At 72.5% G+C, this 57,671-nt stretch carries 42 protein-coding genes (1 of these 42 running past the window's edge); 19 read left to right on the forward strand and 23 right to left on the reverse strand.

Annotated elements, in window-relative coordinates:
• On the reverse strand, positions 1-7,256 hold a 7,256-nt coding region (locus ACIQFU_RS34665), incomplete at its 3' end, for an amino acid adenylation domain-containing protein (RefSeq protein ID WP_402556997.1).
• An 844-nt stretch (positions 7,257-8,100) separates the two neighbouring features.
• Between ACIQFU_RS34665 and ACIQFU_RS34670 the strand changes: the two genes are divergently transcribed.
• Positions 8,101-9,297, forward strand: a complete 1,197-nt coding sequence (locus ACIQFU_RS34670; protein WP_264334036.1) for a M23 family metallopeptidase — start codon at positions 8,101-8,103, stop codon at positions 9,295-9,297.
• A gap of 118 nt (positions 9,298-9,415) precedes the next feature.
• On the opposite strand, the gene ACIQFU_RS34675 is transcribed toward ACIQFU_RS34670, so the two are convergent.
• The 6 genes from ACIQFU_RS34675 to ACIQFU_RS34700 form a co-directional block, all read right to left on the reverse strand.
• Positions 9,416-10,153 carry an ABC transporter permease gene (locus tag ACIQFU_RS34675; protein WP_007445540.1) on the reverse strand — a complete coding sequence of 246 codons (738 nt, stop codon included), beginning with the start codon at positions 10,151-10,153 and terminating at the stop codon, positions 9,416-9,418.
• Positions 10,134-11,111 (reverse strand): ABC transporter ATP-binding protein, encoded by a 978-nt coding sequence (locus ACIQFU_RS34680; protein ID WP_007445539.1) that lies wholly within the window; start codon positions 11,109-11,111, stop codon positions 10,134-10,136. Before ACIQFU_RS34680 ends, ACIQFU_RS34675 begins: the two co-directional genes overlap by 20 nt.
• Positions 11,112-11,181: 70 nt before the next feature.
• Positions 11,182-12,366 carry a S8 family peptidase gene (locus tag ACIQFU_RS34685; protein WP_127895497.1) on the reverse strand — a complete coding sequence of 395 codons (1,185 nt, stop codon included), beginning with the start codon at positions 12,364-12,366 and terminating at the stop codon, positions 11,182-11,184.
• A gap of 249 nt (positions 12,367-12,615) precedes the next feature.
• Positions 12,616-13,374, reverse strand: coding sequence for a response regulator transcription factor (locus tag ACIQFU_RS34690; RefSeq protein ID WP_127895498.1), 759 nt, complete (start codon positions 13,372-13,374; stop codon positions 12,616-12,618).
• Between the two features lie 54 nt (positions 13,375-13,428).
• Positions 13,429-14,496 carry a PAS domain-containing protein gene (locus tag ACIQFU_RS34695; protein ID WP_306768868.1) on the reverse strand — a complete coding sequence of 356 codons (1,068 nt, stop codon included), beginning with the start codon at positions 14,494-14,496 and terminating at the stop codon, positions 13,429-13,431.
• Positions 14,497-14,577: 81 nt separating this feature from the next.
• Positions 14,578-17,388, reverse strand: a complete 2,811-nt coding sequence (locus tag ACIQFU_RS34700; RefSeq protein ID WP_402557001.1) for a LuxR C-terminal-related transcriptional regulator — start codon at positions 17,386-17,388, stop codon at positions 14,578-14,580.
• Between the two features lie 281 nt (positions 17,389-17,669).
• On the opposite strand from ACIQFU_RS34700, the gene ACIQFU_RS34705 reads away from it, so the two are divergent.
• Both ACIQFU_RS34705 and ACIQFU_RS34710 read left to right on the forward strand, forming a co-directional pair.
• Positions 17,670-20,123 carry a LuxR C-terminal-related transcriptional regulator gene (locus tag ACIQFU_RS34705; RefSeq protein ID WP_356819432.1) on the forward strand — a complete coding sequence of 818 codons (2,454 nt, stop codon included), beginning with the start codon at positions 17,670-17,672 and terminating at the stop codon, positions 20,121-20,123.
• A gap of 47 nt (positions 20,124-20,170) precedes the next feature.
• Positions 20,171-22,693, forward strand: coding sequence for a LuxR C-terminal-related transcriptional regulator (locus ACIQFU_RS34710; protein WP_402557003.1), 2,523 nt, complete (start codon positions 20,171-20,173; stop codon positions 22,691-22,693).
• On the opposite strand, the gene ACIQFU_RS34715 is transcribed toward ACIQFU_RS34710, so the two are convergent.
• From ACIQFU_RS34715 to ACIQFU_RS34725, 3 genes are all read right to left on the reverse strand, one after another.
• On the reverse strand, positions 22,650-23,162 hold the full coding sequence (locus ACIQFU_RS34715) for an ATP-binding protein (protein ID WP_127896415.1): 513 nt from the start codon (positions 23,160-23,162) through the stop codon (positions 22,650-22,652). The genes ACIQFU_RS34710 and ACIQFU_RS34715 overlap by 44 nt on opposite strands.
• Before the next feature lie 187 nt (positions 23,163-23,349).
• Positions 23,350-23,850 carry a cupin domain-containing protein gene (locus ACIQFU_RS34720; protein WP_054099671.1) on the reverse strand — a complete coding sequence of 167 codons (501 nt, stop codon included), beginning with the start codon at positions 23,848-23,850 and terminating at the stop codon, positions 23,350-23,352.
• Positions 23,851-23,950: 100 nt separating this feature from the next.
• Positions 23,951-24,457, reverse strand: a complete 507-nt coding sequence (locus tag ACIQFU_RS34725; protein ID WP_264334032.1) for a nuclear transport factor 2 family protein — start codon at positions 24,455-24,457, stop codon at positions 23,951-23,953.
• A gap of 124 nt (positions 24,458-24,581) precedes the next feature.
• On the opposite strand from ACIQFU_RS34725, the gene ACIQFU_RS34730 reads away from it, so the two are divergent.
• Positions 24,582-25,487, forward strand: a complete 906-nt coding sequence (locus tag ACIQFU_RS34730; RefSeq protein ID WP_264334031.1) for a LysR family transcriptional regulator — start codon at positions 24,582-24,584, stop codon at positions 25,485-25,487.
• A gap of 61 nt (positions 25,488-25,548) precedes the next feature.
• Here ACIQFU_RS34730 and ACIQFU_RS34735 read toward each other — a convergent pair whose 3' ends face one another.
• Positions 25,549-26,235: a maleylpyruvate isomerase family mycothiol-dependent enzyme gene (locus ACIQFU_RS34735; RefSeq protein ID WP_264334030.1), complete on the reverse strand. Its 687-nt coding sequence runs from the start codon at positions 26,233-26,235 to the stop codon at positions 25,549-25,551.
• Between the two features lie 265 nt (positions 26,236-26,500).
• On the opposite strand from ACIQFU_RS34735, the gene ACIQFU_RS34740 reads away from it, so the two are divergent.
• Positions 26,501-27,343 (forward strand): helix-turn-helix transcriptional regulator, encoded by an 843-nt coding sequence (locus ACIQFU_RS34740; RefSeq protein ID WP_054099773.1) that lies wholly within the window; start codon positions 26,501-26,503, stop codon positions 27,341-27,343.
• Positions 27,340-27,585, forward strand: a complete 246-nt coding sequence (locus tag ACIQFU_RS34745) for a DUF397 domain-containing protein (protein ID WP_402557007.1) — start codon at positions 27,340-27,342, stop codon at positions 27,583-27,585. Before ACIQFU_RS34740 ends, ACIQFU_RS34745 begins: the two co-directional genes overlap by 4 nt.
• 67 nt (positions 27,586-27,652) lie before the next feature.
• Here the strand turns inward: ACIQFU_RS34745 and ACIQFU_RS34750 are convergent, their stop codons facing one another.
• The gene (locus ACIQFU_RS34750; RefSeq protein ID WP_127893261.1) at positions 27,653-28,930 is read right to left on the reverse strand and encodes a cellulase family glycosylhydrolase; all 1,278 of its coding nucleotides are present in this window, start codon (positions 28,928-28,930) and stop codon (positions 27,653-27,655) included.
• 529 nt (positions 28,931-29,459) lie between these two features.
• Between ACIQFU_RS34750 and manA the strand changes: the two genes are divergently transcribed.
• Both manA and ACIQFU_RS34760 read left to right on the forward strand, forming a co-directional pair.
• A complete protein-coding gene (gene manA / locus ACIQFU_RS34755) occupies positions 29,460-30,707 on the forward strand; it encodes a mannose-6-phosphate isomerase, class I (protein ID WP_402557008.1) in 1,248 nt (415 codons plus the stop codon).
• A 40-nt stretch (positions 30,708-30,747) separates the two neighbouring features.
• A complete protein-coding gene (locus ACIQFU_RS34760) occupies positions 30,748-31,770 on the forward strand; it encodes an ROK family protein (protein ID WP_127893263.1) in 1,023 nt (340 codons plus the stop codon).
• A gap of 411 nt (positions 31,771-32,181) precedes the next feature.
• Here ACIQFU_RS34760 and ACIQFU_RS34765 read toward each other — a convergent pair whose 3' ends face one another.
• A complete protein-coding gene (locus tag ACIQFU_RS34765; protein ID WP_240673554.1) occupies positions 32,182-32,961 on the reverse strand; it encodes an MBL fold metallo-hydrolase in 780 nt (259 codons plus the stop codon).
• Between ACIQFU_RS34765 and ACIQFU_RS34770 the strand changes: the two genes are divergently transcribed.
• The gene (locus ACIQFU_RS34770; RefSeq protein ID WP_127893265.1) at positions 32,921-33,499 is read left to right on the forward strand and encodes a helix-turn-helix domain-containing protein; all 579 of its coding nucleotides are present in this window, start codon (positions 32,921-32,923) and stop codon (positions 33,497-33,499) included. The genes ACIQFU_RS34765 and ACIQFU_RS34770 overlap by 41 nt on opposite strands.
• A gap of 287 nt (positions 33,500-33,786) precedes the next feature.
• Here ACIQFU_RS34770 and ACIQFU_RS34775 read toward each other — a convergent pair whose 3' ends face one another.
• The gene (locus ACIQFU_RS34775; protein WP_127893266.1) at positions 33,787-34,815 is read right to left on the reverse strand and encodes a LacI family DNA-binding transcriptional regulator; all 1,029 of its coding nucleotides are present in this window, start codon (positions 34,813-34,815) and stop codon (positions 33,787-33,789) included.
• On the reverse strand, positions 34,812-37,250 hold the full coding sequence (locus ACIQFU_RS34780; protein ID WP_127893267.1) for a glycoside hydrolase family 2 protein: 2,439 nt from the start codon (positions 37,248-37,250) through the stop codon (positions 34,812-34,814). The genes ACIQFU_RS34775 and ACIQFU_RS34780 overlap by 4 nt, the downstream gene beginning before the upstream one ends.
• Before the next feature lie 271 nt (positions 37,251-37,521).
• Between ACIQFU_RS34780 and ACIQFU_RS34785 the strand changes: the two genes are divergently transcribed.
• The 3 genes from ACIQFU_RS34785 to ACIQFU_RS34795 all read left to right on the forward strand — a co-directional run bounded on the left by ACIQFU_RS34785 (position 37,522) and on the right by ACIQFU_RS34795 (position 40,788).
• Positions 37,522-38,844, forward strand: coding sequence for an ABC transporter substrate-binding protein (locus ACIQFU_RS34785; RefSeq protein WP_402557010.1), 1,323 nt, complete (start codon positions 37,522-37,524; stop codon positions 38,842-38,844).
• A 109-nt stretch (positions 38,845-38,953) separates the two neighbouring features.
• Positions 38,954-39,919: a carbohydrate ABC transporter permease gene (locus tag ACIQFU_RS34790; protein WP_127893269.1), complete on the forward strand. Its 966-nt coding sequence runs from the start codon at positions 38,954-38,956 to the stop codon at positions 39,917-39,919.
• Complete coding sequence (locus ACIQFU_RS34795) at positions 39,916-40,788, forward strand: carbohydrate ABC transporter permease (RefSeq protein WP_127893270.1); 873 nt, start codon at positions 39,916-39,918, stop codon at positions 40,786-40,788. The genes ACIQFU_RS34790 and ACIQFU_RS34795 overlap by 4 nt, the downstream gene beginning before the upstream one ends.
• A gap of 26 nt (positions 40,789-40,814) precedes the next feature.
• Here ACIQFU_RS34795 and ACIQFU_RS34800 read toward each other — a convergent pair whose 3' ends face one another.
• From ACIQFU_RS34800 to ACIQFU_RS34810, 3 genes are all read right to left on the reverse strand, one after another.
• Entirely contained in the window at positions 40,815-42,506 is a 1,692-nt protein-coding gene (locus ACIQFU_RS34800) for an FG-GAP-like repeat-containing protein (protein ID WP_402557012.1), read from the reverse strand.
• 52 nt (positions 42,507-42,558) lie between these two features.
• Positions 42,559-43,257: a maleylpyruvate isomerase family mycothiol-dependent enzyme gene (locus ACIQFU_RS34805; protein WP_402557014.1), complete on the reverse strand. Its 699-nt coding sequence runs from the start codon at positions 43,255-43,257 to the stop codon at positions 42,559-42,561.
• Between the two features lie 117 nt (positions 43,258-43,374).
• On the reverse strand, positions 43,375-44,904 hold the full coding sequence (locus ACIQFU_RS34810) for an IucA/IucC family protein (RefSeq protein WP_402557016.1): 1,530 nt from the start codon (positions 44,902-44,904) through the stop codon (positions 43,375-43,377).
• A gap of 134 nt (positions 44,905-45,038) precedes the next feature.
• Here ACIQFU_RS34810 and ACIQFU_RS34815 point away from each other — a divergent pair, with 134 nt between their 5' ends.
• The 3 genes from ACIQFU_RS34815 (at position 45,039) to ACIQFU_RS34825 (ending at position 48,783) form a co-directional block, all read left to right on the forward strand.
• Positions 45,039-46,604: an IucA/IucC family protein gene (locus ACIQFU_RS34815; protein ID WP_402557018.1), complete on the forward strand. Its 1,566-nt coding sequence runs from the start codon at positions 45,039-45,041 to the stop codon at positions 46,602-46,604.
• Positions 46,605-46,711: 107 nt separating this feature from the next.
• Positions 46,712-47,977 carry a VWA domain-containing protein gene (locus ACIQFU_RS34820; RefSeq protein WP_042825510.1) on the forward strand — a complete coding sequence of 422 codons (1,266 nt, stop codon included), beginning with the start codon at positions 46,712-46,714 and terminating at the stop codon, positions 47,975-47,977.
• Positions 47,977-48,783 carry a hypothetical protein gene (locus ACIQFU_RS34825; protein WP_402557019.1) on the forward strand — a complete coding sequence of 269 codons (807 nt, stop codon included), beginning with the start codon at positions 47,977-47,979 and terminating at the stop codon, positions 48,781-48,783. Before ACIQFU_RS34820 ends, ACIQFU_RS34825 begins: the two co-directional genes overlap by 1 nt.
• Positions 48,784-48,905: 122 nt before the next feature.
• Here ACIQFU_RS34825 and ACIQFU_RS34830 read toward each other — a convergent pair whose 3' ends face one another.
• Complete coding sequence (locus ACIQFU_RS34830) at positions 48,906-49,556, reverse strand: winged helix-turn-helix transcriptional regulator (RefSeq protein WP_402557021.1); 651 nt, start codon at positions 49,554-49,556, stop codon at positions 48,906-48,908.
• Between the two features lie 87 nt (positions 49,557-49,643).
• Between ACIQFU_RS34830 and ACIQFU_RS34835 the strand changes: the two genes are divergently transcribed.
• The 4 genes from ACIQFU_RS34835 to ACIQFU_RS34850 all read left to right on the forward strand — a co-directional run bounded on the left by ACIQFU_RS34835 (position 49,644) and on the right by ACIQFU_RS34850 (position 52,700).
• The gene (locus ACIQFU_RS34835; protein WP_402557023.1) at positions 49,644-50,852 is read left to right on the forward strand and encodes a pyridoxal phosphate-dependent aminotransferase; all 1,209 of its coding nucleotides are present in this window, start codon (positions 49,644-49,646) and stop codon (positions 50,850-50,852) included.
• Between the two features lie 20 nt (positions 50,853-50,872).
• Positions 50,873-51,472 carry a histidine phosphatase family protein gene (locus tag ACIQFU_RS34840; RefSeq protein WP_328563495.1) on the forward strand — a complete coding sequence of 200 codons (600 nt, stop codon included), beginning with the start codon at positions 50,873-50,875 and terminating at the stop codon, positions 51,470-51,472.
• 83 nt (positions 51,473-51,555) lie between these two features.
• Positions 51,556-52,206, forward strand: coding sequence for a hypothetical protein (locus ACIQFU_RS34845; protein WP_402557025.1), 651 nt, complete (start codon positions 51,556-51,558; stop codon positions 52,204-52,206).
• A gap of 71 nt (positions 52,207-52,277) precedes the next feature.
• Positions 52,278-52,700, forward strand: a complete 423-nt coding sequence (locus ACIQFU_RS34850) for an acyl-CoA thioesterase (protein WP_402557026.1) — start codon at positions 52,278-52,280, stop codon at positions 52,698-52,700.
• Positions 52,701-53,025: 325 nt separating this feature from the next.
• On the opposite strand, the gene ACIQFU_RS34855 is transcribed toward ACIQFU_RS34850, so the two are convergent.
• The 4 genes from ACIQFU_RS34855 to pucL form a co-directional block, all read right to left on the reverse strand.
• Positions 53,026-54,414 (reverse strand): nucleobase:cation symporter-2 family protein, encoded by a 1,389-nt coding sequence (locus ACIQFU_RS34855; RefSeq protein ID WP_402557027.1) that lies wholly within the window; start codon positions 54,412-54,414, stop codon positions 53,026-53,028.
• A 239-nt stretch (positions 54,415-54,653) separates the two neighbouring features.
• Positions 54,654-56,057: an 8-oxoguanine deaminase gene (locus ACIQFU_RS34860; protein ID WP_402557029.1), complete on the reverse strand. Its 1,404-nt coding sequence runs from the start codon at positions 56,055-56,057 to the stop codon at positions 54,654-54,656.
• A 72-nt stretch (positions 56,058-56,129) separates the two neighbouring features.
• Positions 56,130-57,566 (reverse strand): nucleobase:cation symporter-2 family protein, encoded by a 1,437-nt coding sequence (locus tag ACIQFU_RS34865; protein WP_402557031.1) that lies wholly within the window; start codon positions 57,564-57,566, stop codon positions 56,130-56,132.
• Between the two features lie 65 nt (positions 57,567-57,631).
• On the reverse strand, positions 57,632-57,671 hold the final stretch of the coding sequence (pucL, locus tag ACIQFU_RS34870; protein ID WP_402557032.1) for a factor-independent urate hydroxylase. It continues 896 nt past the right edge of the window; 40 of the gene's 936 nt are visible here — the last part of the coding sequence; its start codon lies off the right edge, out of view — the gene reads right to left on this strand; the stop codon is at positions 57,632-57,634.

Here is a 57,671-nt window from a genome sequence, read left to right on the forward strand (position 1 = left end):
GCCACAAACGCCTCAGCCGTCAAATCCGGCCGCCCCAGATAACCACGCGCCAAACCCGCCCCACCCACAAACAACTCCCCCGCCACACCCACCGGGACCGGCTGGAACAGACCGTCCAGTACGTAGGTCTGGGTGTTGTCCAGCGGCCTGCCGATGGGCAGCACGGCGGGCGTGGGGTCCTGCGGTTCGACGCGGTGGCAGGTGGCGAAGGTCGTGGTCTCCGTGGGCCCGTAGACGTCCACGACCACCAGTGCGGGGCACGCCTCGCGGACCCGGCGCACCGCTTCCGTCCGTACCGCTTCCCCGCCGGTCCACACCTCCGTCAGGCCCGCGAAGCAGCCCGGGTCCTGGTCGGCGAAGAGGTGGAACAGCGCCGCCGTGAGGAACACGGCCGTGACCCGGTGCCGGGTGACCAGCTCGCGCAGCGCCTCGGCGGTCAGCGCGGTCTGCGGGGCGACCACCGTCCGGCCGCCGGACAGGAGCGGCGTCCAGACCTCGTGGGTGGAGGCGTCGAAGGCCTGCGGGGAGTGCATGAGGACGCACTCGTGCCCCTGGGCGAAGCGGCTGTCCAGCGCCAGGGCGACCACGTCGGCGTGGGTCACGGCCACGCCCTTGGGCCGGCCCGTGGAACCGGAGGTGTAGATGACGTAGGCCAGGTCGTCCGCCGTCACGTCCGGGGCGGACTCACCGTCGGGCCACCGGTCCAGCTCGCCCCACAGGTCCTCCACGACCAGCACCCGCGCACCGGTCTCCGGCAGCGCGCCGGCCGCCGAGCGCTCGGTGAGGACGAGCCGGAGCCCGGCGTCCTCGGCCATGTGGGCCAGGCGCTCGCGCGGATACGTGGGGTCCAGCGGCACGTACGCCCCGCCCGCCTTCACGATCGCCAGCAGGGCGACGACGCTCTCGACGGAGCGCGACAGGCACAGCCCGACGAGGCTCCCGCGCCCGACACCCTGGTCCCGCAGCAGCGCGGCGAGGCGGTTCGACCGCAGGTCGAGCTCGCGGTAGGTGGCCCGGCGCTCGCCGTCCACGACGGCCGGCCGTTCGGGGGTCCGCCGCGCCTGCTCGCGGAACCGCTCCGGGAGGGACACCGGCGCGAGGGCCGCCGGGTTGCGGGGTCCGCGGCTCCGCTCGACGATCCGGTCGCGTTCGGCGGCGTCGACGAGCGGCAGGTCCCCGACGCGCTGTCCGGGGTCGGCCAGCGCCGAGTGGACGAGCACCTCGAAGTGGTCGGCCATGCGCGCGACCGTCTCGGCGGTGAACAGGTCGGTGGAGTACTCGAATCCGTAGTGCATGCCCTCCGGTGCCGACTGGACCATGAGGGTGAGGTCGAAGCGGGAGACGCCGACGCTCATGCCCTCGGCGATCAGGCTGTGCATCCACGGCTTGGGCTGGACGAGGGCCGACGGGTGGTCCAGGAGGGGCAGGCTCTCGTCGGCGAACATCACCTGGAAGACCGGGTTGTGGCTCAGGCTGCGGGTCGGCCGGATCGCGTCGACCAGCCGCTCGAAGGGGACCTCCTGGTGGCTCTGGGCGTCGAACAGGCTCTTGCGGACCTGGAGCAGGACGTCCTCGAAGGTCGGGTTGCCGCGCAGGTCCACCCGGAGGGCGATCGTGTTGACCAGGAACCCGATCATGGATTCCAGTTCGACGCGGTTGCGGTTGGCGATCGGCACGCCGATGACCAGGTCGTCCTGGCCGCTGTGCCGCGCCAGGAGGACCGCGTAGGCGCTGAGCGTGGTGATGTAGTTGGTGACCTGGTAGTCACGGCTCAGTTCCGCGATCCGGCGGGTCGCCTCCGGTGTCAGCTGCCGCCTGAGGAATTCGCCGCGCAGGCTCTGCACCTCGGGCCGGGGGAAGTCCGTGGGCAGGGTGAGGAGTTCGGGCGCTCCGGTGAGCTGCCGGCGCCAGTGCTCCAGCTGGTGCCGGAGCCGGTCCTCCTCCAGCAGGCCCTGCTGCCACACCGCGTAGTCGGCGTACTGGACGGCGAGATCGGGCAGCGGGCACGGTTCGCCCGCGTCGAGGGCCCGGCAGATCTCCAGGAACTCCTGGCCGAAGACGCCGATCGAGTAGCCGTCGAAGACCAGGTGGTGGGCGCTGAGCGCCAGGAGCTGCTCCGTCGGCGACCACTTGACGAGCAGGGCCCGCAGCAGGGGCCCCTCGACCAGGTCGAACGGCTGGTCCCACCACCGGCGGATCTCGTCCCGGGTGCGCTGTTCGCTCCGGTCCTCGGGGAGTCCGGACAGGTCCAGCGTCGGCACCTCGACGGCGCACCCGTCGCCGACGACCTGCCAGACCCGGCCGTCCCGTTCGCGGAAGGTCGTCCGCAGGGGTTCGTGCCGGCGCAGCATGTGTCCGAGTGCCTCGCCGACCACCGGGACGCCGAGGGACGCGGGCAGGGGGACGAGCCAGTTGACGGTGTAGGAGGTGGTTCCGGGGCTCATCCGGTCGATGAACCACAGCCGTTGCTGGTCGAAGGTGGCGGGCAGTTCACCGTCCCGGGGGACGGGGACGAGGGGGCGGGCGGGCTGCGGCTGCCGCTCCTCCTGGCGCCGCCGTATCTCGCGGGCCACCCCGGCGATGGTCGGGATGTCGAAGAAGAGGCGGACCGGCACCTCCAGCGAGAACACCTGCCGGACGCGGGCCGCGATCTGCACGGCGAGCAGCGAGTGCCCGCCCAGCTCGAAGAAGTCGTCGAGGACGCCGACGGGCGAGCGGTCGAGGATCTGCTCCCACATCGAGACGAGGAGCGCCTCGGTGGTGTTGCGGGCCGGGAGCGCCGAGGTCGGCCCCGCGGTCCCGGACGCCTGCGGGAGCAGCAGCGCGCGCCGGTCCAGCTTGCCGCTGGAGGTGACGGGGAGGGCGTCGAGCGGCACCAGGTCGGAGGGCACCATGTAGCCGGGCAGCCGCTCGGCGAGGTGGGCATGCAGCCGCGGTACCAGAAGGTACTGGATCTCCGCCTTGAGGGGCTGGTTGGCGTACTGCGACCAGTCGTCTTCCTCGTGCTCCGGTCCGCTGTCCGGTGCCGTCGGGACGACGACCCGCGCGGCGTCCGGGGCCGGTTCCGTGCCGACGCGGGTCAGCAGGACGTCGTAGCCTCCGTCGGTGCCGTGCCGGCTCCAGTCGGGCGCGGCCAGGTAGCCGGCCTGCTCGGCGAGTTCGCGCAGTTCCTCCGGGTCGGCGCCGTCGGCGGGCCGGCCCTGGGCGCGCCAGGCCTCGACGGTTTCCAGGCCGGCCCCGCTCTTCAGCCAGCGCAGGGTGCGTACGGCCTCTTCGACGCGTGCGTTGGGCACGTTGCGCAGCCACATCCGGTCGGTGCCGGCGGCGAGCAGTTCCCGCAGGGCCGCGGTCCCGAGGCGGTCGGCGGTCCAGTCGTGCTCGGGGCAGTCGGGTGCCGCGGTGGCGGCGTCCGGGACGGGCTCCCCGACGTGCAGGACCACCTGGTAGCGGAACATCGACATCTCGTTGAGGTGGCGGGCGCCCTTGGGCCGTACCTCCACGCGGTGGATCCGGCCGGTGCGGGCCGCCCACGCGTGGAAGAAGGCCGGGTCGAGCGTCAGCTCCTCCTCCTGCCGCACGCGCTGCTGGACCCGCTGCCACAGCTCCGCCCGGGTGGTGGTGTCCGGGGCACGCTCCGTCTCGACGGCCGCGTGGAAGGCGTCGAGCAGCGGGAGGCTCCGTACGTCGCCGACGATGATCCGTCCGCCGTCGTCGACCCGTGACAGGGCCTGGTCCAGGACGCGGACCAGGTAGTCCACGTCGGGGAAGTACTGGACGACGGAGTTGACGACGACCGTGTCGACCGGTTCCAGGGGGAGGTCGCCGACGGCGTCGGCCTCGCACCGGTGCAGGACGACCGCGTCCTCGAGTTCCGGGCGGGAGCCGAGGCGGCCGCGGACGGAGGCGAGGGCGGTGGTGGAGAAGTCCGTGCCGTAGTACCGCCGGCATTCCCCGGCGAGCGGGAAGAGCAGCAGGCCGGTACCGCACCCGATCTCCAGTACGGCGCGCGGCTGGTGGGCGCGGATCAGCCGGACCGTGTCCTCCTGCCAGTCGCGCATCTCCTGCGGGGGGATGGGCAGCCCGGTGAAGCTGCTGTTCCAGCCGGAGAAGTCGTTGCCGTCCGCGGACTCCTTCGCCGCGTCGGCGTCGAAGGAGTCGTAGACCTCGCGCCAGCGTTCGACCCGCTTGCCGGCGAGCGGGTCGTCGCCGTCGCGGTGGCCGTCGTTCTCCAGTTCGCGCACGAGGGAGCGGGCGCGGCCCGGGTCCAGCACGACGTAGGTCACCAGCGACCTGTCGCCGGACCGGTCCTCGCGGACGATCGTGGCCGCGTCCCGGACCACGGGGTGCTCGTTCAGGGTGCTGTCGATCTCGCCCAGTTCGATGCGGTAGCCGCGGATCTTGACCTGGGAGTCGGTGCGTCCGAGGAACTCCAGGTTGCCGTCCGGGCGCCAGCGCGCCATGTCGCCCGTCTTGTAGAGGCGTTCTCCGGGGGCGCCGGCGAACGGCGACGGGAGGTACTTGGACGCCGTCAGACCGGGTTCGTTCGCGTATCCGGAGCTGAGGCAGGGGCCGCCGATGTACAGGTCGCCCGGCACGTCGAGCGGGCAGGGGCGCAGGCTCTCGTCGAGGACGTGGTAGCGGGCGTTCTGGATGGGCTTGCCGTAGGGGATGCTCTTCCACTCGGGGTCGACGTCCGTGACGGGGAAGAAGTTCGACCAGACGGTCGCCTCGGTGGCGCCGCCGAGGCCGACGACCCGCACGTTGGGGAACACCGTCCGCATCAGGTCCGGCGAGTGGACCGGGATCCAGTCCCCGCTCATGAAGATCAGGCGCAGGGTGCGGGAGACGATCCGGTGGGCGCCGTCGCCGTCGGTGGGGAGCAGGGGGACCAGTTGCATCAGGGCCGCGGGGGCCGAGTCCCAGAAGGTGATGGGTTCGTCGGCGAGGCGGCGCAGCAGGGCGGCCGGTTCCTGGATCTCCTCACCGGTGGCGATCCGGATCGACCCGCCGGCGGCGAGGATGCCGAAGACGTCGTAGACGGAGAGGTCGAAGGTGAGCGCCGTCACGAACAGGACCCGGTCGTCGGGGCCGACGCCGAAGGTTGTGTTGACCCATTCGATCAGGTTCACCGCCGGGGCGTGGGCCACCGTGACGCCCTTCGGCGTGCCCGTGGAGCCGGAGGTGAAGATGACGTAGGCCAGGTCGTCGGCGGTGGCCCGGCGGGGAAGGCCGTCGCGGGGCATGTCGGCGAGCGCCTCGGCGCGGTGCAGGGCGGGGGCCCCGTCGGCCGGGAGGTCCGGTGCGTCGTCGGCGGGGTCGAGGCACAGGAGGTGCGCGAGGTCCGGCAGGCCGTCCTCGGACAGCAGGCGGGGCACGAGGGAGTGCTGGGTGAGGACGCAGGTGGTCTTCAGCGCGTTGACGATCCAGTGCCAGCGCTTGACGGGGGCGTTGACGTCCAGCGGGACGTAGACGGCGCCGGCCTTGAGGATGCCCAGCAGGGCGGGGACCATCTCCGGGCGGCGTTCCAGGAGGATCGCGACGTGGTCGCCGCGGCTCACCCCGAGGCGGGTGAGGAGGTGGGCGATCTGGTTGGCCCGCTCGTCGACCTCCCGGTACGTCCATCGCTCGTCCTGGAAGAGCAGGGCCGGGGCGTCGGGCGTGCGCCGAGCCTGCCGCTCGAAGAGCTCGTGGATGCACAGGTCCCGCGAGTAGGGCGTGTCGGTGTCGTTCCACTCGTGGACCAGCCGGTCGAACTCCGCGGGGGTGAGCAGGGCCAGCTCGCCGGTGCGGGCGTGGGGCCGGGCGGTGAGTTCGGCGAGGACGCGGCGCAGGTGGCCCGCGGCCCGCTCGACGGTCGCCGCCGCGAGGCGCCGGGTGTCGTAGTGGAGGGTGAGCGCGAGGCGCCGGCCGGGGGTGGCGACCAGGCTCATCGGGTAGGGGGCGTGGCTCTCCTCACGGACCCGGTTCATCCGCAGGGCGGGGCCGGGTCCGGCGGCGGCGCCGTCCTCGGTGTCCGTCCCGTCCTCGGCACCCGTCCCGTCCCCGGTGTCCGCCCAGTCCTCCACCAGGACGACGGTCTCGAAGAGCGAATCGCCCGAGCCGATGCCGCCGCACTGCTGGATCCGCACCAGGGGGTGGTACTCGTGCTCCCGGACGCGGGCATACGTCTCCTGCAGCTCCCGCATCCACTCCGCCCAGTGCGCCTCGGGCGGCATGTGGACGCGCAGCGGGAGGGTGTTGACGAGGAGCCCCACCAGGTCCTGCGCGCCGGGCAGTTCGGCCGGGCGGCCGGGGGTCGTCACGCCCAGGACGACGTCCTCGGAGGTGGTGTAGCGGCTCAGCAGGAAGGCCCAGGCGCCCTGGACGAGGGTGGTGAGGGAGAGGCCGTGCTCACGGCCCGCGGCACGCAGGGCGGTGGTCTCGCGCTCGTCCAGGACGACCGCCACCTGTTCGTACCGGACCGTCACCGGCGCACCGTCCGGCTCGCCGGCTGGTCCGTCTCCGGCCGGTCCGTCTCCGGCAGAGGCAGAGGCAGAGGCCGGGGCCGGAACCGGGGCCGGGGCCGGGGACTCGACGGGCAGCGGATCGGCCGCCGCGACCCCCCGCAGCTCCTCGCGCCAGAAGGCCTCGGCCCGGCCGGTGTCCTGCGCCCTCCGCCAGTCGGCGTACTCCTCGAACGGGGTGGGCGCCGGGAGGTCGAGGGGTGTTCCCGCGAGCAGCGCCCCGTAGGTCCGCTCCACCTCGCGCAGTACCGTCTCCTGGCCGCGGCCGTCCGTCAGCAGGTAGTGCAGGCTCCACAGGACCTGGTAGCGCGCCTGCTCGAGGCGGGCCACGTGCAGCCGCCACAACGGCGCCCGGTCCAGGGCGAATCCCCGCTCGTGATCCTCGCGCAGCAGGGCGCCGCGCCGCTCGGCCCGCTGCTCCTCGTCCAGTCCGCGCCAGTCCTCCTGGACCAGGGGCACCTCCACGCGCTCCAGCACGGTGCGCGACGGCTGCTCGCCGGTGGGGTCGGGGAAGCAGGTCCGCAGCGCCGCGTGCCGGGCCGCCACCGCCGCCCAGGAGCGGCGGAAGAGGTCGGGGTCGATTTCCTGAACGACGTCGAGCAGGACCTGCGTGTGGTAAAGGCCGGCTCCTTCTCCGTGGCGGGATTGGAAGAGAATCCCCTGCTCGGTGGGGGACGCCGGGAAGGAAGTCTCCGCCCGCCGGCCTTCCGGGAAGACAGGGAGGTTTTCTGCCGAGTTACGAGAAGTACTCAAGACCACAATCCCCTGGAGTCATGAACGATGGTGCGCGCCGACGATCCGGCCCCGAACGAGGGGTGCGCCCCCGGCGGAGAAAGACCCGAATCAGTACCGAATCCCGATGTTCCGCCGGGCGCCGCACTGGACCCCGTGCGGGCCGGGACACGCGATGGTGAATCCGTTCTTCCCGGTCCGAAAATCGCGTCGGCGCGCCCTTTCGGCCGGCGTCCGACGGCGTCGGTTGTCCCGGTGTCAGGAGCGCTGGACCCGCCCCGACCTGACCTTCCACCCGCCCGGACCCGACAGCGGCGACCGCGTCGGGACGTCGTGGCGGGCAGGCGACACAAGAATCAATGCATCATGCGTCTTCATTCCCGAAGCCCCCGTACCTGCACTGTTTCCCTGAGTTCACCAGCAATTCGAAAGACACTCACCCGCTCCCTCGCGGGGAGCGGCGGTGGTGGTTTCACTCGTTCCACATCGGTGTGCATGTTCGTCGACTCGAACGAACGCTGTCAACAGATCCGATCCGCGGCCCGGCACCACCGCCCGAGCGGCTTTTCTGCTGCATCGTCACCACTGACCTGCACCGATTCAACATTGCACCACCCCGATTCGCGCGGGCCGGGCCGGACCACGCGTCGCGGAACTAGGAGAAAGTCCATTCATTGGTTTCACCGGGGGACGCCCGGGTGTGCCCCGGGGTGAGGTGGGAAAGCCATACGTGGTCCGGCCACGCGCCACCCGCTCGACCGCCACGCGCCACCCGCCCGACCCGTCAGAAGCCCGCATTCCGGCCTCCCGCGGCCCCCACGGGCGTCCGCCGCACCGCGTTCCTACCTCTCCGGGAGCCCAGTCCATGGCCCTTGCACTGCTGACCTCGGCCCTGCTCCTCTGCCTCCTGGTGGCCGTCCACCGGTACCTGTACCGACGGCTCGTCAAGGACGTGACGCTCCCGGGCGGCCGGGGACGGCGCCTCGGCGCGGCGCTGGTGTGGCTGTCGGCCGCGCTCACCCTGCTCCTGCTGACCGCGGGACCCGCCGAGCCCTCCCCCGGCGTCCGGCGGATCGCCGAGCGCGTCGCCGCCGTGTGGCCGACGCTGCTGCTGTGCCTCACCGTCGCGGTGCTCCTCGGCGAGGCCGTCCGCCCGCTGGTCCGGCGTCTCGCGGCCCGTCGGGCCGCCCCCGCTCCGGACGCGTCCCCGCGGGAGGGGGAAGGCGGGGCTGCCACGGGCGCGGCTGCTCCCCGGGCGGCCGACGACGATCCCGCGCGCAGGCTCTTCGTGGCGCGCACCGTCGCGATCGGCGCCTCCGCCCTCGCCACGGGCACCGCGTCCGTCGTGCTGGCCCGGTCGGGCGAGCCGGCCGGACAGGATCCACGGGCGCAGGGGGTGACGATCGCGCTGCCCTTCACCGGCCCGTGGCGGGTGAGGAACAGTCCGGCCCGGCGGGTCCCCAGCCACGGCACCAGTCTCCTCGGCAGCAGTCACGCCATCGACTTCGTCGCCGTGGACGAGCGGCACCGCACGGCGGGGAGCCGGTCCTGGCGGACCTTCCTCGCCACCGAGCCGCCGGAGCTGTTCCACGCCTTCGGCCTGCCGGTGCTGGCCCCCGTCGACGGGCGGATCGTCGCCGCCCACGACGCCGAGCCGGACCACGAGGCGCGGCGGTCGCAGCTGGCGCTGGTGCCGTACATGCTGGGGCAGGGGGCTCGGCTGCGCGAGGGGGTGCGCGCCATCGCCGGGAACCACGTGATCATCGCGCTCTCCCCGAGCGGTCCGTTCGTCGCCCTGGTGCACTTCAAGGCCGGTTCGGTCCGTGTCGCCGTCGGCGACACGGTGGTCGTGGGCCAGCACATCGCGGACTGCGGCAACTCCGGCAACTCGACCCAGCCGCACGTGCACGTCCAGGCCATGGACAGCGCCGACCTCTCCGTGGCCCGTGGGCTGCCGATGCGCTTCCCGGCGTACCGGGAGTGGAGCCGGGGGCCGGGCCGCGGGTTCCGTGTCGTCGAGGGGACCGCGCCGCGCGAGGAGTCCGTCGTGGAGCCGTTCTGAGGACGTTCCCCCCGGCGGCCGGCGTCCGGGGGGGGCGGGTACGGCGGTCGGAACGCCGGGGACGGCGGACGGGGCGCCGGGCGGGAACGTCGTCGCCCGGCGCCCCGTCCGCGCGGGATCAGGGCCTGCGGGTGATCACCCGGTGGGTCAGCAGGAACCCGCCGAGCGTCCAGGCCGCCAGGACGGCGAAGGGGAGCCCCGAGACACCGTCCGCCGGGGTGGCGAGCGTGTCCCGGACCGCCTCGGCCATGTACTGGAACGGGAGCACCGTGTGCACGGACTCGAACCAGTCCGGCAGCCGGGAGGCCGGGAAGGTGATCGGTGAGAACATCAGCGCCACGAAGACCACGAGTTGGGACATCAGCCGGGCGACCGGCGGAGCCATCCCGTACCCGATGCCGTACCCCAGCCCGATGGCCGTGAAGGCGGTCAGCAGGACGGCGGGGAGCACCAGCGGGCTGATGTCGAGGTCCAGGTCGAAGCGCAGCCCCGCGACGACGAGCGCGGCCACCATGCCGGGCAGCGCGGTGAGCAGCGCGATCGTGGCGTCCGAGGCGATCAGGGCGCTTCTGGGCACCGGCAGGGAGCGGTTGAAGTCGAAGATCCCCTCCTGCTTGGAGGACGCCACCTCCTGGGGGCCGATCACCATGCCCACGGTGATGAGGCCGAGCACCGGGGCACCGGTCGCCAGGTAGAGCGCGGTGGCGTCGTCCATCTCCGGCACGAGGTAGGCGAATCCGACGATGATGCCCACGGCGAGACAGGTCTGGATGACGAGGTTGAGGGGCAGGGTCGCGCGGCTGCGCAACGCGGTCCATCCCAGCAACAGGCCGTAACTACGCAACCAGTGAGTCATCCTTCTCCCCCTCTTCCGTCCCCGGTCCGCCCGGCGTGTCCTCGCCGCCCACGAGTTGCAGGTACACGTCCTCCAGACCGACCGGCAGCAGGGCGAACTCGTCGATGTGCCCGGCGTCACGCAGCTCCTGGGCCCAGGCGAGGGCCGTCGAGGCCGCGCCGGAGGCGATGGGCACCGCCATCCGCCTGGAGGTGAGCAGGGGCGGCCCCTCGACGGGGAGGTGGGCCGGCAGCTCCGGCAGGCGGTCCGGGAGGGCCGCGGTCAGTTCCAGCCTGAGGTCGCCGGGCGCCCGGGACCGCAACTGGGCGGCGGTGCCCTCCGCCACCACCTTTCCGGCACCCATCACGACGATGCGGTCCACGCTCCGTTCGGCCTCCACCACGTTGTGCGTGACGAGGAGCACGGCGTGACCGCGGTCGGCGAGTTCGCGGATCTGCCGCCACAGCAGCCTGCGGCGTACGGGGTCCACGTCGTTGGTCGGTTCGTCGAGCATGGCGACGCGGCCGGGCTCGGCCGCCGCCATGCCGTAGGCGGTCAGGCGGCGGATGCCGCCGGACAGCCGCTCCCCGGTGGTGTCGGCCCACTTCCCGAGGTCCAGCGCGTCGATCAGCTCCCCGGTCCGCTCGGCGGCGGCCCGCTTGTCCAGGCCGCGGATCCGGGCCATCGTCCTGATGGCCTGCCTCGGGGTCACCCCGGTCAGCGGGGCGTGGCCCTGGGGCATCACGGAGACCACTCGGCGGGCCCGGGCGGGTTCGGCGACCGGGTCGCAGCCGTCGACGCGGATGGTGCCGGAGGTGGGCACCACGAGCCCGGCCACCTGGTTGATCAGCGTGGTCTTCCCGGCTCCGTTGTGCCCCAGGAGGCCGACCACCTCACCGGCCTCGACGCTCAGGCTGATGCCGTCGTTGGCGCGAGTGCCGTCGCGGTAGCGCTTCACGAGTTCTCGGATGGTCAGCAAGATTCCGCCCGGTGCTGTGGAGGGGTGCGAGTGAGACGTGGCGACGGCGGGGCGCCGCCCAGTCTCGGGGTCATCGTGCGGTCCGCAGCAGCTTGTTGGCGGTGCCGGCCGGTACGCCGGTGAGCGTGTGCTTCACGGCCCGGTTCTTCAGGGCCTTGTTCACGGCCCGCGGTGAGGCGTGCGGCCGTTCGCCCAGCAGGAGCGCGGCGGCGCCGGACGCGTGCGCGGCCGCGACCGAGGTGCCGGACTCGGTGGCCGTGCCTCCGCCCGGCCGGGCGGAGGGGATGTCCACCCCGGGGGCGTAGAGGTCCAGCCCCTTGCCGTGGTTGCTGAACGGGGCGACCCGGTCGGCGCAGTCGGAGGCGCCGACGGTGAGTCCCTCGGCCACCCGGGCGGGCGAGGAGTTCGCGAGGTCGACGCCGTCGGCGCCGGCCGACATCGCGTAGGTGACCCCGGCGTCGATGGAGCGGCGCACCGCGTCGTCGAGGACCTCGCTCGGCGGGGCCCCGATGACGAAGTTGGCGACCGAGGGCCCGTCGGCGTGCTCGGTGACCCAGTCGATTCCGGCCACCACCCCGGCGAGGGTGCCGCCGCCCTGCGCGTCGAGCACCTTCACCGAGATCAGCCGTGCCTTCTTGGCGACGCCGTGCTCCGTGCCGCCGATGACGCCGGCCATGTGGGTGCCGTTGCCGTGCTCGTCGCCGCCGTCGCCGCCGAAGGCGTCGAAGCCGAACCCGGCGCGGGGCCTCAGCTCCGGGTGGTCGTAGTCGATGCCGGTGTCGATGACGTACACGTCGACGCCCCGTCCCGCCGAACGGGGGTAGCCGTACGAGCCGTCGAGGGGCAGCGCGCGCTGGTCGATCCGGTCGAGCCCGCAGGACGGCGGGGACGACTGGACCGCCTTCGGGGAACGGGCACGGTGCACCACGGTGTTCTGCTCGACCAGGCGCACCCCGGGGTCGGCGGCCAGTCGCCGGGCCTGCCTCGCGCTCCCCTCGATCAGCGCACCTCGCAGCGCGTGGTCGAACGTGTCGCGCACCCGCACCCCGTAGGCGTCGGCGAGGTCGGGCTCCGCTCCGTCCTCGAAGACGACGAGATAACTCCCGTCCACCGCTTGGTCGCTGCCCGCGTTGACGACGGTGACGGCGTCGGTCGCGTGTCCCGGGGCCGCCGTCGCGCCCACGCAGAGCAGAGTGCCCAGAGCCAGGGCGGCCATCGGTGCTGGACGGCGACGGGCGAGCCGTGCTGACGACATTTCTGTCCCCTCGAGAGAAACGTTTTCACTTGGCAGGGCAGCGCGGTGCGCTCCCGGTGGACCAGTTCCGAACGCGTCGCGGACGCGCCGCCGGACTTCGCCGACCACGTTCCCCCGCGCGGGCGGCAACGCGCCGGGTCCGGCCCCGATCACTGAAAGAATTCCCAGACCTGCGGGCCCCGGCTTGCCCCGCCCGCACGGCCTCGCGGCGCGCGCGACAGCGGTGGAAGGAGCGCGATCCGCACGGCGTCAGGCGAAGGGCTGGGCCTGGCGTATCGAGTAGAGCCCGTCCTCGGGGGAGTCCACGAGGCGGGCGGGCGCGAGCCGGTCCCTCAGGGCGGCGAGCCGGGCCGGCACCGTGGCCCGCAGGGACACCCGCTGGGCCCGCACGATCTCCTCGACGATCCGGTCGGCGCTCAGCGCCTCGCCCGGCCGCCGGGCCAGTGCGGCGAGGATGTCGAACTCCTCGTCGGGCAGTTCGGTCGGGGCTCCGTCGACCAGAACGGCCCGTTCGCGCAGGTCGACCCTGACCCGCCCGGCCAGCAACAGGTCCGGCAGTGGCTCCTCGGCGGTGTCCTCGAGGGTCTCCTCGGCGGTGTCCGCGGTGGGGTCGGGCCGGGAGGCGCCCTCGCTGACGGAGGGACCGGCCGGCCCGTTGCGGCGTACGACGGCACGGGTGCGGGCGAGGAGTTCGGCCAGGTTGTAGGGCTTGACGAGGTAGTCGTCGGCTCCCAGGTCGAGCGCCCGCACGCACGACTGGTGATCGTCCCGCGCGCTGGTCACGAGGATCGGGACCGAGCCGGTGGCGCGTATCGCGCCGCACAGCCAGAAGCTGTCGCAGTCGGTGAGGGCGAGGTCGAGCAGGACCGCGTCCGGCCGGGTCCGGTCCAGCAGGCTCAGGGCGGCCGCGCCGGTGGACGCGGACACCGCCTCCAGTCCCTGCTCCTCGAGAGCCGCGCCGAGGGCCACCGACACCCGTTCGTTGGGCTCAACGACCAGTAGTTTCACATCATCCTCGTTCTGGCGTGCTCGGTGTGGGCGTTGTCCGGCGTCCTGGTGTGCTCAGCGTCCCGAGGTCTGGCGCTGCGACCGGGGGCGGGTGCCCCCGCCGCATCCGGCCTCCGCCGTCTGCTGGTCCGAGCGGATGCAGTCGGGGAGCACCCTCGGCGGCCAGGCGCCGAGGCTGAACAGCCCCATCGAGTACGCCTTCGCCGCCAGCGCCGTCCGGTTGGGCACGTCGAACTGCCGCAGCAGCATGCCGACGTGGTACTCGATGCCCTGCCGGCTCAGGAACAGCTTGGCGGCCAGGCGCACCGTCGGGTCACCCGCCGCGACGCCCTCGAGGACCTTCGCGCTGAGGGGGGCCAGCTTCCACCGGGAGCCGTCCCGCGCCGCGCGTTCGTCGGTCGTCGTCTCGGGCATGAACTGGACGACGATCATCTCGACCCGGCCGGCGTCACCGGTCACCGGGAACGCCGTGATCCTGCCGGACACCACGGTCCCGTGGACGGACAGGACGAGGGAGTGCCCGACGAGACGGGAACGGTGGCCCTGCACGAGCCGCCCGAACTGACGCAGCGTGTGCTGACGCACGCTCGGGTGCAGGAACTCGACGAGTTCACGTCCGCGCAGTTCGTCCGGCCGCTGGGTGCACCGGGGCATCAGGGGATTGTTGACGACACGCACCCGCAGATTCGCGTCGAGGACGGCGAGGGCGATTCCGGAATGCTCGAAAAAGGACTGGAAGGCGTCGCGGTACTTCTCAGTTCCTATTTCCGCGTCGCACCGGGAAGCGTCTATTTCCTGAAGTGTTTCGACGGGGCCCGGACTTTCGCCGCGGAGCGTAGCACACGCCTCCGTCACACGAAAGGGCCCCTCCACTGTGCCGGTCTTCGCGTGGGCCATACAAGCCCTCCTCCCCTCTTCCGAGCGTTCACTGGCTGCGAGCCAGGCTACGGAGCAGGGACGTCGGCGTGCAATCGGACCAGGGGCCCCCGACGAAAGACTGTGGTCGCCTCCGCACGGGTTCGGAGAGACCGTCACCGGGCACCGGCAAAGGGCGGGAAACGGCCCGTGGGAGCAATCGACACCCGCCGTCCCACCATGCTTTTCCGGCATTTCGGCCCACATTTTCCGGGAAGGCCGCGGCGGGAGCCGGTTTACCCGCGAGTAGCCCGTTCGGTGCACCCGTCCGGTCCCGCCGGCCACCGGTCACAGTCGGTCGGCGAGCACACCCGTGCCGAAGGCCGCCCTGCCCGCCATGCGGCGCACCGCCGGGACCAGCCCGGACCTGCCGTCCACTTCGAGCCGCTGGTACAGCCTCGTGAGGATCTTCTCCACCGCGCGGCGGGTGACTCCGAGCGCGTCGGCGGCGTCCTGGTTGGTGTGACCGAGAGCTACCAGCGAGGCGACCCGCCACTCGGTGTCGCTCAGATTCCCGCAGGCCACCGGTGCGCCGGGCGGCAGCGGCTGCCGCACCTCGGTCCAGCGCCCCAGCACCGCCTCGCCCGTCGCCTCCGCGATCCGGTCCGCCTCCGCGAGGACCTCGTCGGCTCCCGGCCGCCCGGCCGCCCGCATCCGGTTGCCGTACGCCGTCAACGACCGCCCCAGTTCCAGCTGGTTGCGGCTCGTCCTGAGTACGGCGACGGACTCGGAGAGCAGGGACAGGGCGTAGCGGCCGCGCACCACGGTGCCCCACATGCGCAGGATCCGGCCGAGCGCGCCCGGGGCGCCGAAGCGCCGCGCCCGGTCGCAGGCGTCGGCCAGGAGGCGGAGCGCGGCCTCCGGGTCGCCGAGGCGGAGCAGCAGGGGCACGCACCACAGGTCGACCGGGAACAGGACCGGGTTGCACCAGCCCGCGGCCTCCGCGCGACGTACCGCGTCCTGCAGGTCGGCCAGCACGACGGGCAGTTCGCGTTCCGGGGTCAGGGGAATGCGCAGCACCCGCAGGGCGAGCCGGCACACCGGCTGCCCGGCGCCCGGCCCCTGGACCAGCCGGTCGCGCAGCCGTTCCGCCAGCCAGGCGTCACCCGTCTCGACTGCCACGGAGGTCAGGCCGAGCACCGACAGCCAGTCGTGGTCCTCCAGGGCGTCCACCGACGGGTCCTGGCCCGGGTCGCGGGAGGCCGCGCAGGCCCTGCGCGCGTCCGCCCGTGCGTCGGCGGACCGGCCCGCATGCAGGGCGGTGAGCGCGCGCCAGCTCAGCACCGCCGTGCGCAGCCGCCGGTCGCCGCGCCCTCGCGCCGTTTCGAGTGCCATGTCCAGCCAGCAGTCGGCCGGTTCGCCGGTCTCCGCGACGGCCGCGCAGGCGATCGTCAGCGCACAGGCGGCGTACCGGGAGACCGCCGAGGCCGGTTCGTGCTCCAGCAGCCACCGGGTGCGCCGGGCGACCTCGTCGGACCGGAGCCGTCCGCTGTGCGTTCCCGCGAAGACCAGGACCGCCGTGAGTTCCCGCAGGGCCGCTTCGTCGGGCCCGGCGTCCGGGTCCGGGGCGAGGCTCCGCAGCCGTTCGGCGGCGTCGTCGTGGGCCGCCGGGTCTCCCGGGCCCGCCAGCCGTACCCGGGCTTCCAGCCGCGGCCCGAGATGCCGTGCCCGCGGCGTGCCGGGGGCCGTCGCGGCGGCGGTACCGGCTCCCTTGCCGGCCGCGGCCGGCGCCTGCTCCCCGGCCCCCACGCCCGTGCCGGCCGCGGCCGGTATCCGCCGCTCGTGCCCGGCACCGGCCGGTTCCAGCAGCTCGGGGACGGCGTGCGGGGCGGAGAGGAACAGGGTGAGCGGTACGCAGGAGACGACCGCGGCGCGCTCCTCCACCGTGCCCAGCAGGGGCAGGGCCTGGCCCACGTGCCGCAGCATCGCGGAGGTGTCGGCCTCGCGTTCCACGTCGGCGAGGGCGGTCAGCAGGTCGCCGCGCCGCGGACTGTCGGGCGGGAACTCGCGCAGGGCGCGGCGCAGGCCCCGGACGGCGAGCGCGTCGTCGCCGAGACGCCACAACTCGCAGGCGGTGTCCCGCAGCAGTCCCGCGGCACCGGTCCAGTCGCCGGGGCCGACCTCCATGACGTGGCGGACCACGCGCTCGGCCGGTTCCCCCGCGACGTACAGCAACTCGGCCGCCCGGCGGTGCAGTCGGACCCGGTCGGTGAGCCCGACGCCCTCCTCCGCGGCCTCCCGGACGCAGTCCCACAGTACGGGCGGTGTCCAGCGGTCGGCGGCCCAGCCGAGCGAGGCCAGGGCTCCGGCCGCCCGGTCCGCCTCTCCCGGGTCCAGCTCCGCCAGGCGGGCGAGCACGTGGGTCTGTGCCCGGCCGCCGAGGAGTGCGGCGCAGGCGGCGAGGCGGCCCACGGAGTCCGGGTGCCCGGTCAGGGCCGCGGCCACGCGGGAACGCAGCCGCCACGGCGCGGGCCGGGCGCGGGCGAGGTCGAGCAGGCGTGCGCGGGCGGGGCGTTCCGCGTGGTCCAGCCGCTCCAGCAGGGAAGCGACGAGGGCCGGGTTGCCCTCGGTGGCGCGGTGCCAGGCGCGGACCTGGCCGTCGGAGAGCACATGACCGTGCCCGCCGAGCAGCGCTCCCACGCCCTCCGGGCCGAGCGGTCCCGTGCGGACCACGTGGTCGGCACGGTGCAGGACGTCCTGCACCCCGGACGTCTCGGTGGCGAACTCGCCCTCGCACACGGCGGCCACCAGGAACAGCCGGCCCTGTCCCGGGTCGTCGAGCAGCGCGGACAGCGCGGACAGGGCGTGCTCCCCCGCCCACTGCAGGTCGTCGACGAGCAGCACGAGCGGACGGACGGTGGGATCGGGAAGGGGTGCGGCCGGGTCGCCGAGGGACAGTCCGCGGGCCAGCCGGCTGCCTCGGGCCCGGCGTACGACGCAGCCGGCCTGTTCGGCGTGGGCGGCGACCGCGTCGAGGAAGGCCGACCGCCCCGTACCCGGAGTCCCGGTGACCGCCGTGAGCACCGTCCCGTCCGCCCCCATGCCGTCCAGCGCACGCCGGACCGTGTCGAGGCCCTGTTCCCGCTCCAGGAGCCGCACGGAGCCTCCGTTCACCGGCCGAGCCGGTCGGTCGTGGGGCGCCACCCGGTCGGCCCCGGCGAGCCGTCTGGACACATGGGCACGGGAGCGCCAACAACAACGCACATCGCTGTCATATCGTAAGGATTATGTGGTCGAGACGATCGAACCCGGCGCATCCGTATCCCTCGTTACCAGTGTTCCGCTCTTCCCGGACCGGGGCTTTCGCGGGGCCGACCGCGCCGCACGGGCCGTCGGCCTGCCCGGTCCGGGGCCAACACCGCGGCGCGCGCTGTGTGGTGGTGCTCGATCCGCCCGGCCACTCCTCGATGGCCACCGTCACCCACCACGTCAGCACCGCGTACGGACGGGAGGCGAATGTGCGGCGGGTGGGCTGCCTGCCCGAAGCGGCCGGCACGGAGCACGCGGTGCTGCGACGCCTGCTCGGAGCGCCGCCCGCCGGCCACGGCGCACGGTACGCGCCGCACACGGTGGTCTGCGGTCTGCTGGCGCGGGGGCCGCTGGTCCTCGCCATCGACGACGCGCAGTGGTGCGACGAGGGCACGCTCCGTTTCATCGACGAGTTGATGCGCTCCTCCCACCACGAGACGCTGACCGTACTGCTGCACCTTCCGCGCGGAGTGCCCACCCCCGCGGCGGCGGCCTTCCACGAACTGGCGACACGGGACTACTGCACGGTCGTCGACCCGGGCAGCCCGCGGCCGGCCGGTACGACCGCGCCGGCCTCCGAGGACGTGGCCGAACTGGCCCGCCGCGAGCCCCGGCTGCTCGCCGTCGCGCGGGCCGCGGCGGCGCTCCACAGCACCGAGCCCGACCTCGTCGGCGCCCTGGCCGGCCTCCCGTCCCAGACGGCCGACCGCCTCCTGGAGGAGGCCGGGACACGCGGCCTCCTCCCCGGCCCCCTGCCCGCCCACGGGACCCGCCTTCTGTGGGACACCCTCTCGGAGAGCGAACGGCAGCGGTGGTACGCCCAGGCCGCGGAGATCCTCAACGACGCGGCCGCACCCGTGGAACAGGTCGCCGACCTGCTGCTGGAGCAGAGCAGGCTGGACCGTCCCTGGATGCGTACCGTCCTCAGGGAGGCGGCGGCGGCTTCCCGGCACCACCGTCCGGCCGCCGCTGTCGCGTACCTCACGCGGCTCCACGCCGCCGACACCGAGGACGCCTCCGTCCGCCTGGATCTGGCCGAGGCACTGGTCGACATCGATCCGTCGGCGGCCCGCGGTCACCTCGCCCACCTCGCGGACGCGCCCTCGGGCACGGTGGACCGGCCGGTCCGGGAACACGCGGCCGGCCTGCTCCGGCTCGTCGCCCTCATGCTGCACGAATCCCCCGACGGCCCCGCCGCGCTCGGCACCCTGCTGCGGCGGACGGCCGCCGGAGGACCGGACGTACCACCGGCCGGGCCGGGCGCGCGGGGCACGGGCACCACCGCCGCCGCGGCGGGCCCCTCGTCCTCGACGCCCGTCCCCGCTACGCCCCTTTCGGCCACCGCCCGGGATCTGACCCGCCCGACCGAGCACCTGCTGCTCGCCGCACGCGCCCTGCGCACCGCGCTGACCGCCGACGGGCACGAGGCACGGGAGGCGGCGGTCGCCGACGCCCGCCGCGTCATCTGGTCCGGACGTCCGCACACGGCCTGGGCGGTGGTCGCCGCGGCGCGGGTCCTCACCCTGGCCGACGACACCGCGACCGCACTCGACCACTTGCAGCGGATCGTCGCGGACAGCGCCGAACGCGAGGAGTTGTGGGCGGAGTCGCACGCCGCCTCGGTGCGTGCCCAGGTACTGGTCGAAGCGGGCCGGGCGGCCGAAGCCGCCGAGGCCGCGGCGGCCGCGTCCCGTCTCGCCGAGGCGGAGGGCACGACGGGGGGAGGCCCGCTGGCCACGATCGCCCTCGTCCGCGCACTGGTTGCCCGGGGCGACCTCGACCGGGCGCAGGAGGCGCTGCGCAGGATCGACGGCCGGCGCCTCGACGACTGCGTCTGGGAACACCACCACCACCTGACGGCTCTGGCCCTGTTCGAACGCGGCCGCGGCCGGCCCGAACAGGCCCTGCGTCTGCTGGAGCGGTGCGGGGCGAGTCTCGACGCGGCCGGGGTGCGCAACCCCGTGCTCACCCTCTGGTGGCTGCACAGCACCGAGTTGCTCATGCTGCTGGACCGGCCGGGCGACGCCGCACGACGGGCGGAGCACGGACAGGAGCTGGCCGAGCGCTGGCTGACGCCACGCAGCATGGGCCTGGGCCTGCTGGCCCGGGGCATGGCGGCCGGTCCCCGCGACCGCGTGGAGCTGTTCACCGAGAGCGCGCGCGTTCTCGCCCAGAGCTCCGACCGGCATGCCCACGCCCTGGCCGAACTCCACCTCGGCAAGGAGTTGCTGCGGCGGTCGGACCGGGGCGCGCAACCCCGGCTGCGCGCCGCCCTGGCGACCGCGGCACGGTGCGGCCTGGTCACCGTCGCGGACGAGGCCCGGCGGGCGCTCCGCTCGGCGGCGGACCGGCACGCCCCGGCCGCGCTCAGCCAGGCCGAACGCCCGGTGGCGGAGCTGGCGGCCGCCGGGAAGTCGAACCGGGCGATCGCGGACAGCCTGTGCCTGACCGCCCGCACGGTCGAGTACCACCTGACGAACGTCTACCGCAAGCTCGGTGTCACGGGTCGCGCGGGCCTGACGAAATGGTTCGCGGCCCACCGGTCGCAGCCCGCTTCCGCCCGGGCGCCCGGCGGCGTCTCGTGAACACGGCTGCCGTCACCCCTTGTTCGACCGAATCCGCATCCGACCTCGTGGAGCGGTCCGACGAACTGGCCGTGTGGGAGCGGGCCGTGCGCCGGGCCGTGGACGGCGGGACCACGACCGTGGTGGTCCGCGGGCGCCCGGGTACGGGTCGCAGCGCCCTGCTGTCGGCGGGCGCCGAACTCGCCCGGCGATCCGGCCTGCACGTCGTGACGGAGCCCTCGCAGGCCGCCCCGGACACCGGACCGTGGGCGCTGTTCACCGACGACGCGTCCGCCGCTGCCGGGGCGGAGGCGGCCTGGTCCTCCCCCGGAGCCTCCTCCCGGCCGGGGCCCGTGCTCCGGGCGCTCACCGGGGGGTGCGACGTCGCGCTGCCGCTACCGCTCGACGCCCAGCGGGGCCGCCGGTACGAACTGTCCCTGGGACCGCTGACCGACGACGGCGTGGGCGCGCTGCTCGTCCGGGCGTACGGCCGGGACGCGGCCGGCGGCCTGCGTACGGCCGCGACCGCGGCGACCGGCGGCAACCCGGCGGTCCTGTGCGCCGCGCTCCGGCGGTGGCCGGGCACACCGCCCGACGCGGCCGCCTTCGCCGCGCTCGCCGACCAGGTGGGACGGCACCATCTGCGGACGGTCCTGGCACGGTCCTCCGCACAGGCGTCCGCGTTCGTCACGGCGAGCGCGGTGGCCGCGGGCCACTTCTCGTTCCGCCAGGTCTGCGAACTGGCCGGGCTCACCCCGCCGGAAGGCGAACGCGCCCGCACCGAACCGGCGGTCGCCGGCCTGCTCGGCCCACTCGTCCGTCCCCGGGTGTACGACCCGCTGGTGGCGGAACGGCTGCTCGGCCTGCTGGACGCCGACCGGCGCCGGGTGCTCCACGAGCGTGCCGTGCGGCTGGCGCGCCAGGAGGGCTTCGCACCGGAGGTGCTCGGGCTGCTGGTCTCCCGGATCTCGCTGGACGAACCCTGGGTGGCCGACGCGCTCCACGCGGCGGGGGCGGCCGCGCGACGGTCCGGCGACCACGACGCGGCGGTCGTCCTCCTGGACCGCGCACTCGACCACGCCGCGGCCCGCCCGCGTACGGAGACGCTGCTGGAACTGGCGAAGGCGCAGTGGGCGCGGCGGCCCGCGGCGGCCGAGCGCGCGTTCCGTCGGATCCTGCTGGAGGCCGGGGGCCCGGACCCCTCCGGGGCGGTGCCGTTCGCCGCCGACGTGCTGGCGATGCACGGCGGGGACGACACGACCGCGGCGCTCGGCGCGGCGGCCGCCCGCGCGAGGACGGGAGTGGAACGGCGGACGCTGCGCGGCCTGCACGTGCTGGCGGTGGAGGCCAGTCCGACGGGGTCGGCCCGCGTACCGGACCTCCCGTCCCCGGGCCCGTCGGAGGTCGGGGAGGCACCGGGCTTCGACGCGCCCCGCGCCGCGGCCGGGGCGTGGCGGCACTGTCTGGCCGGCCGGCGGATCGGCGAGGCCCGGCGACTGGCCGGAGCCGTGGTGATCCGGGCGGGCAGGGGCGGGCTGCTCACCCCCCGGCTGGTCGCCTCGCGTGTGCTGGCCGCCACCGAGGACGTGGCACCGGCCCGCGCCGAGTCGCTGCGGATCGCGGCCGAGGCCCGGCGGCGCGGGATGCCTCCCGTGGCCGGGCACGCTCTGCTGGACCTCGCCGAACTCGCCCTGCGCACCGGCGAGCCCGAGCGGGCCGGTCAGTGGCTGGCGGAGGCCACCGGCGAGGTGCCCCGGCGGGACTGGCATCCGCGGACGCTGTCCCGGCTGACCGCGGTGGAGGTGCTCGTCGCCGTGGAGACCGGAAGGACGGACCTGGCGGAATCGGTCCTGGCCCGCTCGGGCTGCCCGCCCGGCCGCGACGAGCACGGTCTGGGCTCCGCACAGTTGTTGTTCGCGCGGGGCTTCCTGTGCCTGCGCACCGGCCGTCCGTCCGAGGCGAGGGCCTACCTGCGCGAGTGCGGCCGGATGGCACGGGCGCTGGGCTGCGTCAACCCGGCCGTCCTTCCCTGGGCTTCGCACCTGGCCGTCGCGGAGGTGGCCTGCGCGGCCCCGGACACCGCCGCACACCTGGTCGCCGAGAGCCTCACGGCCGCCCGGTCCTGGGGTGCGCCGGGTACGGTCGGGGCGGTGCACCTGTGGGCGGGGCTCGCCCTGTCCGGCCGTGCGGCACTCGTCCACATACGGACCGCGCTCCGTCTGCTGGCCGACATGCCGCCCCGGCGCCTGTACGCCCGTGCGGTGGCGGCCCTGGCCTCCGGCCCGTTCGACACCGGACTGCCGCAGGAGGCGCGTCGCCTGCTCGACGAGGCGGTCGGGCGGGACCGTGCCTTCCCGCTCACGGCGGAGGTCGCCGCCCGCCTCGCCGCACCACGGCACTCGAACCGGTCCCGGCTGAGCCCGGCCCAGCTGCGGGTCGCCCTGCTGGCGGCGGAGGGGTGGTCGAACACGGCCATCTCCCGGGAACTGTCCGTCGGTGTCCGCACGGTGGAACTCCACCTGACGCACACCTACCGCGCCCTGGGCGTCAACGGCCGCTCCGACCTGCCGGTGGCACTGGGCCACCCGTGAGACCGGTCGCCACCGTCCGGCCGGACGCCCGGGCCGGCAGGTCCAGTTCCGCGCGGACCGTCTTGCCGACGGGCGACCGGTCGAACACACCCCACCGGTCGGCGAGCGCGTCCACGAGCAGCAGCCCCCGGCCGTGCTCGGCCTCCGGCGCGGCCGTACTCTCCGGTCCGCACGGCCGACGCTCCCCGCGACTGTCCGACACGTCGATCCGCAGCGTGTACGCGTCGAGCCGCAGCAGCACCTCGATGTCGCGCCCAGGCACCCGCCCGTGGGTCACGGCGTTCGCCGCCAGCTCCGCGACGAGCAGCGCGGCCGTGTCGGACACCGCCGAGCCGTACGGGACGCCCCACGCGTCCAGCCGGTACAGGGCGAGGTGCCGGGCGAGCCGCGCACCGCGCGGGGTGGAGCTGAACCGCTGGACGAACACACGCGCGGTGACCGGGAGTCGGGGGGTGGAAGCTGGTCTCATGCCGCCCATCCCACCTGCGACGACGCCTCCCCACCAGATCGGCGACCGGTACGCACGGTGAGCGTACGGGTGCGGACGGTACGGGTGGGGCTGGCTCAGGAGGAGTCCGCGCCACGACTCCCTGAGCCTGTCGCAGCAGATACGAGGGGGCGTCACCGTCGGGCTCGGCTCCCGGGACGGGGGTCGGTCACGCCGAGACGTCCAGGGCGGCCCGCCAGACGGGGCTGTCGACGTAGTGGTTGTCGAACCGCTCCGCGGAGGCGGCGATCTCCTTGGCGTCGGCCTCGCCACGCATCACCCGGCCGAGCAGGCGCAGGTAGTCGAAGCGGCCCATGCCCGGCGTGAACACGAACAACACGTCCGCCTCACAGCCCGGCGCTGCGGCGAAGGCGTGCGGGGTGTGGGGCGGCACGGCCAGGAAGTCGCCCGCCTCCAGGACGGTGACCTCCTCGCCCACCAGTACCTGGAGGGACCCGCTGATCACGAAGAACAGCTCCGTCGCCTTGGTGTGGAAGTGGGCGGGTGCCCCCACGGCTCCCTTGGCGAACGTGGACCGGTAGCTGGTGAAGCCGCCGGCGGTGCTGTCGGAGTCGGCCAGCAGTGTCATCACACTGCTGGGGTCGGCACAGGTCTCGGCCTCGGCGTGACGGGTCAGCACCGGCCGTCCGCCGGCCTCTGTGATCTTCATGTCGTGTCCTTCCCAGTCCGGGTGTATGGGGAGTTGTGCGGGGAGTAGAGAGGGCCATGAGGTCTCCGGGTCAGGAGGCCCTGGTGTGGTCGGGCGGGTGTCAACCGAAGATCACCGCGGGTTCGCCGGTGAACCAGGAGTTGTCGATGCGAAGCCGGCGGATGACCCAGCGGTCGCCGTCGCGGACCAGGTCGACGTCGTAGGGGTTCTTCAGCAGCGCGTGTGTGGCGGGGTCGGCGATGAGCAGGTGCTGGGCTTCCACCAGGGCGGTGAGCCGGGCGGTGTCGCCGTCGATGGTGATCCGCGTGTTGGTGATCTGGTGCGTGGTGTCCACCCGGCCGGTGAACATGGCCAGAATGGTGGTGACGATGGTGTCGCGCCCGGACATCAGCGGTGGCTCGGCCCCCCATTTGGAGGCGGCCGGGCGGAAGTCCAGCTCGGCGTCGGCGGCGAAGGCCGAGGCGAACAGCTCCTTGTCCTTCAGGTCCTGGCCCAGGCCGAAGCGGTGGAGCGCGTCGGTGATCTCCGCCCGGTCCCTGAGTTCCGCGACGGTCGCGGCGGCGTCGTGCGCGGGGGCGGTCAGGGCTCGGTCGTGAGTGACGTACATGATGTTCTCCTGTGCGGGCGAGGTGGCCTTTCGATGCCTCCGATCCTGCTGCGGTCCGGATGGGGCATCAATGCGCGTCTACGCAACGGCCGTTGAGCCTCGATTAACGATGGGAGGGCGCGGGATGCTGGAGCGGCACGAGCTGGAGGCGTTCCTGACGCTCGCCGAGGAGCTGCACTTCGGCCGCACCGCCGAGCGCCTGCACGTCTCCACTGCCCGGGTCAGCCAGACCGTCGCCAAACTGGAACGCCGCATCGGCGTCCCGTTGTTCAACCGCACCAGCCGCCGGGTGGAGCTGTCCCGGACGGGACGGCAGCTGTATGAAGACATACGCCCCGCCTGGTCCCGGATCACGGACGCGTACGAGCGGGCCGTCGACGCCGGGCGGGGACTGACCGGGCTGCTGCGGGTCGCCTTCACCGGGCCCGCGGCGGGCCAGCTGTTGGCCGGGGCCACGCAGGCGTTCCGCACCGGGCACCCCGACTGCGAGGTCCAGATCAAAGAGGCGCACCTGCCGCAAGTCCTGCCGTGGCTGCGCAGCGGTGAGGTGGACCTCGTGCTGACCTGCCATCCGATGCACGAAGAGGGCATCGTCATGGGGCCGGTCCTGGTGCGGGAGGCACGCATGCTCGCCGTGCCGGCAGGTCACCCGTTCGCCCGCCGTGCCACCGTCTCCGTGGAAGACCTGGCCCGGGTGACCGTGCTGCAGCTACCCGAAACGCTGCCGGAGTCCCTGCGCCAGGACCGGGCGCCGCGCCGGACCCCCGCCGGGAGACCGATCGCACTCGGTCCGTCGGCCGCGACGTTCAACGAGACGCTGACGCTCGTGGGCGCCGGGGAAGGGGTCTTCGCCGTCGGCGCCCACACAAGGCGCTACTCCGTCCGCCCCGACGTCGTCTACGTCCCCTTCGAGGACGCCGCGCCGGTGAACTGGGGCCTGATATGGACCACCGACGGTGCGACAGCCCGCGCTCGCGCCTTCAGCGAGGCAGCGCTGAGCCTGGTGCCGTCACCTGCGCCCAACCCCTGACCTCACGACCGGCGACCCCAGCGTTCTCGGCGAAGCCGAGCCCTCTCCATCTTCCCGCCGTTCATCCGCGGGAGCCGTGCTCGTCGTCGTGCGGGCAGCGACCGCGGAGGAGTTCCACCCCGTCGCCTTCCAGTTCGTCGCAGTACGTCGCCCGTCCGGTCATGGCCATCACCAGGGCCAGGGTGGGGCCGGACACCACGGGCCCGGAGCCGGTCGCGAACGTGCCGTCGTCCGCGGCGAGTCGCAACCCCGCGAGGCGCTTCTTGGCGACCACCACCATGTCCGAGCCCTGGTAGTACTCGGCCACCCGTGTGACGACGTCGATCGGGTAGGCGTGACGGATGCCCAGCGGACGCCGTATGTCCTCTCCGTGGACGAGCGTCTCGCCCAGCATGGCGATGGCGGGCAGCGGCGGCTCGGTCGTGCTCGGGACGATGTGCCGGAACCGCGCGAGGGTCTCGGCCGGATCCGCGCCGAGCTGCTCCGCCAGCCTCACGGCCACCTGCTTGTCGAAGTCGAACCGGCAGCGGATCACCCCGGCCAGCCAGCGGACGGTGTCGAGGCTCGCACCCGCCGTGAGATGCGCCAGCACCTCGCGCACCGTCAGACCGGCGCACAGCGACGGCGTCGCCCACTGCGCCTCGGTCAGCTCCGCGAGATCGGCGGCCAGCGCCGCCCGCTCCGTACGGATCGACGCCCAGATGCCACTCCCGTGGCCGCGTTCCGCGGTCAGCTCCGGATCAGTCATGCGGGAGGGTCTCCTGTCGTCGGCGTGCGAGGGTGGTGGTCGTGGAGGAGACTCTCATCCCCGCGCGAAGTCATCGCCCGCGAGTGATGTTGTCGGGGGCCGGAGGCTGGTCTCATGCCGCCCATCCCACCTGCGACGACGCCTCCCCACCAGATCGGCGACCGGTACGCAGGGTGAGCGTACGGGTGCGGACGGTGGACAGTAGGAGTAACCGTCCGTGAGCATGGGCCCGTTGAGTGGGCGTGACGGGTGGGAGGTGTCCCGGATGACGGACGGTACGGGCGGGGCGGGTGAGCCGGAGGCCTCGGACAGCCTCAAGGCGTTCGGCGAGGTCGTCAAGGCGTTCCGCAAACGGGCGGGGCTGACCCAGGAGGAGTTCGCGCCGCAGGTGCGGTACTCGGTGCCGACGGTGGCGTCCATCGAGCAGGGGCGGAGGTTCCCACCGGTCGACTTCGTGGAGCGCGCGGAGCAGACCCTCGACGCCTTCGGCGCGCTGCGGGGTGCGGCACGTCATCTGTCGCGGCAACCGGGGCTTGCGAGCTGGTTCCGGCAGTGGGCGCGGTTCGAGGCGGAGGCGGTGAGTCTGTACACGTACGAATGCCGGGTGGTGCCGGGGCTGTTGCAGACGGAGGGGTATGCGCGGGCGGTCTCGTTCAGCGTGCCGCCGCTGCCCGCCGAGAAGGAGATGAACGACCGGATCACGGCCCGCATGGCCCGGCACGAGCTGCTGTCGACGAGCCGGACACCTCCGACGGCGTTCAGCTTCATCGTCGAGCAGGCGGTCCTGGAGCGCGGCACCGGCGGCGAGGAGGTGACGCGCGAGCTGTACGACCACCTGCTGAGCATGGTCGAGCGGCACTGGAACGTGGAGCTGCAACTGATGCCGCTGCGACAGCCGGTGCACGCGGGGCTGGACGGTCCGATGCAGTTGGCGGAGACGCCGGACCACCAGTGGTTCGGCTACTCGGAGGGGCAGGAGAACGGGCGGCTGATCACCGATCGCAAGGAGATCAGCCGACTCCACCAGCGCTATGCCAAGATGCGTTCACAGGCCCTGACCCCCGAGGACTCCGTGGGCCTGTTGAAGCGAATGCGAGGAGCGCTATGAACACGTCCGACCTGGCCTGGTTCAAGAGCAGTTACAGCGGCTCCGAGGGCGACAGCTGCGTCGAAGTGGCGATGACGTGGCAGAAGTCCAGCTACAGCAGCGGCAGTCAGGGCGACTGCGTCGAGGTGGCCTCCTGCCCCGGCACGGTGCACGTCCGTGACTCCAAGGTACGGCAGGGAGACCAGCTCGCCGTCTCCCCGGCGGCTTGGACCCGCTTCCTCACGTACACGACCAACGCCTGACGCGCCGGCACGACCGAGCGAGCGCCCCGCCCCGGAAGCCGTGGGCGGGGCGTCGCCGTCGGCCCGGTCAGCCGTCCGCTGCGCTGCCCCGGACGACACAGGACCGGTTGTTCTCCCAGCCCCACCCGTCGCCGTCGGGGTCCGAGGCGCTGCCGTTGGCACAGTACGAGTAGCCGTTGGGCGCGAGCCCGCCGGGGACCACGCACGAGCGGCCGTTCTCCCAGCCCCACCCGTCGCCGTCCGGGTCGGAGGCACTGCCGTTCACGCAGTACGGGTATCCGTTGGGAGCGGTACCGCCCGTGCTGCCGTCGTCACCGCCGCCGTCGTCACCGCCGCCGTACACGGTGGCCGTCTCGGACGTGGCGGCGATCCCGTTGCTGCCGTTGAAGAACCGGTCGCCCCAGCTGGTCAGCGAGTTCGGGTCGAAGCCGTTGACCATGTCGAGGTACTCGACCCCGCTGCCGTTGCCGCTCCAGGACCAGCCGATGTAGCCGACGCCGAGGGACTGGGCGGTCGCCATGATGGCGTCCTCGTCGGGGTTGCCGTCGCTGTGCTGGTCGCCGAACTCACCGACGACGATGGGCAGTCCGTTGCCGACGAAGGCGTTCAGGTAGTCCTGCACCTCGGCGGCGGTGTCGTAGACCCCGTACATGTGGATGGAGAAGATGGTGTTGCGGTCGGGGTCGGAGGCGAAGACCGAGGCAGCGTTGGACCGCATAGTGCCGGACCAGTCCTGGCCCCAGTTGGGCGCGTCGACCATCAGGGCGTGGCCGATGCCGGCGCCGCGGAGCTTGGCGATGGCCGCCTTGGTGGCGTCGGTCCACGCGGTGTAGTTGGTGTTGCCGAAGGGCTCGTTGCCGATGTTGACGACGACGTAGTCCTCCTGACCCTCAAGCGCGCTCTTCACGCTGATCCAGTAGTCGGCCGCCTGGTCCAGGCTGGTCGCGGCGCCGTCCTCGCCGTACCCGGTGGTGTCGTGCACCTCGAGAACGCAGATGACCTTGTTGGCCTTGCATTGCCCGATGAGCGTGGAGACCTGGGACGCGCTCGTCTTCGTCCAGCGGCCGCCGCTGCCGAGCACGACGCGGACGGTGTTGGCGCCCTTGGCCGCGATGTCGGCGATGGAGCTGGTCTGCTCGGGGTACCAGGTGTAGGCATGGTTGATCCCGCGCATGACGAACGCGGTGCCGTTGCCCTCGACGACGCGTCCGCCGCTGACGTGGATACCGCCTTCCGCCGCCTCCGCCTTGCCGGTGGACGGCCCGGCGAGTGAGAGCAGCAGCCCGAGGACAGCGGCGAACGCCATCCCCGCCGTCGTGGTGAGCGTGCTTCTTGGCTTTCGCATGTGTCTCCTCGGATGAGTGGGACGGGTGACGGCACCTGAACGGGTGCGCTGGACGCGCCTTGCCGACGCATGCGGGTGACAACGATGTCGGACAGCGGAAGACGTTGCCCGACACAGGCTCACAGGCATCGGGAATTACGGAGCAGGCACCGGAGAAGCGGTGTGACGGGCCGTCGAGACGGCCGAAAGGGGCCGCCGATCGCCCAGCGCCACACCATGAGGCACCGGATGTTCCATCCATGTCAATAGACGGTTCAATATTTGCCTCGGCGAGCCGACACCACCCAGAATGACTAAACCGCTAAACAAGCCGTTCCGGCATCGAGAGACGCATACGAGCAGGCAGCTGCCAGGACGTAGACACCTCGCACGACTGGTTGACAGCCGAAGTAGGCGCCTCTACGTTCCTCCACGGTTAAGCGGTACATGTCAGTCATCCCCCGAACGAGAGGCTCCACTTACTATACCGGTTCAATAACAGGGGTCGGCCAGCTCACGGAATCCGCTCGGTCCCGGTTAACGTACGACCGTGGATCTACTTCAACCGATCATCAAGCCGTACGCATGGGGTTCACGCGACGCACTGGCCCGGCTGCTGGGGAGGGGAACCCCGTCGGCCGGGCCGGAGGCGGAGTTGTGGATGGGCGCGCATCCGTCCGGCCCCTCGGGGCTGACCCGCGACGGACGGGCCATGACGCTCCTGGACGCCGTGGCCGGCGATCCGGACGGGGAGTTGGGGCGGGCCTGCGCCCGGCGGTTCGGGGGCAGACTGCCGTTCCTGCTGAAGGTGCTGGCCGCCGAGCAGCCGCTGTCCATCCAGGTGCACCCGGACCGGGACCAGGCCCGCTCGGCCTTCGCCGCCCAGCAGGCCCGCGGCGGCCACGGCCCCTACGCGGACGACTGGCCCAAGCCCGAACTGCTCTGCGCGCTCAGCCGCTTCGAGGTCCTGGCCGGATTCCGCGACCGCGAGGACGCCGCACACATCCTGGAGGACCTCGGGGTCGACGGCCTTCGCCCAGTGATCGGACTGCTGCGAGCCGGCACCGGTGAGCAAGCCCTCTCCGAGGCCCTGCGCGCCCTGCTCGAACGGGCGCGGGACGACCGCGCGCCGCTGGTGTCCGCCGTCGTGGCGTCGAGCCGCCGCCTCGCGCGGTCCGCGCACCCTCGTGCGGCCGCGTACGCGGCGGTGGAGCGCATGTCACGGCATCACCCCGAAGACCTCGGCCTGGTGGCTTCCCTGTTGCTGGACCACCGGGTTCTGGAGCCGGGCACCGCCCTGTTCATGCCGGCGGGCGGACTGCACGCCTACGTGCACGGGGTCGGCCTGGAGCTGCTCGCCAACTCGGACAACGTGCTGCGCGCGGGACTGACGGCCAAGGAGGTGAACGTGACGGAGCTGCTGCGGATCACCAACCCGGCGGTGCGCGTGCCGGCGGTCGTGCCGAGGAGCGTCCCGGGGCCGGGGCCCACCTGGCTGTACGACTGCCCGGTGGCGGAGTTCGCGCTCTACAGGACCGAACTCGACGGCTCCGGCGGTCCCCTCGTACCCACGTCCGGACCCCGTATCGCCTTCTGTACGGACGGATCGGCCCGACTGAGTACGAGGGCCGGGCACACCGAGCCGCTGCGCCTCGGCCTCGGTGCCTCCTGCTTCCTTCCCGCCTCGGAGGAGGAAGTCCTGGTCGAGGGCGAAGGAACGCTGTTCGTGGCCGCCGTGGGCCGACTCCCGGACGAGCATGGCGCGATCGCCCGGGATTCGCTCACTCCTCTGCACTGACAACGTTGTCGCACCACCGGTTTCCTCGGCGCGCCATCGCATGCTTCGAGGTTTCCGGGGATCGACTGGAGAAAGGACCGCATCCGTGTACGCCGCCCTGGACATCGGAGGGACCAAGATCGCGGGAGCGCTGGTGGACGAAGGGGGGTCCGTCGTCCACCGTGCCGAACTGCCCACACCCGCGCGGGAATCCGCCCAGCGCATGGCGCGGACCGTCGACGCCGTGATCGACACCCTGTCGGCCGCCCCGGCCTGGGGCACCGTGCGTGGCGTGGGCATCGCCAGCGCGGGCCCCGTCGACACGGCGGCCGGCACGGTCAGCCCCGTGAACATTCCCGCCTGGCGGGACTTTCCCCTCGTCGAGAGCGTGCGCGCCCATCCGCGGCTCCTCGCCGGCCTCGAACCGGTCCTGCTCGGAGACGCCGTGGCCATGGCCGCCGCCGAACACTGGCTGGGGGCCGCTCGGGGCGTGGACAACGCCCTGTGCATGGTCGTCTCGACCGGTGTCGGGGGCGGATACGTCCTGGGCGGCCGACTGCATCCCGGCCCTTCGGGCAACGCCGGGCACATAGGCCACATCTCCGTCGGCATCGACGGACCGCCCTGCGCCTGCGGGGCACGGGGATGCGTCGAGGGGTACGCCAGCGGGACCGCCATCACCCGTTACGCCGTGCGGACGGGCTGGTCGCCGGGGCCGGGTTCGCAGCCCTCGGCCGCCGCGGTCGCCGCGTCCGCACGCGAGGGCGACGAGCGCGCCCTGGCTGCGTACGACCGTTCGGCCCGGGCACTGGCCGCCGCGATCGCGGGCAGCGCGGCGCTGCTGGAGATCGAGGTCGCGGTCGTCGGAGGCGGTGTCGCACAGGCGGGCGACACGCTGTTCACGCCCCTGCGCCGCCATCTGCGCGCGTTCGCGGTCCTCGACTTCGTACGTGATCTCAAGGTGCGTCCCGCCGCTCTGGCACGGGACGCCGGGCTCATCGGTGCGGCGGCTGCGGCCCGGCAACAGTTCACCTTGGTGGACGGAGCGGCATCACCCGTCGTTCCATATCGACAGGGGTGGTAAGCACTGCCCCGTACGTCGAGGTGTCGTGTCGTGTGAACGACAAGCGCGGGAGTAAGCGGCGTCGCCCGTTGCGGGACTGCGCGGCCGTCAGGTCCGAAGACGCGGTGCTGTCCGGCCGTTTCGGTGGTCGTGGGGTGGACGCAATTGCCCCGGGCGGTATTGGGGCGACGACTGCAGGGCAGCACGTCGGTTCCCTTGGGGAAGCACGAGTTGTCGGCCGAGCAGTTGAAACTCGAACTGCTCGGGCCGCAGACGGTCGTCCGTCGGGCTGGAGGGGTGCCGGGGATGACGAGCGAGGAACGTCGGGTCCCGCCGACGGCCCGGATCGCGGAGTTCCCACTCGGATGCCCCGGATTGGCCTACGGCGACGCCCTCAAGCAGCTCAGTGGAATCAGGACTGGCCCGATATTCCTAGCCCTCGGAGGCGGTGAAGCGGGCCAGCTCCCATGGGTCGTGTGCGCTGAAGACGGTGATCTCATCCTCGTGGTCGCGGCGGAGGGAGCGCAGTCGGTCGCGGGTCGCGTCGCGAGCCGCGACGTCGGTCTGTGCTCCCTGCTGGACCGGCTCAAGGGCGGGATGCGAGAAAGGCGGCGTGTGCTCGAGCTCGCCGTGGTACATGTACGCGTCACCCGCATGCAGCAGCCACCGTCCGTGGCCGTCGTGCACGGCGACACCCGAGTGTCCCGCCGAGTGGCCAGGCAGCGGAACCAGCAGCAGCTCGCATGCCGGCCCCTGCGGCCGCGTCACGCCGGGGAAGCCGAACCACGTTGCGCGATCCGCCATGGGCGCGGGTGTGAGCAGCGGGTTGTGCGCCCGGTGTGCCGGCATGAAGCGGTCGAGGCTGTGCCGGTGGTGCGCTGCCGTGGGGTCGGTGACGGCCCGGTACTCGTCGGGGTGGACATGTACCTGTGCGTGAGGAAAGTCCGGCAGTCCTCCCGTGTGGTCGCGATGCAGGTGGGTGAGCACGATGTGTCGCACGTCCTGGGGCGCGTACCCGAGGCGGACGACCTGGCGCAGCGCGCTCTCCTCGGGGTTCAGCTCGGGCTGGGCGTAGGCGACCCAGTCCGCACCCAGCGACCGGTCGGGGTGCTGCAGGTCGGCGGTGCCGAGGCCGGTGTCGACCAGGATCAGCCCGTCCGAGTCGGTCTCGATGAGCAGACAATGGCAGACCACGGCCCGTTCGCGGTTCACGACGCCGGCCGGAGGTTCTTCGCCGAGCGATGGAATTTTCCGGAGAGAACCGCAGTTGAGGTGGTGGATTCGCACAAGGCCCCCTGGAGGCAAGCTGGCGGGGTGTTCTTGCCGGACGTTAGGAGGGGCCTTCGTGACTCACCAAACCGTTGGACACGCATCGGCGGGTGATCAGGCCGGCCCGCTGGCGGACTGTCCTGACATCGCCCTCGTTCCGCCGGGTCACGAACCGCGATGCCCAGTTGACATCACTCTCGCCGCGCTAGGTGGCCGGTGGACGCCGCTCGTGGTCCGCGAGTTCCTACGCCGCGGTCACGCCACATACTCCGAACTGTCCGCCGCCCTGCCCACCCTCTCGGACAAGGTCCTCTCGGACCGGCTGGCCCAGCTGACCAGTGCGGGCGTCATCGAGCGTCACCGTACCCCCGGCTGGCCTCCCCGCGTCCGCTACATTCTGACCAGTCAGGGCCAGGCGCTGGAACCAGTGGTGCGCAGCATGTGGGAGTGGGGAACAGCGCGACGGGACGCCCTTGGCTGATCGCCCGACCCGTCGAACACCGCCTGAACTTCGTCGGCGGCGCCGGTAGGCGGTCGGGGGCTCCGGCGACCAGAAACCCGCGTTGACAGGGAGGACAGTCGCCGCAGGCCAGGGTCTTTCGCTCGACTGACTTGCATGTCAAAGGGACTCGGCTCTCCTTCCCACTGCCCCGCGTGAACTCCGGGTGGTGTTCCCGCGGTCCGGATCGTATTTCCGCGGTGAAGCTCTCGGTGACACGCGAAGGGGCGCGGCATGGCGCCGCGCCCCTGAACCGTCCCTGTCTGCCCCTACGACGGGGGCGGCGCCGTCGACGCCCGCGGTACCAGCGAGGGCGTCGCGACGGGCCCGGAGGTCACGTCGTGGCCCGCCAACACCTCGAACAGCACCCGCGCGACCTGCGCACCGAACCCGTGCACGTCGTGGCTCATCGCCGAGAGCGTCGGATGGGTGAGCCGGCACAGCTGGGAGTCGTCCCACGCAAGCAGCGACAGGTCGTCCGGCACGGAGACACCCATCTCGGCGGCGACACCCAGTCCGGCGACCGCCATGATGTCGTTGTCGTAGAGGATCGCCGTGGGCCGCTCGGCGGACAGCAGCAGGGAGCGGGTGGCCCGCGCGCCGTCCTCGCCCGAGAAGGCCGTCTCGACGTGCGGACCGCAGTCGAGGCCGAGTTCGCTCATGGTCCGTTCGAACGCGGTCGTCCGAATGGCGCTGTGCCCGAGCCCCCGGGGACCGCCCACGTGCGCGATGCGCCGGTGCCCCAGCACCGCCAGGTAACGCACCGCCTCGGCGACGGCCGCGTCGTCGTCGGTCCACACCGAGGGGAACCCTCCGGTGAGGGTGGGATGGCCGACCGCCACGGCCGGGAGCCCGATGCGCCGCAGCGGGGCGATCCGCGGGTCCTCGTCGTGGAAGTCGACCAGTATCGAGCCTCCCACCTGCCGCTCGCGCCACCAGCGTTCCTGGAGCCCGATCTCCTCCTCCAACGAGCCGACCAGGCGCAGCAGCAGTGAGCAGTCCCGCTCGGCCAGCACGCTCTCGATGCCGGAGATGAACTCCATGTAGAACGGCTCCAGGCCCAGCAGCCTGGCCGGCCGGCAGATCGCCAGCCCGACAGTGTCGACGGACTGGCGCGACAGACTGCGGGCCGAGGAGTTCGGGGCCCAGCCCAGCTGCCGGGCCGCCGCGAAGATCCGCTCCCGGGTGGCGTCGGACACCCCCGGCTTGTCGTTGAACGCCAGGGACACGGCGCCCTTGGACACGCCGGCGGCCGCGGCGACGTCCTTAATGGTGACGCGTACGGACGGTGCGCTCACGCCGGTTCCACGCAGAACAGCGCCGCGCGGACGGCATTGGCCCCGGTGTCGGTAGCGCCCGTGACCCTCAGGCGGAGTTGTTCGCCGGGGAGGAGGGTGCGCAGTCCGGTGTCGCAGACCGCGTCCGGTCCGAGCCGGTCGGCCTGCAGGAGGAGGTCGCGTACGAGGGTGTGTGCGGTTACCACGACCTCGACATTACCCGTCCCGGCGCCCATCGGGGACTCCACGGCCACGTCGTAGTGCGGGACCGGGTAGGCGAACTCGCGGTCCGTCACGGGCAGGTGCACGCTGCGCAGGTCCTCGCTGTCCGCGACGAGGAACTCCTTGGCGGACCCCTGGGCGGGGGCCAGGTCCTGCGGCACGGTCCGGCGGTGTACCGCGCGGGCGGCGACGGTCACGTCGAGCACGTGCTCGGCCACCTCGGTGCCGTCCGCCCGCAGGCGTCGCAGTGTGATGCGTGCCTGCCAGGGCTCGGCGGACTGGTTGACGGCGGCGAGTACGGGGAGGCCGTCGTCGCCGTCGCCCGGGTGGAGCGTGAGGAGGCGGTCCGCGTAGACGCGGCGCAGCTCGTGGTAGAGCGGCTTGAGCCGGCCGTCGCCGTCGATGGCCGCCCAGGAGCTGACCGGCCAGCAGTCATTGATCTGCCAGACGATGGTTCCGGCGCACACGGGCCAGTGCGAGCGCCAGTGCTCTATTCCGGTGGCGATCGCGCGGGCCTGCACGACCTGGGTGAGGTAGTGCCAGCGGTCGAAGTCGCCCTCGGGCGGCGCGAAGTGGCGCTCCACGCCCCGGTTCAGCTTGCCGTTGCCGTCCTCGGCCTTCTGGTGGTGCAGCATGCCGGGCGAGTCGGGCGCGAGCCGTTCGCCGGGCAGCGCGCGCCGCAGGGTCGCCATCGCGGGCGGCGCCTGCCAGCCGAACTCCGACACGAAGCGCGGCACCGAGTCGCGGTACTCGGCGTAGTCCCGGCGGTTCCAGACCTCCCAGGAGTGGTACGTGCCGTGGGCCGGGTCGTTGGGGTGGTGGTCCCAGGAGCCCGACCAGGGGCTGCCGGCGGTGTAGGGGCGGGTGGGGTCGAGTTCGGCGACGATCCGCGGGAGCAGGTCCAGGTAGTAGCCGCCGCCCCAGGAGTCGCCGCGCAGCTCGGGCTCCCAGTCCCAGTCACGGAATCCCCAGAGGTTCTCGTTGTTGCCGTTCCACAGGACGAGCGAGGGGTGCGGCATCAGCCGGACAACGTTGTCGCGCGCCTCGGCCTCGACCTCGCCGCGCAGTGGCTGCTCCTCGGGGTAGGCGGCGCAGGCGAACAGGAAGTCCTGCCAGACCATGAGCCCCAGCTCGTCGCAGGCGTCGTAGAAGGCGTCGTCCTCGTAGATGCCGCCGCCCCAGATCCGCACCAGGTCCACGCCCGCGTCGGCCGTCTGGCGCAGCCGGGTGCGGTAGCGCTCGGGGGTGATCCGGGACGGGAACACGTCGTCGGGGATCCAGTTGACCCCGCGCGCGAAGATCCGTTCGCCGTTGACGACGAGAGTGAAGCCGGTGCCGTGCTCGTCCGCCGAGCGGTCCAGTTCCACGGTCCGGAAGCCTATGCGCCGGTGCCAGGAGTCGAGGGGCCGCTCTTCGGCGGCCTCTTCGACCAGGGCGAGTGCCAGGTCGTACAGGGGCTGGTCACCGTATCCGCGAGGCCACCAGAGGGCGGCGTCGGGCACCTCCATCGTCAGTACGGCCTGTGTCCCCTCCACCACCCCGCGCGCCTCGGCGAGGCCGTCCCCGACGGTGGCACGTACGGCGAGCGGGCGGGCCGTCCCCTGCGCGGTCCGCTCGATCTCGACGCGCACTTCGACGCGGCCGGTGCCGTCGTGGACCGTCACCAGGGGGCGTACGTCGGCCAGCCGGGCCGTCGACCAGCGTTCCAGCCGGACCGGGCGCCAGATGCCCGCGGTCACCAGGGTCGGGCCCCAGTCCCAGCCGAAGCTGCTGGCCATCTTGCGGATGTACTGGAACGGCTCCGGGTAGACGTTGGGGCGCTCCCCCGTCAGTGCCCGCACCGAGGCCGCCTCGTCGTAGGCGGAGGCGAAGTCCACCTCCAGGCGCCCGTGGCGGCCGGTGACGTCGAAGCGGTAACGCCGGTGCATGTTCCGGGTGCGGCCCACCTCCCGGCCGTCCAGCGTGATGGTCGCGGCGGTGTCGAGTCCGTCGAAGACCAGGTCGGTCCGCTCGTGCACCTCCCCTGCGGTGTCGGAGGCCGGCAGGTCGCGGGCGTAGGTCCAGGCCCGCTGTCCGACCCAGGCCACGGCGGGTTCGTTGACGCCGAGGAAGGGGTCCGGGATCTGACCGGCCGCGAGCAGGTCGGTGTGGACGCAGCCGGGGACCTGTGCGGGCAGCGGATTGTCGCTGTGGCTCAGGCTCCAGCCCTCGGCGAGCGGGAGGACTTCCTTCATGTACGGCTCCTTCGGCGGGACGGGCCCGGTGTCGTATGAACGCGGCTCAACCTAACCCCACAGAAGTGAACCGGTCTAGCCCTCATTCCTTGCCAGGAGGCCACGTGGAAGCACAGTTGGCACATAAATGGCCCGCCTCAGCCTCTCACCTCAGGTAACGATTGAGCATCGCGAAGCTTTGGGAAGCTTTACCGGTTCACGAGCGGCTGACATAGTCGCCGTCAACCACCACCGGAGCCCGAGCCGTAATCCTTGGAAAGGAGCTGGGCACATGGGGAAGAGGACGCTGAGCGTCGCACTGCTTGCCACCGCGATGCTGACCGTTGCGGGGTGCAGCGGAGGGGGCAGCGCGGACGCCGGCGAGACCGCCGCCGCGCCGGTGAACCCGGACGGCGTCTCGGGGGACATCACCGTGCTCACCAATCGCACCGACCTCGTAGAGGACGGGACGATGAAGAAGTACGCCGCCGAGTTCAACGAGACCTACCCCGACGTGAAGGTCGAGTTCGAGGGCCTCACCGACTACGAGGGGGAGGTGAAGATTCGCATGAACACGGAGGACTACGGCGACGTCCTGCTCATCCCGTCGGCAGTCGCCAAGGGCGACTATCCCAAGTTCTTCGCGCCGCTCGGCGAGACCTCGTCGATGAAGCCCACCTACCGCTTCACGGACAAGACCGACGTCGGTGGCAAGACCTACGGCATCGCCACCTTCGGCACCGCCAACGGTCTGGTCTACAACAAGGCGCTGTTCAAGAAGGCCGGGATCACCGACTGGCCGACGACGCCCGAGCAGTTCCTCGACGACCTCAAGACCGTCAAGGACAAGACCGGCGCGACCCCGTACTACACCAACTTCAAGGACGGCTGGCCGCTGGAGAGCCCCTGGACCAACAGTGTCGGCTCCGTCAGCTGCGACACCCAGGGCCACGACAAGCTCGCCGACATGGACAAGCCGTGGGCCGAGGGCAACGACCTCAACGCCCTCGACACCCTGCTCTACGACATCGTCCACGAGAAGCTGTCGGAGAAGGACCCGGCCACCACCAACTGGGAGAGCTCCAAGACCCTCCTGGCCAAGGGCAAGGTGGGCAGCATGGTGCTCGGCTCCTGGGCCATCAACCAGATGCGGGACGCGGCCGAGAAGGCCGACCAGAACCCTGACGACATCGGCTTCATGCCCCTCCCGTACCAGAAGGACGGCAAGTTCTGCTCCACCTTGGTCTCCGACTACCAGCAGGCCGTCAACATCCACTCCGACCACAAGGAAGCCGCGCGGGCGTGGATCGACTGGTTCACCGAGAAGTCCGGGTACGCGGCCAAAGAGGGCGCTGTCTCGGCCCTGAAGGCCGAGGGAATGCCGGAGACCCTCAAGGACTACGTTGACAACGATGTCAAGATGATTGAGCGTTCCGCGGCACGGACGGCCGAGGTCGACGCCATCGACAACGCCTCCGAGATCGGACTCAACAAGCCCGACTACCGCAAGAAGCTCATCGACATCGCCCGCGGCGCCACGGACGGGAGCCTCGACGGCTACTGCGAGGACCTGAACAAGCGCTGGTCCGAGGCCAGGCAGACCGTCGGCTCCTGACCCCGGCACCCGTCTGAACCCCGCACCCGCCGGGTCCCCTCCCCGCCTCCCGGAGAACGGGACCCGGCGCACGGTGCCTCAGCGGACGACGAAAGGCCCTGGCTCCGCAATGACCCGAACCGCTTCCACCGCTTCACCGCCCGCCGGGACGGGCCCGACCGGCAAGCAACCCACCCGGCATCGCGCGCGGGCCGGCGCCTCGTGGCGCGACCGGCCGCTGCGCAAGCTCACCCCGTGGCTGTTCCTGCTGGCCCCCCTCGCCCTGCTGATCACGTTCACCTACGTGCCGGTGGGCAACATGATCTACTACAGCTTCACCGACTGGGACGGCATCAGCCCCACCCGCAACTACGTCGGCACGGAGAACTACACCGAGATCTTCACCCGGCCCGAGCTGTTCCGGGTGTTCGCGGTGAGCTTCTACTACCTCGCGGCATCCGTCGTACAGATCGTCATCGCCCTGTACTTCGCAGCCGTCCTCAGCTTCGACCTGCGCTTCAGGAACCTGTTCAAGGGCATCCTGTTCTTCCCGTACCTGATCAACGGCGTCGCGATCGGCTTCGTCTTCCTGTACTTCTTCCAGGACGGCGGCACGCTCGACTCGGTCCTGTCCTGGTTCGGCGTCGGTACCGACCACGCCTGGCTGGGCAGTCCGGAGTCGGCCAACACCTCCATGGCCGGGGTGTCCGTGTGGCGCTTCACCGGCCTGAACTTCGTGCTGTTCCTCGGCGCGATCCAGTCGATCCCCGGCGAGCTGTACGAGGCCGCCCAACTGGACGGCGCCGGCCGCTGGAAGCAGTTCCGGCACATCATCGCGCCGAGCATCCGGCCGGTGCTGAGCCTGAGCGTCATCCTGGCGATCTCCGGCTCGCTCTCCGTCTTCGAGATTCCGTACATCATGACCGGCGGCGCGACGGAGACCTCGACGTTCGTCATCCAGACGGTGAAGTTCGCCTTCCAGTTCAACAAGACCGGCCTGGCCTCGGCCTGTGCGGTGGTGCTGCTGGCGATCATCCTGGTGATCACCTGGATCCAGCGCCGCCTCGTACCCGACGAGAAGGTGGACCTCGTATGACCCTCGCCGCCCCGGCCCGCCGCGCGCAGGAGCAGACGCGCCGTCGTCCGCGCGTCAGCACGGCCCTGACGTACCTGTCGCTGGTCGTCGCCTCGCTCGTGGTGCTGCTGCCGCTCGCCGTGGTCTTCCTGACCTCGCTGAAGTCCTACGGGGAGATCTCCGACGGCCAGGGTGCGCTCGCCCTGCCGGACGACTGGCTCAACTTCTCCAACTACGCCACGGCCTTCAACGACGGCCACATGCTGCAGGCCTTCGGCAACACGGCCTTCATCCTGCTGTTCTCCATCACCGGCACGGTGATCATCGGCTCGATGACGGCGTACGCCATCGACCGCTTCGACTTCCGCTTCAAGAAGCTCGTGATGGCCCTGTTCCTGATCGCCACGCTGGTGCCGGCGGTGACGACGCAGGTGGCCACCTTCCAGGTGGTCAACAGCTTCGGGCTGTTCAACAGCCGCTGGGCGCCGATCCTGCTGTACATGGGCACGGACATCGTGGCCATCTACATCTTCCTCCAGTTCATCCGCGGCATCCCCCGGTCCCTGGACGAGGCCGCGCGGCTCGACGGCGCCAACTCCTTCACCATCTACCGGAAGATCATCTTTCCGCTGCTGAAGCCGGCCATCGCGACCGTGGTCATCATCAAGGGCATCACCACGTACAACGACTTCTACATCCCCTTCCTCTACATGCCCTCCGAGGACCTCGGGACCATGTCGACGGCCCTGTTCCGGTTCAAGGGGCCGTTCGGGGCGCACTGGGAGAACATCTCCGCGGGAGCGGTGCTCGTCATCGTGCCGACGCTGGTGGTCTTCCTGTTCCTCCAGCGGTACATCTACAACGGGTTCGCGCAGGGGGCGACGAAGTAGCGACGGCATCTCCGACGGCCCGAGCGTCAGGCGATGAGCACGATGGACTTCCACCCGCTCGCGCCCACCGTACTGCGGGCACCGTCGACCGGATTCCCGGCCGCGTTGGTCTCGCCCGCGTAGAACATCAGCGTCCCGGTGCCCGAGTCAGTGGTGGTCCACATGTCGGCGACGCCGTTGCCGTCCGCGTCGGCCGCACCGGCGAGCAGGGGGCGGGTGGTCGTGTCGTATCCGTGGCCGTACTCGGTGCGGTCGTCGAAGCCACCGCCCGGCAGGCCCCGGTAGAGCCACAGGCGCGCGTCACCGGTGTCCCGGGCCAGCAGGTCGGGGCGGCCGTCGCCGTCCGCGTCACCGGGGGCGGTGAGGGTCATGGCGTTCCAGCCCCGGCTGCCGATCTCGACGGGTGCCCGCACGCCGGGACGTGCCGTGGGGTCGCCCGCGTACAGCCAGAGCTTGTCGTCGTAGGTGGCGGCCAGGTCGGGGTGGCCGTCGCCGGTGGCGTCGCCGACGCCGACGAAGCGGGCATCGGCGGGCAGCCCCGAACGGATCACCGTGGGCGAGGTCACGGCGCCGTTCCCGGTGTTGGGGTAGACCCGCAGTTCACTGCCCACGCGCGCGACGACGTCCTCGCGACCGTCGCCGGTGAAGTCACCGCGGTGGGTCACGGAGGCGTTGAGCCAGCCGCTGGCGCCGATGACGCGGTGCCCGCCGGTGACTCCACCGTTTCCGAGGCCGTCGTAGAGCCGGAGCCGGCCGGCCGTGTCGACGGCCACCAGGTCCGGGCGGCCGTCACCCGTCATGTCACCCGGGACCGGGGCGCCACGGAAGGTGCCGATGACGGGCGCGTGGTCGGAGTAACCGCTCGGGGGGCCGCTGGTGGGCTCGTTCGGCGTCTGATCCATGCGGGAGGTGTCGACCGCGCAGGACACGAACCGGGCGCCGTAGGAGGGCCGGGAGACGAGGAGGTGGTCGAGCTTGTGGTACGAGTGCTGCTGGGTGTCGCTGTTCCAGCCGTGGTACGTGTTGTCGTCGATGCAGCGCTCCATGGTGGACGTCAGGGGGCGCAGGGCGGCGGCGCCGGCGTTGCGGTTGAGGTCGCCGCCGAGGACGGTGTCGCCGGGCGCGTGGGCGGCCAGGAACGCCTTGACGTTCCGGACCTGTCCGGCGGCGCGGGTCTCGTCGCCGGGCAGGAGGTGGGTGGTGCACGGAGTGGTGGCCCAGCCCTGCACCTTCACGCACAGGGCGGGGAGGGTCTGCTGGTCGGCACCGGCCGGCAGGGTGTTCTCGGCGAACGTGGCGGTGACGGTGCCCTTGACGGCGATGAGGACGCCCAGTTCCCCGGTGAGCCCGCCACGGCAGTCGGTGCGGCCGTCGGGGCGCGCGCCGACCGCGTGGCGGATGGACCAGGCGCTTCCCAGTTTCTGTTGCAGCAGGTCCATGTGACTGCCGGGCGCCTGCCCGCAGACCTCCTGAAGCATCACCACGTCCGCCTGCCGCTCGGCGACGACCTGGGCGACCTGCTCGATCTTCTGCTCCGGTTCGTTGCGGTACGGGCAGTACCCGGCCTGGCCGCGCACGCCGCCCGCCTCTCCGCAGATGTTCCAGGAGACGACGGTCAGTTCGGGCACCGAGACCGTCGGCGGCGCACCGTCGGCCTGGGCCTGCTGCGGGAAGAGGGCGGCGAAAAGGGCCGCCGCGGCCACTGCGAATTTCCTCAAGATTCCCCCTGCAGAACCGTAGCCCGCGTAGCGGACGCCACGGGGCTGCTGATCAGGTTCGTAAGCGTATGGCGCCGACCGAGCACGTCGCCGCCCCGCACCGACCGCGAAGGATCTCCGCACCGTCGCCCTCGAGGTCGTCGCAGTACGCCCCGCGTCCGGTCATGGCCATCACCAGGGCCAGGGTGGGGCCGGACACCGCGGGCCCGGAGCTCGGTCCTGAAGGGGCGTCGGTCGCGGTGAGTCGCAGGCCCTCGACGCGCTTCTTGGCGACGACCACCATGTCCGAGCCCTGGTAGTACTCGGCCACCCGTGTGACGACGTCGATCGGGTAGGCGTGACGGATGCCCAGCGGACGCCGTATGTCCTCTCCGTGGACGAGCGTCTCGCCCAGCATGGCGATGGCGGGCAGCGGCGGCTCGGTCGTGCTCGGGACGATGCGCCGGAACCGCGCGAGGGTCTCGGCCGGATCCACGCCGAGCTGCTCCGCCAGCCTCACGGCCACCTGCTTGTCGAAGTCGAACCGGCAGCGGATCACCCCGGCCAGCCAGCGGACGGTGTCGAGGCTCGCACCCGCCGTGAGATGCGCCAGCACCTCGCGCACCGTCAGACCGGCGCACAGCGACGGCGTCGCCCACTGCGCCTCGGTCAGCTCCGCGAGATCGGCGGCCAGCGCCGCCCGCTCCGTACGGATCGACGGCCAGATGCCACTCCCGTGGCCGCGTTCCGCGGTCAGCTCCGGATCAGTCATGCGGGAAGTCTCCTCCACCTCAACAGGAGCGGGCCGGGGGAGGCGCCGCCCGGTCCCGCGCGGTCGAACCGTCGGCGTCGGCGTTCGGATCGTCGGCCTGACGGCGCGGCGGGATCCTCACCGCGGCGCCTCGCACAGTGGGTTGGGCAGCGGCCGGTAGCGGGCGTCCGCGCCGTCCGCGCCGGTCCAGCGGAGCAGGAGGTTGGTCTTGGCGGGGAGGGTGGGGGCGGCGAGCAGGGCCGGGATCTCGGGGAGGTCGTGGCGGGCCAGGGCGCGGCGGACGGCGGGCCAGGGGTCGAGGCCGGGGTGGTGTTCGGTGAGCGCGGCGGCGATCTCGTACAGGTGGTTGACGACCAGGCAGTAGACCAGGCGCTCCCAGCCGGCCGCCCGGGGCGTGTCCGGCAGCAGTTTGACGCCCTCCGCGTCCCGGAAGAGGGCCTGTACCGGCATTCCGGCGGCGTCGACGGCGACCAGGGTGTTCTGGAGGTGCGCCTCGAGGACCACGCCGTCGTCGTCGAAGGCGGTCAGGACGGGCGGCACGACGGCGGCGAGGTACGCCTCCCACCAGGCACCGGGAGCGGTGGTGTCCTGAAGGGGGCTGCCCTCGAAGCCCTCCACGAGGGCGGCGGCGAGCAGCGGGGTGGCGCCCGGCAGGACGCGGCCCCGCAGTCCGTCCCGGACGACGACGGCCAGTTCCTCGAAGGCGAAGTCCGCGGTGCGGTAGCCGCGGTCGGCAAGCCAGGCCGCCGGGGGGCCGATGGCGTCGAAGGCCTCGGTGACGGCGGTGTCGGTGCGGCGCAGCCTCAGCAGGTCGTGCCGCCACAGGCGCCGGATGTCGTTGGTGATCCGCACGTCGAGGCTGAACTTGAGGAAGAGGTCGGGGTCGGGGGCGTACAGCGTGCGGATCGCGGCGGTCGGCCACACGAAGAAGCCGGTCGTGCCGAGGCGCAGGAGCCGGCCGTCGGCGAAGGCCGGGGCTAGGGTGCCCGCGGCCAGGTCGAGCTGCCAGGGGTGGGCCGGGAGCACCCGGTAGCCGGGCGGGGCGCCGGCCAGGGCGTCCAGGGCCGCGGTGTCGCCCTCGTCGACGACCGTGTCCTCGCGCACGGCGAGCAGCGTCAGCGGGAAACGGGCGTAGGCCTCGGGCGCGTACGGCAGCCAACCCGCCTGCGGGCCGCCGCCGCGGGCCTTGGGGGCGGGGTGGTGGGTGTGGCCGGTGACGAGGGCCTGTTCGGAGCGCAGGTACGGGTCCGCGGGCGGGGTGGCGCGGGCGCGGACCGCCAGCAGCGCGGCGACCGCGTCCCGGCTGTCGGTCATCTCGATGGGCAGTTCGTGGTTGGGCAGGCCGGTGTGGCGGCGCAGTTCCTCGGCGACGAGCTTCACCAGTTCGGTGTGGCCGACCGGGTGCCAGCCGCCCGCCGCCGTGCCGACCTCGGGCCCGGCGGGGCGGCGGCCGGGGCGGACCCGCAGCAGTCTGCCGCCGGGCAGCCGGTAGACCGGGCGGGGGCCCGGGTCCGGCAGGGGTTCGGCCACCTCGCGCAGCAGGCAGTTGAGCAGCGGCACCGCCGCGTAGGCGTCGGCGCGTTCGGCCGCGCTCTGCGGGGCGGCGTCGGCGCCGATGTGCGGGGGGAGGAAATCCACGCGTTCCACTCGTTCCCTACGGTCTGTCCATGGCGGAGAGGCGGAGACGATCAGTATGTCTGGCGTCGTAGCTGTGCCGTGTCGTGCCGTGTCCTCCCAGTCGTATCCGCCTCGTACCCGACTCGTACCCGAGGAGCCCGCCCGTGCATCGTTCTTCCACCGCCGAGGCCGGGGTCGCCCGCGAACTGGCGGCCGTGCGTCCCGGTCTGCTCCCGGGCCTCACCGCCGAGCTGCCCGGCGCCCGCGCGGCCGTGCTGACCCGGCTGTGGCGTGCCCTCGCCTTCGAACCGCTGCCGTGGATCGAGGGGCGCGGGCGGTCCGGGGAGGGGCTCGTCCTGCGCCTCCGGGACGGCCGCCGGCTGACCGGTCCGGCCGCCGACCCGTACCGCACGGACGCGTACGTCGCGGTCGTACGGCTGGGCGAGGCCGCGTACGACGACCCGGAGCGGCTGATGACCGACCTCGCCGTACCGCACTCGGCGGAGTTCGCCGCCGAACTCGGTCACAGCGTGGCGTCGTTGGCGCTGTCGCGGGCGGCTCAGCCCCGGACGGTGGCGGCGGGGGCAGCGGGGGCGCGGGAGAATCACCCGGACGAGTGGCCCGACAATGCGTGGCCGGACGACGCGTGGCCGAACAGCGACTGGAGCTGGGAGCGGCGGGTCGTCGACGGGCATCCGTACCACCCCGGCTGCCGTGCGCGGCCCGGCTTCTCGGTGGCGGAGCAGCTCGCGTACGGGCCCGAGCACGGGCCGGTGGTGGGGCTGGGCCTGGTACCGGTCCCGGCGGCGGAGTGCCTGGTGACGGGGGTGTGGCCCAGGGAGCTGCGGGACGGGGCGCGGTTGCTGGTCCCGGTGCATCCGTGGCAGGCCGCGCATGTGCTCAGGACGCCCTTCGCGCCGGGGCCCGCCGCGCATCCGCTGATGTCCCTGCGGACCCTCGCCGTGCCGGGATCGGTGCACGTCAAGACCGCGCTGAGTGCCCGGCTGACGTCCTCGGTGCGGGACATCTCGGTCGCCTCGATCGCCGCTTCGGCGGACCTGTCGTCGTTCGGGGAGGAGCTGGCGGCGCGCACGGACGGCCTGCTCCATGTGACCCGCACGCTGGGCGCGGCCACCGCCCACTCCCCCGACCTGGCCGCCGTACTGCGCGAGTCGCCGCGGGTGTACGCCGCACCGGGCGAGCACGTCGTCCCGGTGGCCGCTCTCGCGACCACGGAACTGCCGTACTCGCCCGCGTGGTTGGCGTCCTTCGTCCGGCTCGCCCTCGTCGTCGGGCTGCGCGCGCTGGAGCTGGGCGTGGCTCTGGAGGCACACGGTCAGAACCTCCTCGTCGTGCTGTCGCCCACGGGCGAGCCGCTGCGCCTGGTCTACCGCGACCTGGCCGACATCCGTGTCTCCCCGTCCCGGCTGGCCCGGCACGGCATCGCCGTGTCCGGCCTCCCCGCCCGGGTGGTCACGGACGAACCCGCGGCGCTGCGCCGCAAGTTGTTCGGCTCGCTGGTGGGCGGCGCGCTGGCCGCCACGGCCGGCTCAGGACCGGCGCTGCGGAAGGCCCTGGAGGCGGTGCTGCCCGAACTTCCGCGCACCGATGACCTCGTGGCCCTGCGCGAGGAGCCGCTGCCGGTGAAGGCGCTGACGCTGATGCGGACTTCACCGGCGGGGTCGGGTGATCTGTGGGCGGAGCTGCCCAATCCCCTGCGGGGCGCATGAAGTCACCGCGTCGGGCGCGTGAAGTCGCGCCGTCGGGGCGGGTGAAGTCGCGGCATCGGCGCGGTCTCGTTTTGGAACGCGGCACCCCTGATCAATAGGATCCGCCGATGATCACAAGAACACGGCTGGCGGCGGGTGCCTGTGCCCTGCTCGCCGCGCTGGCGGCGGGGATGGCGTTCCCGGCCGGGGCGGTCGCCGGTGAACCCACGGGTGAGGACGCGCCGAAGGTCGACCTCGTGCTCGACGTCAGCGGTTCGATGCGGACGCGGGACATCGACGGCGGTACGCGCATGGCCGCGGCGAAGCAGGCGTTCAACGAGGTGCTCGACGCGACGCCGGAAGAGGTGCAACTGGGCATCCGCACGCTGGGTGCCGACTACCCGGGCGACGACCGGAAGACCGGCTGCAAGGACACCGCGCAGCTCTACCCGGTGGGCCCGCTGGACCGCACCGAGGCGAAGACGGCGGTGGCGACCCTCTCGCCCACCGGCTGGACGCCGATCGGCCCCGCGCTGCTGAAGGCGGCCGACGACCTCGAGGGCGGCAACGGCTCCAAGCGCATCGTGCTGATCAGCGACGGCGAGGACACCTGCGCCCCGCTCGACCCGTGCGAGGTGGCCCGCGAGATCTCCGCCAAGGGCATCGGGGTCACGATCGACACGTTGGGCCTGGTCCCCAACACGAAGCTGCGCAAGCAGCTCAGCTGCATCGCCGAGGCGACCGGCGGCACGTACACCTCGGTCGAGCACACCGACGAACTGACGGACAAGGTCAACCAGTTGGTGGACCGCGCGGCCGACCCGGTGGTGACGCCGGTGGCCACCGAGGGTGCGGACGCGTGCGCGAAGGCGCCGACGCTCAAGTCGGGGCTGTACACCGACCGCGAGGAGTTCGGGCAGCAGCGCTGGTACCGCGTGGACGTGGAGCCGGGCCAGGAGCTGCGCGCCTCCGTGAGCGTGGGCGCCGACCGGGCCGTGAACCCGTCCTACGGCGTGCTGCTGCGCGCGGTGACCGTGCACGGCCGGGAGATCGTGCGCGGCGAGGCGGCGGGCAACGGCCGTACCGACGTGCTCTCGACGGGACTGCGCTACCCGAAGGCGGAGAGTGACGAGGAGGACGCCCCGGCCGAGGCCGTGTGCCTCCAGGTCACCAACTCCTTCTCCGTCGCCTCCGGTGTGAAGACCACGCCGGGTCTGCCGCTGGAGCTGACCGTCGACGTCGTGGACGGTCCGGGCGACTCCGACGACGTGGCCGCCTTCGGCCTCGGGCGCGGCTGGTGGCTGCTCGGCCTGCTGGTGCTGGTCGGCTTCGTCGCCGGTCTGCTGTGGGGCTGGCTCTCGCGCTGGCGGTTCGCGGTCTGGAGGACCAACTGATGCGATTCACCCGAGCGTTGACCGCGGCCTTCGTGCTGCTCGGCCTCGTCGCGGCGCCCGCGGCGGCCGACTCCTCACCCTCCGCGAGTGCGTCCGAGGGCGGTGACGCGCCGACCACGGCGGGCACGTCCTTCCGTACGGCGGCCGAGTTCGAGCAGGGGCAGGTCGCCACGGCCGACGGCGCCGCCGGCGACTACCTGTACTGGTCGTTCCCCGCCGACGCGGAACAGCGTCCCACCGTGAAGGCCACGGTGAAGCTGCCCGAGACGCACGCCGCCCAGACCTGGCGGATCGACGTGTACGACGGGCTGCGCCGCCGCCAGGCCTGCCAGTGGGGCGCCCAGACCCGCACCGCGGACGCGGGCGCCTCCTCCCTGGAGCTGGCCTGCGTCCTGCGCACCGTGCGCGCCTGGTCCGAGCCGTGGGCCAACGACCCGCTGCCGGGCACGTACTACCTCCGGCTGACGGCGGTGAACGTGCCGGCCTCCGACCTCGGTGTGCCGGTCTCCGCCGAGGTCCGGGTGGAGTCGAAGGACGTCGGCGGCGCCGCGGCGGTGGACGGTTCGCTGGCCGAGCCGCTGGTGCCGGGCATCGCGGTGACGTCCGGCGCCGGCGAGGACGACGAGGACGGCAAGAGCGCCGTCCTGTCCGCCATCGAGCCGGAGGACGGCTGGTCGTCGGGCTGGTGGTCGGACCGCTGGGTGTGGAGCGGGATCGGGGCCGTACTGGCCGCGCTCGCGGGCATCGGCGGTTACGCGCTGACCCGCGGTTCGGGTCGGCCGTCCCGGGTGCCGCCGGGCGCCTGACCTCTCCGACCTCTCCGACCTCTCCTCAGAAGGCCCGCCCGCGGCGGGCCTTCTGCCGTTTCACCCTCCCGCAGCGCCTTTCACCCTTTCCGCAGCGCCTTTCAGCCCTCCCGCAGCGCCTTTCACCCCTCCCGCAGCGCCTTGGCCGCCGGGCCGTCGCCGGTGACCTCGACGCGGCCGTCGCGCACCGCGTCCCGCAGGCCGGTCTCGCCGCGTCCGAGGGCCGCGCACGTCACCGCGTCCAGCACGAGCCGGGCGTCGGGTTCCCCGGGCGCGGGCCCGTCGCCGTACACGGGACCGCCCGCACCGTCGGCAGGGCCGTCGGCGTACAGGTGGAAGTCGCCCTCCTCCAGCCGCACTTCGACCAGTCCCTCCGCCGCCCCGGCCGCCCGCAGGGCCCGCAGCAGCGGCAGCGCGAACCAGTGCGCCCGCACGGCGTCCGTGGGCCGCCGCTCCCCCAGCTCCCCGGCGCCCCACGCGCCGAGGGCCTCGAGGACGGGCAGCAGGTCCCGTCCCCGCGCGGTGAGTTCGTAGACGTACGCCGCGCCGGGCGGGGGCAGCCGGCGCCTGGTCGTCAGCCCGTCGCGCTCCATGTCCTTGAGCCGCGAGGCGAGTACGTCCGTGCTGACGCCGGGGAGGTCGGCGTGCAGGTCGGTGTAGCGCCGCGGACCGGCGAGGAGCTCCCGGACGATCAGCAAGGTCCAGCGGTCGCCGACGGCGTCGAGGGCGCGGGCGGCGGAGCAGTACTGGTCGTAGCTACGGCGAGGTGACATGCGACGCAGTGTAGACAAGTTGTTGGACTTTCCAAGCGGCTACTTGGTAAAACCAAGCAACACCAGATTCCGGAGGGGAAGCCGCGCATGGAGTTCCGGCAGTCGAACAAGCTCAGCGAGGTCTGCTACGAGATCCGCGGCCCGGTCATCGAGCAGGCCAACGCGCTGGAGGAGGCGGGCCACAGCGTCCTGCGCCTGAACACCGGCAACCCGGCCCTCTTCGGTTTCGAGGCGCCGGAGGAGATCGTCCAGGACATGATCCGGATGCTGCCACAGGCGCACGGCTACACGGACTCGCGCGGCATCCTCTCCGCCCGCCGGGCCGTCGCCCAGCGCTACCAGGCGCTCGGCCTGGAGGTCGACGTGGACGACGTCTACCTGGGCAACGGCGTCTCCGAGCTGATCTCCATGGCCGTACAGGCCCTGCTCGAGGACGGCGACGAGGTCCTGATCCCCGCCCCCGACTTCCCCCTCTGGACGGCGGTGACCACCCTCGCGGGCGGCAAGGCGGTGCACTACCTCTGCGACGAGCAGGCCGACTGGTACCCGGACCTGGCCGACATGGAGTCGAAGATCACCGACCGCACCAAGGCGGTCGTCGTCATCAACCCCAACAACCCCACCGGCGCCGTCTACCCCAAGGAGATCGTCGAGGGCATCCTCGACCTCGCCCGCCGGCACGGCCTGATGGTCCTCGCCGACGAGATCTACGACCAGATCCTGTACGACGACGCCGTGCACCACTCGGCCGCCGCCCTCGCCCCCGACCTGGTGGTGCTGACCTTCTGCGGCCTGTCCAAGACCTACCGGGTGGCGGGCTTCCGCTCCGGCTGGCTGGTGGTGACGGGGCCGAAGCAGCACGCGAAGGACTACCTGGAGGGCCTGACCATGCTGGCCTCCATGCGCCTGTGCGCCAACGCCCCCGCCCAGTACGCCATCCAGGCCGCGCTCGGCGGCCGCCAGTCCATCCGCGAACTGACGGCTCCGGGCGGGCGGCTGCGCGAACAGCGGGACACGGCCTGGGAGAAGCTCAACGAGATCCCCGGCGTCTCCTGCGTCAGGCCCAAGGGCGCCCTGTACGCGTTCCCGCGCATCGACCCGGCCGTCCACAAGATCCACGACGACGAGAAGTTCGTCCTGGACCTGCTCCTGCGCGAGAAGATCCAGGTCGTCCAGGGCACCGGCTTCAACTGGCCGAGCCCGGACCACTTCCGCATCCTGACCCTGCCCCACGCGGAGGACCTGGAGGCGGCGATCGGCCGCATCGGGCGGTTCCTGAGCGGATACCGCCAGTAGGCCGGCCGTAGCCTGGGGGCATGGGTGATCTTTTTCTGGTCCGGCACGGGGAGACCGAGTGGTCGCGCTCCGGGCGGCACACCGGGCTGACGGACGTTCCGCTGACCGAGAAGGGGCGGGAGCAGGCGCGGAGCCTGGTGCCGCTGATCCGCTCGCACCGGATCGGGGCCGCCTTCGTCAGCCCCTTCCAGCGGGCCCGGGAGACGGCCGAGCTGATCGGGCTGCACGAGGTGCGGATCGAGCCCGACCTGCACGAGTGGGACTACGGCGGCTACGAGGGGATCACGACCGTCGAGATCCACCGGAGCCGGCCGGACTGGTTCCTGTTCACGGACGGGGTCGCGCCCGGACCTCCGGACCACCCCGGGGAGACACCCGAGCAGGTGGGTGAGCGGGCCGACCGGGTGCTGGCCACGGTGGAGGCCGCCTTCGCCAACACCGAGGGGTGCGTGGTGCTGGTGGCGCACGGGCACTTCCTGCGGGTGCTCACCGCCCGGCACCTGGGCCTTCCGGCGTCGCACGGGGCGCTGTTCCAGCTGGGCACGGGCACGCTGTGCCGGCTGGGCACGGAGCACGGGCGGCCGGTGATCGCGGCCTGGAATGTCAGACCTCCGTCGTAGTCTTCGAGGTCTTCACGGGCTTCGAGGTCTTCGAGGTCTTCGAGGTCTTCGAGCGCGTGACCGATGGGGCTGGGAGGGACGCCGTGGCACTGTCGCCGACCGCCGCGCAGCGGCGTGTCATCGCCGCCGCCGATCCCGTCACCGGGCGGCTGAAGGGTACGGAGACCCAGCTCGCGGCGCTGGTGAGGCGCGGGCTCGCCTTCCGGCATCCGCGGCCGCCGCACGACCACTTCCTGACCCCGGCCGGGCACCGGATACGGGAGGCGGCCGACGCGCCGGACCCGGGTGCGGTGGCGCCCGGGACGCCCGCCGCACCGGACGCCGGGGGTGCGTTCGCCGCGCGGGTCGGCGGGGAGGAGGCCGTGCCGGGCGAGGCCGGCCCCGCGCGGCTGCGGGAGGTGCGCGGCGCCTGGCAGGGGCTGCTGGAGCTGCGCCGGATGACGCATCCCGACGGGAGTACGGACCGGCCGTGCGCGTGGGAGCGCTCGCATCTCGTGCGGGCCGCCGCGCTCGCTCTGGAGGCGGCCGGGCACCGGCCCGCGGGCCCGGACGGCGGGGACGGGTACCGGGTGCGGGCGACGCCGCAGCCGGAGGCCGTCGCCGTGTACGAGCCGGACGGCGGCGCGCTGCGGGGCTGCGCGGCGACGCTGGAGCGGGCGGGCTGGCAGGTCGGGGAGCACACCGAGCCGCGCACGCGGGCCCGGTACCTGCTGGCCTCCCCGCGGAAGGTGTGACGGCGCCTCCGTGCCAGGATCGGGAGATCAGCACGTCCACGTCCACACGTCCACGACGAGAGGCAGCAGCGGTGAGCGAGCCCTTTTCCGTACCGGTGACCGTCCGCGGGTACGAGACCGACACCCAGGGCCATCTGAACCAGTCCGTGTACCTGAACTACGCCGAGCACGCCCGCTGGTCGCTGCTCCGGGCGGCCGGGATCAGACAGGCCGAGCTGGTCGCCCGCGGGGTGGGGCCGGTGGCCCTGGAGACGACCATCCGGTTCCGGCAGGAGCTGCTCACCGGTGACGAGGTCACGGTGAGCTGCGTGTTCGAGTGGGGCGAGGGCAAGACCTTCCGGATCCGCCAGGTCGTCACCAGGGCCGACGGCACGGTCGCCGCCGAGATCGAGGCCGTGGGCGGGCTGATGGACCTGAGCGTGCGCAGGCTGGTCCCGGACCCGCGGCAGCGCTTCAAGGAACTGGCGGCTCGGCCGGAGCTGTTCGGGCTGTAGGCGGGCGGGGGCCGCGTCAGGCGTCCGTCAGCCACCACCGGCGGAAACCGGGGCGGGGCAGAGGCAGCACGGCCCACCACCATCGGCCCGACCGACGGCCGCCAGAGGCCATAACGGGAGCGCCCGTGACCGGCAGGAACCAGAGGCCGAGCGAAGCCACCACCGGCAGCAACCGGGCCCGGCACAGCCACCACCGGCAGCAACCGGGCCCCGGCGGAGCCGCGACCGGCGGGAGGGCGGTCAGCGGGGCGGTCGGCGGGGGACGAGGTGTGGGTGAGGGCCCGTTGCCTCTGGGTAGAGGTGTCGGGTCCCCACCCGTGTCGCGTCACGGCATCGCCGCTGCCCGGGACGCCTCGGTGATCTCGTCGCCCGCCTCCATCGGGTGGGTGACGTCCTCCGCCTCGCGTTCCCGGCCGCCGATGTGGTTGAAGACCAGGTTGAGCAGGACGGCGGCCACGCAGCCGGTCGAGATGCCCGAGTCGAGGATGATCCGCGCGTTCTCCGGGAACGCGTGGTAGAACTCCGGCGCCGCGATGGGGATGATGCCGACGGCCAGCGAGACCGCCACGATCAGGACGTTGTTGTCCTTGTCCAGGCTCGCCCGGACCAGGGTCTGGATGCCGCTGGCCGCGACCGAGCCGAACAGCACCACGCCGGCGCCGCCCAGCACCGGGCGGGGGACGACCGCGATGAGCGAGGCCGCCATCGGACACAGGCCCATCAGGACCAGGAAGCCGCCGCCGACCGCGACGACGTAGCGGCTGCGGATCTTCGTCATGGCGACCAGGCCGATGTTCTGGGCGAAGGCGCTGCACATGAAGCCGTTGAAGAACGGGCTGAGGGCGGAGCCCAGCGTGTCGGCGCGCAGGCCGGCCGCGATGGTCTTCTCGTCGGCGGGGCGCTCCACGATCTCGCCGAGGGCGAGCATGTCGGCCGTGGACTCGGTCATCGAGACCACCATCACCACGCACATGGACAGGATCGCGGCGATCTGGAACTGCGGGGCGCCGAAGTGGAAGGGGGTGGGGAAGCCGACTACGTCCGCGTCCGCGACCGGGCCGAAGTCCGTGACGCCGAACGGGATCGCGACGAGCGTGCCCGCGATCAGGCCGAGCAGCACGGCGATCTGCTTGACGAAGCCCCGGGTGAAGCGCCGCAGGACCAGGACGATGACGAGGGTGATGGCGGCCAGGCCAAGGTTGGTCGACGAGCCGTAGTCGTCCGCCGTGGGGGCGGGTCCCTGCGCCCAGCCGAAGGCGACGGGCAGCAGGGAGATGCCTATGAGGGTGATGACGGTGCCGGTGACGACCGGCGGGAAGAAGCGGATCGCCTTGCTGAAGAAGGGGGCGGCGACGAACCCGAGGAGTCCGGCGACGATGACCGCGCCGAAGATGATCGGCAGTGCGTCGGACTTGTCGTCGGTGGAGGCGACGACCGCGGTCATGGGGGCGACGCCCGCGAAGGTGACGCCGTTGACGAAGGGCAGCCGGGCACCGATCTTCCAGATGCCCAGGGTCTGGAGGAAGGTCGCCAGACCCGCGGTGAACAGACAGGCGCCGGTGAGGAAGGTCAGCTCGGTGGCGCTGAGGCCGATGGCGGCGCCGACGATCAGGGGCGGGGCGACGACGCCGGCGTACATGGCGGCCACGTGTTGCAGGCCGGTCGTCGCCATTTTCAGTGGCGGGAGTTTCTCGTCAACAGGGTGGTCGGCCACGGCGGCGTTCCTCCGGTCGGTTGCACGTCGGCTCTGACGTGGGTGTCAGGGAGGTGGTGCGGGGGTGGTCGTGCGGGACCCGGACGGGCCGTTCGGGGAAACGGGAGACCTATCCGGGGCGTGCGCGCAGGGGCGCACGCCCCGGAGTCGGTCACCGTGGACCCCGCTCGGGTCCACGGTTACCGGCCGGGAGCCGTCCCTCCCGGCCGGAGATCAAGTGGTGTTCTGTTGTGCGGGGTTCAGCCTCGCGCGGTGATCTGCGCCAGGCGTCGCGCCTCGTCCCGGGTGGAGCGGGCGACGGCGTCCTCGTCGACCGTGAGCAGCCGGCCGTCCTCGACGATCTGGCGGCCGTCGACGAACGAGGCGGTGACCGGGGCGGCGGCGCCGAGGACCAGGGCGGTCACCGGGTCGGCGATGGAGGAGTGGGCGAGGGTGTCCATCCGCCACAGCACCAGGTCGGCGAGCTTGCCCGCCTCCAGGGAGCCGGTCTCGGCGGCCCGGCCGAGCACCCGTGCGCCGCCGTACGTCCCCAGCCGCAGCGCCTTGCGGGCGGTCAGCGCGGCCTCGCGGTGGGCGCCGAGGCGGTTGATCAGCAGGGCGTTGCGGAGTTCGGTGTGGAGTTCGCCGGACTCGTTGGAGGCGGTGCCGTCGACGCCGAGGCCGACCGGGACGCCGGCGGCGAGCATGTCGGGTACCCGTGCGATGCCCGCGGCCAGGCGGGCGTTGGAGGACGGGCAGTGGGCGACGCCGGTGCCGGTGCGGGCGAAGGCGGCGATGTCGGAGTCGTTCATGTGGACGCAGTGCGCCATCCACACGTCCTCGCCGAGCCAGCCGGTGGACTCGAAGTAGTCGGTGGGGCCCATGCCGAACAGTTCGTGGCAGAACTTCTCCTCCTCCACGGTCTCCGAGCCGTGGGTGTGCAGGCGCACGCCGAGCCGGCGGGCCAGCTCCGCGCCCTGACGCATCAGTTCGGTGGAGACGGAGAAGGGCGAGCAGGGGGCCACGGCGACCTGGGTCATCGCGTCGAAGGAGGCGTCGTGGTGCTCCCGGACGGTGGCCTCGGTGGCGGCGAGCGCGTCGTCCAGGCTCTCGACCGCGAAGTCCGGCGGCAGCCCGCCGTCGGACTCGCCGCGGTCCATGGAGCCGCGGGCGAGGGTGAAGCGGACGCCCATGTCGCGGGCGGCGCGGATGACCGCCCCGGACAGGTCGCCGGCGCCGCGCGGGTGGATGTAGTGGTGGTCGGCGGCGGTGGTGACGCCGCCGCGGGCCATCATCGCGAGCGAGCCCTGGGCCGCCGCGTACGCCATCGGCTCGTCGAGGCGTGCCCAGGTCGGGTACAGCGCGACCAGCCAGTCGAACAGGTTGTGGTCGGTGGCCAGGCCCCGGGTGAGCCACTGGTAGAAGTGGTGGTGGGTGTTGACCAGACCGGGCGTGGCCAGGTGGCCGGTCGCGTCGATCCGGCGTACGACGTTCTCCAGGTCCTCGGGCGCCCGCCCCGCGCCGACCGACTCGATCCGGTTGCCGGCCAGGACGACGTGGCCCGAGGCGTACTCGGTGTCGTCCGCGTCGACGGTCGCGACGGCGCAGTTCTCGATGACGATGCGCCCGATGGCGGTGCGCTCGGCTGCCGATGATGCTGCCATGCTGCTTCCTTGTCTTTCGGTGCGGCCCGTGGGCGGGGAGTCGGGTACCCGCGGGGAGGGCACGGCAGGACCCTAGGAGGATTCGAGTGCCGGAACCGCGCGTCGGTTCCGGGTGCCGAGATGGTGGAAGAACAGGTTGAGTACGACCGCCACGATCGCCCCGGCGCTGATCCCGGAGCCCAGCACGGTCTGTGCCCAGGCGGGGAACTCGGCGTAGAAGGTGGGCGCGGCCAGCGGGATGATGCCCGCGCCGAGCGCCACGGCGACCAGGATGATGTTGGAGCTGTCGTCGAGTCCGGCCTCGGAGAGCGTACGGATGCCGCTGACGGCGATGGAGCCGAACAGCACGATGCCCGCGCCGCCGAGCACCGGCATCGGGACGAGGGAGACGACGGCGCCGAGGACCGGGAAGGCACCGAGGACGAGCAGGGTGGCGCCGGCGACGGCGACGACGTAGCGGCTGCGCACCCGGGTGAGGGAGACGACGCCGACGTTCTGGGCGAAGGCGGAGGTGGGGAAGCCGCCGAAGACGGGGCCGATCAGGGTGGCGAGGCCGTCGGTGCGCAGGCCGCGGGTGATGACCTCGGCGTCGGCGCGGCGGTCGCAGATCTCACCGAGGGCGAGCATGCCGGCGGACGACTCCGTCATCAGGACCAGCATCACGATGCACAGCGACAGGATGGCGGCGGGCTGGAACGCGGGCGCGCCGAAGGCGAAGGGGGTGGGCAGCGCGGCGACCGGCGCGGAGTCCAGGGCGCTGAAGTCGGCCATGCCGAAGGGGATGGCGACCAGGGTGCCGACGAGCAGTCCGAGGAGCAGGGCCACCTGCTTGACGAAGCCCCTGCCGAAGCGCTGGACGACGAGGACGACCGCGAGGGTGGCGGCGGCGAGCGCGAGGTTGCGCATCGAGCCGAAGTCGGCGGCGGTCTTGTCGCCGCCCTGTGCCCAGCCGACCGGGACCGGCATCAGTGTGACGCCGATGAGGGTGATGACCACACCCGTGACCAGGGGCGGGAAGAAGCGCAGGAGCCGGCCGAAGAACGGGCCGACGGCGAGGCAGAAGACACCGGCGACCATCACCGCGCCGTAGACCGCGGGGAGTTGGCTGCCCTTCGCGTTGGCCTCGACGATGGCGAGGATGGGCGCGATGCCGGCCGAGGAGGCGGCGTTGACGAAGGGCAGGCGGTTGCCGACGAAGCCCTTGACGCCGAGCGTCTGGAGCAGGGTGGCGACGCCCGCGATCAGCAGCGAGGCCGCGATCAGCCGGGTGCGCCCCTCCAGGTCGAGTCCGCAGGCCTGGCCGATGATGAGCGGAGGAGTGACGACGCCCGCGTACATGGCGGCGATGTGCTGGAGCGCGGCGGGGACGAGCCGCGAGGGGTGGAGCTTCTCGTCGACCGGGTGCACGGACGTGACGGCGTCCTCGGTGTGCACCGGCGGGGTGGTGCCGGGGCCGGCGGCCGGGGTGCGACCCGGGCCTGTGGCGGGCCCTTTCGCAGGCAGTGCCATGGTGTTTCCTCCGGTGTGGCGCGCCGCCGGCCCCTGAGGGCCGGGCCGGCGGCGCGCCTCCCGCGTCAGAGGTTGGTCATGTCGACCGGGATGAGTTGCTCGGCG

It is taken from the genome of Streptomyces sp. NPDC093065 (genome assembly GCF_044754585.1).
In the GTDB taxonomy this organism is placed as follows: Bacteria; Actinomycetota; Actinomycetes; order Streptomycetales; family Streptomycetaceae; genus Streptomyces.

Coding starts and splice junctions, on each gene's coding strand:
- ACIQFU_RS34670 (WP_264334036.1), top strand. CDS start 8,101: ATGGCCCTTGCACTGCTGACCTCGGCCCTGCTCCTCTGCCTCCTGGTG.
- ACIQFU_RS34675 (WP_007445540.1), bottom strand. CDS start 10,153: ATGACTCACTGGTTGCGTAGTTACGGCCTGTTGCTGGGATGGACCGCG.
- ACIQFU_RS34685 (WP_127895497.1), bottom strand. CDS start 12,366: ATGTCGTCAGCACGGCTCGCCCGTCGCCGTCCAGCACCGATGGCCGCC.
- ACIQFU_RS34695 (WP_306768868.1), bottom strand. CDS start 14,496: ATGTGGGCCGAAATGCCGGAAAAGCATGGTGGGACGGCGGGTGTCGAT.
- ACIQFU_RS34715 (WP_127896415.1), bottom strand. CDS start 23,162: ATGAGACCAGCTTCCACCCCCCGACTCCCGGTCACCGCGCGTGTGTTC.
- ACIQFU_RS34720 (WP_054099671.1), bottom strand. CDS start 23,850: ATGAAGATCACAGAGGCCGGCGGACGGCCGGTGCTGACCCGTCACGCC.
- ACIQFU_RS34725 (WP_264334032.1), bottom strand. CDS start 24,457: ATGTACGTCACTCACGACCGAGCCCTGACCGCCCCCGCGCACGACGCC.
- ACIQFU_RS34730 (WP_264334031.1), top strand. CDS start 24,582: ATGCTGGAGCGGCACGAGCTGGAGGCGTTCCTGACGCTCGCCGAGGAG.
- ACIQFU_RS34735 (WP_264334030.1), bottom strand. CDS start 26,235: ATGACTGATCCGGAGCTGACCGCGGAACGCGGCCACGGGAGTGGCATC.
- ACIQFU_RS34740 (WP_054099773.1), top strand. CDS start 26,501: ATGACGGACGGTACGGGCGGGGCGGGTGAGCCGGAGGCCTCGGACAGC.
- ACIQFU_RS34745 (WP_402557007.1), top strand. CDS start 27,340: ATGAACACGTCCGACCTGGCCTGGTTCAAGAGCAGTTACAGCGGCTCC.
- ACIQFU_RS34750 (WP_127893261.1), bottom strand. CDS start 28,930: ATGCGAAAGCCAAGAAGCACGCTCACCACGACGGCGGGGATGGCGTTC.
- ACIQFU_RS34760 (WP_127893263.1), top strand. CDS start 30,748: ATGCTTCGAGGTTTCCGGGGATCGACTGGAGAAAGGACCGCATCCGTG.
- ACIQFU_RS34770 (WP_127893265.1), top strand. CDS start 32,921: ATGAGCAGACAATGGCAGACCACGGCCCGTTCGCGGTTCACGACGCCG.
- ACIQFU_RS34780 (WP_127893267.1), bottom strand. CDS start 37,250: ATGAAGGAAGTCCTCCCGCTCGCCGAGGGCTGGAGCCTGAGCCACAGC.
- ACIQFU_RS34785 (WP_402557010.1), top strand. CDS start 37,522: ATGGGGAAGAGGACGCTGAGCGTCGCACTGCTTGCCACCGCGATGCTG.
- ACIQFU_RS34790 (WP_127893269.1), top strand. CDS start 38,954: ATGACCCGAACCGCTTCCACCGCTTCACCGCCCGCCGGGACGGGCCCG.
- ACIQFU_RS34795 (WP_127893270.1), top strand. CDS start 39,916: ATGACCCTCGCCGCCCCGGCCCGCCGCGCGCAGGAGCAGACGCGCCGT.
- ACIQFU_RS34805 (WP_402557014.1), bottom strand. CDS start 43,257: ATGACTGATCCGGAGCTGACCGCGGAACGCGGCCACGGGAGTGGCATC.
- ACIQFU_RS34820 (WP_042825510.1), top strand. CDS start 46,712: ATGATCACAAGAACACGGCTGGCGGCGGGTGCCTGTGCCCTGCTCGCC.
- ACIQFU_RS34825 (WP_402557019.1), top strand. CDS start 47,977: ATGCGATTCACCCGAGCGTTGACCGCGGCCTTCGTGCTGCTCGGCCTC.
- ACIQFU_RS34830 (WP_402557021.1), bottom strand. CDS start 49,556: ATGTCACCTCGCCGTAGCTACGACCAGTACTGCTCCGCCGCCCGCGCC.
- ACIQFU_RS34835 (WP_402557023.1), top strand. CDS start 49,644: ATGGAGTTCCGGCAGTCGAACAAGCTCAGCGAGGTCTGCTACGAGATC.
- ACIQFU_RS34840 (WP_328563495.1), top strand. CDS start 50,873: ATGGGTGATCTTTTTCTGGTCCGGCACGGGGAGACCGAGTGGTCGCGC.
- ACIQFU_RS34860 (WP_402557029.1), bottom strand. CDS start 56,057: ATGGCAGCATCATCGGCAGCCGAGCGCACCGCCATCGGGCGCATCGTC.
- ACIQFU_RS34865 (WP_402557031.1), bottom strand. CDS start 57,566: ATGGCACTGCCTGCGAAAGGGCCCGCCACAGGCCCGGGTCGCACCCCG.